47 protein-coding genes and 4 pseudogenes (1 of these 51 cut by a window edge) are annotated in these 57209 nt (G+C 72.2%); 23 read left to right on the plus strand and 28 right to left on the minus strand.

Translation table 11 applies throughout. The features are described from left to right. On the plus strand, positions 1 to 121 hold the end of the coding sequence (locus IE294_RS10280) for a helix-turn-helix domain-containing protein (RefSeq protein ID WP_189884491.1). Its footprint begins 767 nt before the window's first position; 121 of the gene's 888 nt are visible here — the last part of the coding sequence; its start codon lies beyond the left edge, outside the window; the stop codon is at positions 119 to 121. Positions 122 to 153: 32 nt separating this feature from the next. On the opposite strand, the gene IE294_RS10285 is transcribed toward IE294_RS10280, so the two are convergent. The 3 genes from IE294_RS10285 to IE294_RS10295 form a co-directional block, all read right to left on the minus strand. Then, the gene (locus tag IE294_RS10285) at positions 154 to 852 is read right to left on the minus strand and encodes a 4a-hydroxytetrahydrobiopterin dehydratase (protein WP_189884493.1); all 699 of its coding nucleotides are present in this window, start codon (positions 850 to 852) and stop codon (positions 154 to 156) included. A gap of 94 nt (positions 853 to 946) precedes the next feature. Continuing rightward, a complete protein-coding gene (locus IE294_RS10290; RefSeq protein ID WP_189884495.1) occupies positions 947 to 1963 on the minus strand; it encodes a MerR family transcriptional regulator in 1017 nt (338 codons plus the stop codon). A gap of 3 nt (positions 1964 to 1966) precedes the next feature. Beyond that, the gene (locus tag IE294_RS10295; RefSeq protein WP_189884497.1) at positions 1967 to 2638 is read right to left on the minus strand and encodes a HEAT repeat domain-containing protein; all 672 of its coding nucleotides are present in this window, start codon (positions 2636 to 2638) and stop codon (positions 1967 to 1969) included. Positions 2639 to 2932: 294 nt separating this feature from the next. Here IE294_RS10295 and IE294_RS10300 point away from each other — a divergent pair, with 294 nt between their 5' ends. Beyond that, positions 2933 to 3283 (plus strand): hypothetical protein, encoded by a 351-nt coding sequence (locus IE294_RS10300; RefSeq protein ID WP_189884498.1) that lies wholly within the window; start codon positions 2933 to 2935, stop codon positions 3281 to 3283. 60 nt (positions 3284 to 3343) lie between these two features. On the opposite strand, the gene IE294_RS10305 is transcribed toward IE294_RS10300, so the two are convergent. From IE294_RS10305 to IE294_RS10315, 3 genes are all read right to left on the minus strand, one after another. Beyond that, positions 3344 to 4081: a flavodoxin family protein gene (locus IE294_RS10305; RefSeq protein WP_189884501.1), complete on the minus strand. Its 738-nt coding sequence runs from the start codon at positions 4079 to 4081 to the stop codon at positions 3344 to 3346. Positions 4082 to 4264: 183 nt separating this feature from the next. Then, entirely contained in the window at positions 4265 to 4816 is a 552-nt protein-coding gene (locus IE294_RS10310) for a YciI family protein (RefSeq protein ID WP_189884503.1), read from the minus strand. An 80-nt stretch (positions 4817 to 4896) separates the two neighbouring features. Continuing rightward, on the minus strand, positions 4897 to 6117 hold the full coding sequence (locus IE294_RS10315; protein WP_189884505.1) for an MFS transporter: 1221 nt from the start codon (positions 6115 to 6117) through the stop codon (positions 4897 to 4899). Between the two features lie 68 nt (positions 6118 to 6185). Between IE294_RS10315 and IE294_RS10320 the strand changes: the two genes are divergently transcribed. Both IE294_RS10320 and IE294_RS10325 read left to right on the plus strand, forming a co-directional pair. Then, on the plus strand, positions 6186 to 7280 hold the full coding sequence (locus tag IE294_RS10320) for an ArsR/SmtB family transcription factor (RefSeq protein ID WP_229917102.1): 1095 nt from the start codon (positions 6186 to 6188) through the stop codon (positions 7278 to 7280). Between the two features lie 2 nt (positions 7281 to 7282). Next, a pseudogene (locus tag IE294_RS10325) lies at positions 7283 to 7846 on the plus strand (GNAT family N-acetyltransferase); the annotation flags it as partial. Between the two features lie 100 nt (positions 7847 to 7946). On the opposite strand, the gene IE294_RS10330 reads toward IE294_RS10325, so the two are convergent. Continuing rightward, the gene (locus IE294_RS10330; protein ID WP_189884507.1) at positions 7947 to 11792 is read right to left on the minus strand and encodes an nSTAND1 domain-containing NTPase; all 3846 of its coding nucleotides are present in this window, start codon (positions 11790 to 11792) and stop codon (positions 7947 to 7949) included. Between the two features lie 254 nt (positions 11793 to 12046). On the opposite strand from IE294_RS10330, the gene IE294_RS10335 reads away from it, so the two are divergent. The 5 genes from IE294_RS10335 (at position 12047) to IE294_RS10355 (ending at position 15888) form a co-directional block, all read left to right on the plus strand. Next, positions 12047 to 12610 (plus strand): hypothetical protein, encoded by a 564-nt coding sequence (locus IE294_RS10335; RefSeq protein ID WP_189884509.1) that lies wholly within the window; start codon positions 12047 to 12049, stop codon positions 12608 to 12610. A 132-nt stretch (positions 12611 to 12742) separates the two neighbouring features. After that, positions 12743 to 13123 (plus strand): peptidoglycan-binding domain-containing protein, encoded by a 381-nt coding sequence (locus tag IE294_RS10340; protein WP_189884511.1) that lies wholly within the window; start codon positions 12743 to 12745, stop codon positions 13121 to 13123. A 253-nt stretch (positions 13124 to 13376) separates the two neighbouring features. Continuing rightward, positions 13377 to 14285, plus strand: a complete 909-nt coding sequence (locus IE294_RS10345) for a peptidoglycan-binding protein (protein WP_189884513.1) — start codon at positions 13377 to 13379, stop codon at positions 14283 to 14285. 145 nt (positions 14286 to 14430) lie between these two features. Further along, entirely contained in the window at positions 14431 to 15111 is a 681-nt protein-coding gene (locus IE294_RS10350; protein ID WP_189884515.1) for an SMI1/KNR4 family protein, read from the plus strand. 351 nt (positions 15112 to 15462) lie between these two features. After that, positions 15463 to 15888 (plus strand): VOC family protein, encoded by a 426-nt coding sequence (locus IE294_RS10355; RefSeq protein WP_189884517.1) that lies wholly within the window; start codon positions 15463 to 15465, stop codon positions 15886 to 15888. A 76-nt stretch (positions 15889 to 15964) separates the two neighbouring features. On the opposite strand, the gene IE294_RS10360 is transcribed toward IE294_RS10355, so the two are convergent. Further along, a complete protein-coding gene (locus tag IE294_RS10360) occupies positions 15965 to 16585 on the minus strand; it encodes a LysE family translocator (RefSeq protein WP_189884519.1) in 621 nt (206 codons plus the stop codon). After that, entirely contained in the window at positions 16579 to 17706 is a 1128-nt protein-coding gene (locus IE294_RS10365; RefSeq protein ID WP_189884701.1) for a diaminopropionate ammonia-lyase, read from the minus strand. The genes IE294_RS10360 and IE294_RS10365 overlap by 7 nt, the downstream gene beginning before the upstream one ends. Positions 17707 to 17883: 177 nt before the next feature. Between IE294_RS10365 and IE294_RS10370 the strand changes: the two genes are divergently transcribed. Next, on the plus strand, positions 17884 to 18804 hold the full coding sequence (locus tag IE294_RS10370; protein WP_189884521.1) for a LysR family transcriptional regulator: 921 nt from the start codon (positions 17884 to 17886) through the stop codon (positions 18802 to 18804). Between the two features lie 111 nt (positions 18805 to 18915). On the opposite strand, the gene IE294_RS10375 is transcribed toward IE294_RS10370, so the two are convergent. Further along, positions 18916 to 19932: a LacI family DNA-binding transcriptional regulator gene (locus IE294_RS10375; protein ID WP_189884523.1), complete on the minus strand. Its 1017-nt coding sequence runs from the start codon at positions 19930 to 19932 to the stop codon at positions 18916 to 18918. A gap of 248 nt (positions 19933 to 20180) precedes the next feature. Here IE294_RS10375 and IE294_RS10380 point away from each other — a divergent pair, with 248 nt between their 5' ends. The 5 genes from IE294_RS10380 (at position 20181) to IE294_RS10400 (ending at position 29151) form a co-directional block, all read left to right on the plus strand. Next, the gene (locus tag IE294_RS10380; protein ID WP_229917103.1) at positions 20181 to 21515 is read left to right on the plus strand and encodes a type 2 periplasmic-binding domain-containing protein; all 1335 of its coding nucleotides are present in this window, start codon (positions 20181 to 20183) and stop codon (positions 21513 to 21515) included. Positions 21516 to 21522: 7 nt separating this feature from the next. After that, on the plus strand, positions 21523 to 22470 hold the full coding sequence (locus IE294_RS10385; RefSeq protein WP_189884525.1) for a carbohydrate ABC transporter permease: 948 nt from the start codon (positions 21523 to 21525) through the stop codon (positions 22468 to 22470). Positions 22471 to 22517: 47 nt separating this feature from the next. Continuing rightward, complete coding sequence (locus tag IE294_RS10390; protein ID WP_229917117.1) at positions 22518 to 23324, plus strand: carbohydrate ABC transporter permease; 807 nt, start codon at positions 22518 to 22520, stop codon at positions 23322 to 23324. A gap of 38 nt (positions 23325 to 23362) precedes the next feature. Continuing rightward, positions 23363 to 26098 (plus strand): glycoside hydrolase family 38 N-terminal domain-containing protein, encoded by a 2736-nt coding sequence (locus IE294_RS10395; protein ID WP_189884529.1) that lies wholly within the window; start codon positions 23363 to 23365, stop codon positions 26096 to 26098. A 74-nt stretch (positions 26099 to 26172) separates the two neighbouring features. Beyond that, positions 26173 to 29151 (plus strand): glycoside hydrolase family 2 TIM barrel-domain containing protein, encoded by a 2979-nt coding sequence (locus IE294_RS10400; protein ID WP_189884531.1) that lies wholly within the window; start codon positions 26173 to 26175, stop codon positions 29149 to 29151. Positions 29152 to 29157: 6 nt separating this feature from the next. Here IE294_RS10400 and IE294_RS10405 read toward each other — a convergent pair whose 3' ends face one another. Both IE294_RS10405 and IE294_RS47455 read right to left on the minus strand, forming a co-directional pair. After that, positions 29158 to 29733, minus strand: coding sequence for a PP2C family protein-serine/threonine phosphatase (locus IE294_RS10405; protein ID WP_306433406.1), 576 nt, complete (start codon positions 29731 to 29733; stop codon positions 29158 to 29160). A gap of 127 nt (positions 29734 to 29860) precedes the next feature. Next, positions 29861 to 31042 (minus strand): annotated as a pseudogene (locus IE294_RS47455) (PAS domain-containing protein); the annotation flags it as partial. Between the two features lie 529 nt (positions 31043 to 31571). Here IE294_RS47455 and IE294_RS10415 point away from each other — a divergent pair. The 5 genes from IE294_RS10415 to IE294_RS47465 all read left to right on the plus strand — a co-directional run bounded on the left by IE294_RS10415 (position 31572) and on the right by IE294_RS47465 (position 35933). Beyond that, positions 31572 to 32588, plus strand: coding sequence for a PP2C family protein-serine/threonine phosphatase (locus IE294_RS10415; RefSeq protein WP_189884706.1), 1017 nt, complete (start codon positions 31572 to 31574; stop codon positions 32586 to 32588). Continuing rightward, on the plus strand, positions 32585 to 34225 hold the full coding sequence (locus IE294_RS10420; protein ID WP_189884535.1) for an ATP-binding SpoIIE family protein phosphatase: 1641 nt from the start codon (positions 32585 to 32587) through the stop codon (positions 34223 to 34225). The genes IE294_RS10415 and IE294_RS10420 overlap by 4 nt, the downstream gene beginning before the upstream one ends. 65 nt (positions 34226 to 34290) lie before the next feature. Then, the gene (locus IE294_RS10425; protein WP_189884537.1) at positions 34291 to 35166 is read left to right on the plus strand and encodes an AraC family transcriptional regulator; all 876 of its coding nucleotides are present in this window, start codon (positions 34291 to 34293) and stop codon (positions 35164 to 35166) included. A 235-nt stretch (positions 35167 to 35401) separates the two neighbouring features. Further along, positions 35402 to 35674 (plus strand): hemerythrin domain-containing protein, encoded by a 273-nt coding sequence (locus tag IE294_RS47460; RefSeq protein WP_229917118.1) that lies wholly within the window; start codon positions 35402 to 35404, stop codon positions 35672 to 35674. Continuing rightward, complete coding sequence (locus tag IE294_RS47465; RefSeq protein WP_229917105.1) at positions 35610 to 35933, plus strand: hypothetical protein; 324 nt, start codon at positions 35610 to 35612, stop codon at positions 35931 to 35933. The genes IE294_RS47460 and IE294_RS47465 overlap by 65 nt, the downstream gene beginning before the upstream one ends. A 922-nt stretch (positions 35934 to 36855) precedes the next feature. Here the strand turns inward: IE294_RS47465 and IE294_RS10435 are convergent. From IE294_RS10435 to IE294_RS10450, 4 genes are read right to left on the minus strand one after another with little or no spacing between them, the layout of a single operon-like run. Next, positions 36856 to 38133, minus strand: a complete 1278-nt coding sequence (locus tag IE294_RS10435) for a cation:proton antiporter (RefSeq protein WP_189884539.1) — start codon at positions 38131 to 38133, stop codon at positions 36856 to 36858. Positions 38134 to 38176: 43 nt separating this feature from the next. Continuing rightward, the gene (locus IE294_RS10440; protein ID WP_189884541.1) at positions 38177 to 39637 is read right to left on the minus strand and encodes a cytochrome P450; all 1461 of its coding nucleotides are present in this window, start codon (positions 39635 to 39637) and stop codon (positions 38177 to 38179) included. Continuing rightward, complete coding sequence (locus IE294_RS10445; protein WP_189884543.1) at positions 39631 to 40743, minus strand: alpha-hydroxy acid oxidase; 1113 nt, start codon at positions 40741 to 40743, stop codon at positions 39631 to 39633. The genes IE294_RS10440 and IE294_RS10445 overlap by 7 nt, the downstream gene beginning before the upstream one ends. Next, entirely contained in the window at positions 40740 to 42365 is a 1626-nt protein-coding gene (locus tag IE294_RS10450; RefSeq protein WP_189884545.1) for an NAD(P)-binding domain-containing protein, read from the minus strand. Before IE294_RS10450 ends, IE294_RS10445 begins: the two co-directional genes overlap by 4 nt. Before the next feature lie 234 nt (positions 42366 to 42599). Here IE294_RS10450 and IE294_RS10455 point away from each other — a divergent pair, with 234 nt between their 5' ends. Further along, complete coding sequence (locus tag IE294_RS10455) at positions 42600 to 44123, plus strand: class I adenylate-forming enzyme family protein (RefSeq protein ID WP_359833417.1); 1524 nt, start codon at positions 42600 to 42602, stop codon at positions 44121 to 44123. A 55-nt stretch (positions 44124 to 44178) separates the two neighbouring features. Here the strand turns inward: IE294_RS10455 and IE294_RS47470 are convergent. The 6 genes and pseudogenes from IE294_RS47470 to IE294_RS10480 form a co-directional block, all read right to left on the minus strand. Further along, positions 44179 to 44313 (minus strand): annotated as a pseudogene (locus IE294_RS47470) (sugar O-acetyltransferase); the annotation flags it as partial. A 342-nt stretch (positions 44314 to 44655) separates the two neighbouring features. Continuing rightward, positions 44656 to 45669, minus strand: coding sequence for a 2-hydroxyacid dehydrogenase (locus IE294_RS10460; protein ID WP_189884549.1), 1014 nt, complete (start codon positions 45667 to 45669; stop codon positions 44656 to 44658). Between the two features lie 140 nt (positions 45670 to 45809). Then, entirely contained in the window at positions 45810 to 47036 is a 1227-nt protein-coding gene (locus IE294_RS10465; protein ID WP_189884551.1) for a cytochrome P450 family protein, read from the minus strand. A gap of 777 nt (positions 47037 to 47813) precedes the next feature. Continuing rightward, on the minus strand, positions 47814 to 48446 hold the full coding sequence (locus IE294_RS10470) for a bifunctional 4-hydroxy-2-oxoglutarate aldolase/2-dehydro-3-deoxy-phosphogluconate aldolase (RefSeq protein WP_189884553.1): 633 nt from the start codon (positions 48444 to 48446) through the stop codon (positions 47814 to 47816). A 23-nt stretch (positions 48447 to 48469) separates the two neighbouring features. After that, positions 48470 to 48781 (minus strand): hypothetical protein, encoded by a 312-nt coding sequence (locus IE294_RS49635; protein WP_373315803.1) that lies wholly within the window; start codon positions 48779 to 48781, stop codon positions 48470 to 48472. 306 nt (positions 48782 to 49087) lie between these two features. Further along, complete coding sequence (locus tag IE294_RS10480) at positions 49088 to 50014, minus strand: GNAT family N-acetyltransferase (RefSeq protein ID WP_189884555.1); 927 nt, start codon at positions 50012 to 50014, stop codon at positions 49088 to 49090. Between the two features lie 580 nt (positions 50015 to 50594). Here IE294_RS10480 and IE294_RS10485 point away from each other — a divergent pair. Continuing rightward, complete coding sequence (locus tag IE294_RS10485; RefSeq protein ID WP_189884557.1) at positions 50595 to 51341, plus strand: hypothetical protein; 747 nt, start codon at positions 50595 to 50597, stop codon at positions 51339 to 51341. 175 nt (positions 51342 to 51516) lie between these two features. On the opposite strand, the gene IE294_RS10490 is transcribed toward IE294_RS10485, so the two are convergent. Then, a complete protein-coding gene (locus IE294_RS10490; RefSeq protein ID WP_189884559.1) occupies positions 51517 to 52518 on the minus strand; it encodes a LysR family transcriptional regulator in 1002 nt (333 codons plus the stop codon). Positions 52519 to 52701: 183 nt separating this feature from the next. On the opposite strand from IE294_RS10490, the gene snpA reads away from it, so the two are divergent. Then, positions 52702 to 53391 carry a snapalysin gene (snpA, locus tag IE294_RS10495; RefSeq protein WP_189884562.1) on the plus strand — a complete coding sequence of 230 codons (690 nt, stop codon included), beginning with the start codon at positions 52702 to 52704 and terminating at the stop codon, positions 53389 to 53391. A 96-nt stretch (positions 53392 to 53487) separates the two neighbouring features. Here snpA and IE294_RS10500 read toward each other — a convergent pair whose 3' ends face one another. The 5 genes and pseudogenes from IE294_RS10500 to IE294_RS49645 all read right to left on the minus strand — a co-directional run. After that, a complete protein-coding gene (locus IE294_RS10500) occupies positions 53488 to 54486 on the minus strand; it encodes an ABC transporter substrate-binding protein (protein WP_189884564.1) in 999 nt (332 codons plus the stop codon). 8 nt (positions 54487 to 54494) lie between these two features. Further along, positions 54495 to 55262 carry an ABC transporter ATP-binding protein gene (locus tag IE294_RS10505; RefSeq protein WP_189884567.1) on the minus strand — a complete coding sequence of 256 codons (768 nt, stop codon included), beginning with the start codon at positions 55260 to 55262 and terminating at the stop codon, positions 54495 to 54497. Between the two features lie 2 nt (positions 55263 to 55264). Then, positions 55265 to 56320 (minus strand): FecCD family ABC transporter permease, encoded by a 1056-nt coding sequence (locus tag IE294_RS10510; protein ID WP_229917106.1) that lies wholly within the window; start codon positions 56318 to 56320, stop codon positions 55265 to 55267. 103 nt (positions 56321 to 56423) lie between these two features. Beyond that, positions 56424 to 56711, minus strand: coding sequence for a hypothetical protein (locus tag IE294_RS50110; protein ID WP_435858065.1), 288 nt, complete (start codon positions 56709 to 56711; stop codon positions 56424 to 56426). Positions 56712 to 56730: 19 nt separating this feature from the next. Continuing rightward, positions 56731 to 56907 (minus strand): annotated as a pseudogene (locus IE294_RS49645) (3-oxoacyl-ACP synthase); the annotation flags it as partial. Positions 56908 to 57209 lie beyond the last annotated feature (302 nt).

Genomic DNA, 57209 nt, shown 5'->3' on the forward strand with positions numbered 1-57209 from the left:
CACCGCCTACAGCGCCGCCCCCGGTACACCGGAGCACGAGGCCCTGCGACTCCTCGCCTCCTGGGCCGCCACGCAGGAGACGGACGTCCCGGTCCGGCCCGCTCCGGCGGACGGCCGGTAGCCGCCGGCTGACTGCCCGTCCGCTGGACACGGTCACCGCCGCGTGGGGTCCGGGCCGATCCAGCCGGCCGTTCCGACGCAGGCTTCGTTGCCTTCCGGGTCGGCCAGCACCCAGTGCGACGGCGCATGGGCATCGCTCACCAACCTGCCGCCGACGGCAATCGCCGCCGCTATGCGCGCTTCGGCCTGGTCATAGGGCACCCAGACGTCGACGTGCACCCGGTTGCGCTGCGGACGTGGTGCGTCCATCCGCTGGAAATAGAAGGGCGCCCCGCGGCGGTGCGGGTCGATCAGGTCCTCAGGGCTGTTCGCTCGATCGGCGTAGCCGAGCAGCGCACGCCAGAACCGCACCACATCCGGCCCTGCGAGCGCGTCGACGGTGACCTGGACGGTCTGAACGGCGGACGGGTCCGCCGGGATCCCGAGCGTGCGCGCCAAGGCCGATATGCTCCGGGCGAGTTCGACGTCCCTCGCGCTCAGCCCGTAGAAGTCGTCGGTGAGCGTGATCAGTCGCACGGTCACGCCGTCGTATCGCACGTCGATGTCGGGGTGTCCCGCCTCGGCGTCGGGCAGTTCACTGATCGCCTGCACGAGCCTCGCACCAGCGGCCAACGACCCCGCGCGGAAATACGCACAGGCTCCCTCTCCCAGGACACGCCAGTCCTCCAGGCCCGCGGTCTCATGGAACCGCTGCGGCCGGACACGCTCGATCTCGCCCTCGATGTACGTCATGCGCTCAACCTAGCGGGCAGGACTGACAACGCCCTCGCGCACCGGGTCCGGTGCGTGAGGGCGGACACGTACGCGCGGCGACCCGGCGGGCACGTTACGGGCCGTCCGCACCCGCCCCGCGTAGCTGAAGGAGGTATGCCGCGGTCAGCGCGACGGCACGGTCCAGGTCATGTGACAGCGCCACGAGGGCAGTTGTCGCCCTCGTTCCCGGGATGCCCGCCAGCGCCTGGGTCAGCCGCCCGCGTGCAGGCGCTTCGGTCGTGTCGTGGGCCAGGCGGTCGACAAGCATGGTCGCGATCTGATCCGCTGCCGTGGTGTCGTCGGCCAGCACGCCCAGCGCATCGGCCGCGTCGGTGTCGTTCCTTCCCGCCACGATCATGTCGACGAGCGCCGGGACCGCATCCACCGCACCACGGGTGCCGAGTGCCAGAGCCGCATGCCCGCGCACCACGACATCGGGGTTCGCGAGAGCGTCCCGCAGTTGCTCGGAGGCTTCGGCACCGGGCATCTCGGCGAGGCACTGGACGGCACGTTCCCGCACCGCGGCCACCGGCGAGCCGAGGCCCTCCGCCAGCAGCGCCGTGCCTCCGTCGCCGGATCGCGCCAGCGCCCATCGAAGGGCCCCGGCGACGTTCGGCTCCGTCTCGCCGAGTGCCGCCTCGACCAGGGCCTCCACCGGTACCGGAACCTCGTCGGCCGAGGAGAGGGCCGCGCGCTGGCGCGCGTCGGCGCTCTTCGACCCCAGCGCCTGGAGCAGCGCGACGACGTGGAGGACGTCCTCCCAGCCGGCGGGGTCCGCGGCACGGATACGGCTGAGGCGCGTGAGCAGCTCGGTCTCGGCCGCGATGCGGTCGCGCGTCTGACGGACGAGGTCGTCGACGAGCGCCGAGGGCGTGAAGCCGGGATCGTCGAGTGCGCGTGCGATCTCGCGCAGCGACAGTCCCAGCGACCGCAGGCTCTCGATGTGGAAGATCCTGCGCATGTCCTCGCGGGAGTACTCCCGGTATCCGGAGCCGGTACGGCCCGAAGGGCGCACCAGACCGAGCGACTCGTAATGCCGGAGCATGCGGGCGCTGACCCCCGACCGCCGTGCCACCTCACCGATCAACACGCCTTATCGTTCCTCCTGGCCGGGCCCGCCGAGGGCTATGACGCGCTTCGCCTCCTCGATCGCGAAGTCGAACCCGGTGTCCGGGTCGCGCAGCAGCCGTTGTGTGGCGAGCGCGTGCGCCCGGGTGCGCGGGTCAGGGGCCATCGTCGCAGAACGGAGAGCCGGCACGATCACTTCGCCCAGTGCGACCAGTGCCCGGCTGAGACTCAGCCGGGTCTCCCGCTCGCCGCGCCCGAGCTGTGTCGCCAGCGCCGTGGCCAACGCGGATTCCTCGCCTTCCGGCACGAGCACGACGGCGGCGCGCCAGGCGCTTCGCGCCACCTCGTCGTCGGGGTCGGACAGGAGTGTCCGTGTGATCGCCGGCCACGCCTGACGGTCCCCGATCTTGGACAGTGTGTGCAGCGCCTGGCTCCGTGCCTGTGCCCGCTCCGAGCGGACTTCGCGGAGCAGACCGGGCAGCGTCATGGACACCGGATGGCGGGTGAGCGCCCAGGTCAGCATGTCGCGGACGAAGAACTCGGGTTCGATCGCGCATCGCTCGATGAGCTTGTCGACGAAGCGCGGGTCGGGTGTCGTGCCGGCCGTCATGGCAGCCCGCAGCCGCACGGACGGCCGGCTGTCCTCCAACCGGTGGAGCACGCGTACCGCTTCCGTGTCCTGTCTCGGGATCGTCATCGAGACCACCTCCTCGGCGAGCAGTGAAGACCTTGTCACCGTGTCAAGGTCAAACAGCCCGCTGCGCGGGTACGTCTTCTCAGCGGATCGCTGGAGTGATCGGCGGCCGGGCCGGAGGGGCTGTGCTTCGGGCGGAGGAATGCCGGCCGGGGCGGGCCGGACCGGGCCGGGCCGGGCCGGCAGGAGCGCCACGGTCGGGGACGCGCCCGCGCTCTGACCTGCGCCCGACGGACGGCGGGGCGGCTGAGTGTGCGGACCTGCTCGCGACCGCCGCGGTGGAGAGCGTCGGCGATCATGTGGCCGGCCGCACCGGGCGGCGAGGGGCTGTCCAAGGACCAGCCCCGCCACCTTCGCGGCATCGCCTGCCGGCTCGGTGACGTTCTGGCCGGGCTCCGCGCCCGTACCGGTGAGCCCGTGCAGTGGGAGCCGGGGACGGCTGCCGTCGAGACCCCGGCTCGCTCGGCCGCGGCCGGATCGGCGCGCGCCGTCTGCGCGTACGGGATCGCAGCGGCGGCGGAAGACCGCGCGGACTCGCCGGACGAACTCGCCGGCCGGCTCCTGCACCACGCCCGCGGTTCCTCCTACCGGGCCGACGACATCGCCCTGCTCCGCACCGAACACGGCTCCGCGCCGGTGGCGACATGAGACGGTGCCCGTCCAGGCCGCGTGCCGGCCGGCACGCACCGCGCGGGGCGGCGGTCATGGCTACCGGTGCTCGGGGTTCTCGTAGTCGTGGCGGCAGCCGGCGTCCCAGGCGGTGCGCTGGTTGCCGTAGGCGGGGATGCCACCCAGGTCCTTCAGCGCCCGCGCCAGGTGCAGCAGGTTCCAGGTCATGAACGTGGTGTTGCGGTTGGTGAAGTCGTTCTGCGGTCCGCCCGAGCCGGGGTCGAGGTAGGAGGGCCCGGGCCCTGCCTCACCGATCCATCCCGCGTCGGCCTGGGGAGGGATGGTGTACCCCAGGTGCTGGAGACTGTAGAGGACGTTCATGGCGCAGTGCTTGACGCCGTCCTCGTTGCCGGTGATCAAGCAGCCGCCGACACGGCCGTAGTACGCGTACTGACCGGCGTCGTTCAGCAGACTGGAGCAGGCGTAGAGGCGTTCGATCACCTGCTTCGTCACCGAGCTGTTGTCGCCCAGCCAGATCGGTCCGGCCAGCACGAGGATGTCGGCCGCCATGACCTGCCGGTACAGGTCCGGCCAGGCGTCCGTCTCCCAGCCGTGCTCCCTCATGTCGGGCCACACGCCGGTGGCGATGTCGTGGTCCACCGCCCGGACGACATCGACCCGTACGCCCTGGGCGGCCAGGATGCCGGTGCTCCGGTCGATCAGACCCTGGGTGTTGCTCGTCTCCGGCGAGCGTTTGAGGGTGCAGTTGATCACCAGGGCCCTCAGGTCGTCGTACCGGGCCGGAGGTGTCTCGGTGGAGGGCGACGAAGCGGTCATACGGTCCTCCCGGAATCCTGTCGCCACCCCTGCACGGCGGCGCGTCCACATCCAGACCAAGCGTGTGGGCCACCTCCGGCAGGCGCCACCACGACACCTCCGAATGGCCGGGGCACCCCGCGCACCCGGAAGCGGCCCGACAGTGTCTCGGAGGGCGCCGGCGACCCGGAGGGGTTCGGCGGGCTAGGAAGGGCGCCCGCCGAACTGCCAGTTGTGCACCTCGACGGCGTCGTACCGGTGCGGGGTCAGGAGGGCGCGTGCCGTGTCCGGGTCCACAGCGCGGACCAGCGCCGCCGTCCCCAGCCAGGTGGCGCCGTCGTCCGACAGCAGCGGCCCGTAGGCGATCAACCCGTCCCGGTCGGAGGGAACCGCGAGGTCGGCGGCTTGCCCCGAGCCGAGTCCCAGTACCAGGTACCGATTGCCGCCGGTCCGGCCGCCGGGGAAGTCCCACATGGTGCGCCCCAGCGTGTTGCGCCACCGTCGCAGCAGCACGTCCCGGTAGACGCCGGCCTGGTAGTTCGGCTCGTCGAAGGCGAACGCGCGGGCAGCGGCGGGATCGGGCAGGTCGACGATGTGCACGCTGCCGGTGGGTGTGTCGCCGTCGGCGGCCAGGGTCGGGCCCCGGGCGATCATCTCCTTCCCGTACTGGTCCATGTACGACCAGTGCTCTTCCCGTAGTTCGTCGCGCAGGGGCAGGGAGCCGGGCCGGTCGCGGTGGTAAGAGAGGAACTCCATGCCCAAGGATCTCCTCACGGAGGTGACCAGGTCGAACGGGTTTCACAGCGGTGCCGCTCGGCGGCGCGGGTGATGTCCGGCTAGTCCGTGGCGGCGGGTTCCGGCGCGGCGCCGGGGCGCGTACCGGAATCGGCCGGCTGCCGCTTCCCGTGCCTGTCCAGCGCCGCGAGGGTCAGGGTCACGGTGACCGAGGCGGCTGCCATCAGCGTCATCGCCGTGGCCGGGGAGGTCAGCTGGGCCAGCGTGCCCGCGAGGGCGGCGCCGACGCCCTGGAGGGCGGCCATTCCGGTGGCGTGCAGGCCGAGGGCCTGGCCCGCGAGGTCGTCGGGGGTGAGGGACATCAGGCGTTCCTGGAGGACCAGGCTCGCGGCGAAGCCGACGGAAGCGACGGTGACGGCCACGGCCGACAGCGCCACTCCCGGCCGGAGCACGAAGAACAGGTAGGGAGCCGCCAGCAGCAGGCGCAGCGGGATCGCGAGACGGGGCCGCACCGCGGGCGGTACCAGGCGGCCCACCGCCATGTCGCCCAGGAACATGCCCAGGGCCCCGACCGCGTACAGCGTGCCGGCGGCTCCGGGGGCGTAGGAGACGTAGAGCGAATCGCTCCCGACCACCAGGCCGTTGGGGACCCACAGGCCCAGGTACGTCAGGCGGCGGGGGCGCGAGGACCACAGGAGGGCGTTGGTGCGCCAGGTCGCGGAGACGGACGGGCGGCCGGAGGAGCGCGGCGGGCGGGCCGTGAGGCTCAGGCGGGTGACGAGGGCCGACACCAGGTACAGCGTCGCCGCGAGGAGCAGACAGGTGCGCGGGGACAGCAGCGCCAGCAGTGCGCCGCCCGTCGCGAACCCGGCCATCTGCGTCAGGCCCCAGAGCATGTTGAAGACCGAACGGCCCAGGACGTAGCCGTCCTTGGACAGGATCTCGTTCAGCAGCCCTCCGCGCACTCCCCCGCCCAGCGAGGCGACCAGCCCCTGTGCGACGACGACGGCGAAGACCACCCAGACCGGCAGGCCGGGCAGCGCCAGCACCACCGTGGTGCCCGCGAAGGCGAGGGCGAGGCCGGACAGGATCGCACGCGAGGGCAGGCGGTCGGCACCCGAGAGCAGGAACGCGGCCCCCAGCAACTGCGCCAGTTGCGGGCCGAACATGCTCACCGCCGACAGGAGCGGGGAGCCGGTGACCCGGAAGACCAGCGTGCCGAGGGCCAGGCCGCCGATCGTCTGGGCCGCGGCGAAGGCGGCGAACGAGAGCAGGAACGGGGTGAACTCCGGGGTGTGGAACAAGGCTCGGTAGCTGCGCATGCGTCGCAGTCTCGGAGCGTTCCTCGGGCCGTGTTTAATGTTTCGGCCACAGACGAAAGATCGTACGCATGGGCCTCTGGCAGATCGGCACCGATACCCTCGCCCGCAGCCGGTTCGTGCTCTCCCCCTTCGCCGAGACCTTCGCGAGCCTGAAGCTGCTGCACGCGGGAACCGGCTCGCACCCGGGCGAGGAGGCATGGCTGCGCGCGCACCTGCCCGGCTACCGCGCGCGCCTCGCGGCCGACCCGGTGGCCGCGCACCTCGTGCGGGCGGCACTCGGCACGTCGTGGATCGCCGACTTCTTCTGCCCCACCTCATGCGTCGGCGAGAGCTTCGAGGGGACCGTGGCCCGGGTGCGGGCGGCCGGGGCCGACCAGGCGCGGGCCAACCTCCGCGTCTCCCTCCGCGGCCCGCTCCCCGCGGCCCTGGAACGTGACGACCTGCCCGAGCGGGCGACCGCGCTGCTGACCTCCGTCTGGGAGGAGACCGTACGGCCGTACTGGGGCCGTCGGCGGCGCATCCTGGAGGCCGACATGGTCGCGCGGACGGCGCGGGTGAACCAGGGTGGCTGGGCGGCCGTGCTGGACTCGCTGCGGCCGGGGATGCGGTGGCTCGGGGAGAGCCGGTTCCAGGTCAACCTGAACGCGTATCCGCCCCGGGAGGTGGCCGCCGGGGCCGAGCTGCTGTTCATGCCGGTGACGCCGAGGACCGGGTGGGTGTCGTGGGAGGGGCGGGAGCGGTACGCCGTCGTCTACCCGTGTCTCGGCGTACTCGCCGAGGACCACGACCGGCGGCCCGTCCCGGCCGGGCTCGGGGCGCTCATCGGGACCGCGCGGGCCGGACTGCTGACGCTGCTCGGCACTCCCATGAGCACGACCCAACTGGTCGCCGTGACCGGGCAGGCGCTGGGGTCGGTGGGCGGGCATCTGCGGGTGCTGCTGGACGCGGGTCTGGTGGAGCGACGGCGCGCCGGACGGTCGGTGCTGTACGTCCGTACGGCGGCCGGGGAGGTACTCATGGAGGCGTCGGGGGCCAGTACCCGTCACCCGGAGCCGGAACCGGGAGATCCACCAGCCGGCCCGGCCCTGCGGGCCCGCACCGCGGGCGGAGAGTGGCCCGGGAACGGCCACGTTCATGAGACCGGACGGCCGGCCACGGTGTAACCCGCCGCGAGACGGCGTGGGCTCAGTCGGGGGCCGTGGCCCCGGTACTGCGCCGGGCGGGCTTCACCACAGAGGCGGTGCACGCATACATGGTCTGTACGCCCGCCACGTTGACCGCGCGGCCGAACGGCCACCGGGCAGCCGCCGGACCCGGCGTGGAGATCCCGCGCACGGATGAGGACCATGCGGCGATCGACGCTGCCCTGTCCGAGGCGTTCGCCGGTGACGTCACGCCCTCTCCCGAAGGTGCCGCCCGGCTGCGGCGCACTCAGGAGAACGGCGGTGCCGTCCGGTTCGTCCGGGCCCCCGACGGCGGGTGCGCCGGAGCGGCCTCCTGCTCCGCGCCGGCCGTGGGCACGTCGGAGCTGGCGGGTGTGGGAACCCGTCCCGCCTTTCGTGGCCGCGGAGTCGCCGCCTCGGTCACGTCCGCGCTGACCGAGGCCATGTTCACTCAAGGAGCAGGATCGGTCTGGCTGGAGTACTCGGGCGAAGGCTCCCGCCGCGTGTACGAACGCGTCGGCTACCGGCCCCGAGGCACTCGCCTGTACATGAGTCTCGAAGGATGAGGCGCGGGGTGGTGACCTCCTCTCAGGCCGGAGTGGCCGCATATGGGAGGACTCTCTGCAAGCGTGTCCGCGGGTGGAGGGACGGCACCCAGGCGACCGCTCACGTACAGGGCGGCCGGTAGGAAAGACTGCCCAGGCGGTGTCGCCACTGCGCGCGGCTGAGGGCGTTGCCGGTCGTGTCGCAGATGTGGTGCACGACCCGGTCGATGTCCAGGTCCCACAGCCTGATCGTGCCGTCCTCGCCTGACGTCGCCAGCGTGTGGCCGGCAGGGCCCAGTACGGCCCTGTCGACCGCACCGGTGTGGCCCACGAGCGCGTCGCCCGTGGTGGAGGGACGCGCCGGGTCGGTGACGTCCCACAGTCTGATCATGCCGTCCGTGGTGCCGGTGGCGAGGGTGCGTCCATCGGGGCCGAACGCGAGGGCGGAGACGAGGCCGGCGCTGTCGGTGGGCGCACTGAGCGGCCTGGGACGCGCAGCGCGGGCGACGGTCCACAGGCGGAGGGTTCCGTCGGCGGTGGCCACGGCGAGCGTGTGTCCGCGCGGGGCGAACGCGACCAGGTTGCCGGTGAGGGCTCCGGCGACGGGCGCCGGGTGGGACGGGTCATGGGTGTCCCACAGCTTGACCTTCCCGGTGGAGTCCGCCACAGCCAGGCTGCGTCCGTCGGGGCTCAGTGCCAGGGAGGGCTCGTCGGGGGCGTACTCCTCATGGGGGTCAGCGGTGCCGAGGAGGCGAGGACGGCCCGGATCTCCGACATCCCACAGCCTGATCCTGCTCTCGGACTCGGACTGTGTCTCACCGAAGACCAGGTTGGTGCCTCCGCCCGACTCCGCGCTGCCGCTGCCGGTGCCGGTGCCGTCGAGAGGGAACGCCTTGAGCGGCTGCTGCTCGACCTCCGCCATCACACGGCCGTCCGCGCTGAAGGACACGGCGCCGATCACGCGGTCGCGCCTGACCGATGTGCGGCCCAGCCGGCGGGGGTGGGCCGAGTCGCCGACGTCCCACAGTCGCGTGCCGCCGTGCGGTTCCGCGACGGCGAGAAGCCGGCCGCGGGGCGCGAAGACGGCGTAGGTACCCGGAAGGGCACCCAGGCGCCGGGGGTGCCGTCCCTCGGACGTGTCCCACAACCTCACTTCCTCAGGACCGCAGGTGGTGACCATGCTCCGCCCGTCCGGGCTGGTCCCGCCCACCGAGCCCTCGAAGCACTCCGTGAGCACGGGCGGCAGGGTCCACACGCGGATGACCCGGTCGTCGGTGATGAGGCTGTACCTGTCGCGGCCGAAGATCACAGCGATGCCGTTGTAGGAGGTCTGGCCCAGTGGCTCTCCCAGCCGCGTCGGTTCCCTGTCGTCCGGCGTGTCCCACAGTTGGACTCCGTTGTCCCCTGCCACCGCCGCCGTCCCGCCGTCGGGACTGAAGGCCACAGCGGCGGCCTCGGATCCGTCGGCGGTTTCGAGCGGTGTGGAGCGGCGTTCCGGGTGGCGGGGGTCGGCGATGTCCCAGAGCCGTACCAGCCCGTCGTCCTCCACGGCCAGCATGCGCCCGTCCGGCCGGAACACCACGTCCTGGGGTGCGGAACCGAGGTGCAGGGTGCCCAGTGCCCGGGGTCGCGTGGGATCGGCCGTGGTCCACAGCCGCGCGGTGCCACTCCCGATGCTCGCTGTGGCCAGCAGGTGGCCGTGCGGGCTGAAGGCGGGGAGGTCGCCGGGCAGGGAGCGGTCGAGCGGTGCGGGATGCCCGGGGTCGTGGAGGTCCCAGAGGTAGACCCGTTGCCCGCCGGCGGCGAGGAGGCGTCCGTCGGGGCTCAGCGCCACCGTGTTCCCGACTGTGTCACCGGGCAGTTCGAACGTCGCGAGGCCGACGGGGTGGCGCGGGTCGGAGGTGTCCCACAGCCGGAGCCTGCCGTCGGTGTCGTCCTCGGCCGCCAGCAGGCTTCCGTCCGCGCTGAGCGCCACGACCGATCCGCGCAGGGAACGGCCCACGGGCGTCGGATGGCTGGCGTCACGCATGGTCCAGAGCCGGACGGCACCGTCTGCCTCCGCGAGGGCCAGCAGGTGCCGGGACGCGTCGGCGGCCACCCGGCCGCTGCCGCCGCTGGAATCCCCGTCGGCGCTGCCGCTGCGGTCGGGGGTCTCGGAGAACAGCGGCGAGTTGGCGGCACCCAGCAGACTCGTGTACGTGCGCGGTGAACGGCGCATCCGGTACGACGCGATGTCGAGCTGGGCCGCCAGCGAGACGTTCTGCACTTGCGGTGGCAGGTGGGTACCGCGCAGCTGTTCCGCCTCGGCGGCGATCTGGCGGGACACGGCGACGGCACGCTGGGTGCGGGCCGTCGCGCGCTGCTGGAAGGCGACGACCGCCGCCGCGGCGGCCACGAGTACCAGAGCGGTCAGGCCCGCGACCAGGGACCGCAGGCGGCGCGTGGTGCGCGCGGCAGCACGCTGCTCGCCGAGGCGGGCTTCCACGCTCGCCGTCAGGAAGGCGTTCTCCAGGCCGGTCAGATCGCCGCGGTCGGTGAACGCCTCCTCGGTCGCGGCCAGTCGGGTGCCCCGGTAGAGCGCACCGGCGTCCCGGTTCAGCGCGTCCCAGGCCTGCGCCGCCTCGGTGAGCCGGCGATGGGCACGCAACCGTTCGCGGTCGGCGTCGATCCAGCCGCGCAGCCGGGGCCAGGCCGTGATGAGTGCCTCGTGCGCCAGGTCGACGGTGTCGTGGTCGAGCGTGACCAGACGTGCGCGGGCCAACCGCTCCAGGACGGTCGCACTGTCGCCGGGGCTGTCCGCGCCGATCTCCGCTCGGCTGACAGGGCGGCGTGTGTCCTGGGTACCGTCGCCCGGAGCGATGAGCCGCAGCAGTACGCGGCGTGCCGCCTCGGCCTGGCCGGGGCTGAGCCGGGAGTAGACGCTCTCGGCGGTGCGGGCGACCGCGCCGTGCAGGCCGCCGGCCCCGTCGTAGGCGGCCTCGGTCAGGGCGCGGCCCTTGCGGCGGTGCCACGTCTCCAGCAGGGCGTGTGACATCAGCGGCAGGGCGCCGGGTTCGCCCTCGACCTCGTCGAGGATCCGGGCGGTCAGGGAGCGCTCCACGATCAGCCCACCGGTCTGGGCGGGCCTGACCACCGCCTCGCGCAGCTCATCGCGGGTCATGGGCCCGACCAGCACGCTGCCGTCCTGGAGCGCGGAGGTCAGTCCGGCATGCTCGGCGCAGCGGCCGAGGAAGTCGGCGCGTACGGCGATGACCACGCGGAGCCGGCCGGCGGGGCCCGTGGCGGTGAGGAGCCGGTCGATGAACCGGTCGCGTTCAGCCGGGTCGGAGCAAAGGGTGTAGAGCTCTTCGAACTGATCGACGATCAGCCACGTGTCCCCGGCGTCATCGTCCGGCACCAGGCGCCGGTCGTGCGTGCGCATCGGGTGGGCACCGGGAGTGAGGACGCGCAGCGCGGCCGGTCGTGGCCGGTCCACGGCCGGTGTGCGCAGGCGGGGGATCAGGCCGGCGCGCAGAAGGGAGGACTTACCGCTGCCCGACGGCCCGAACACCGCGGTGAACCGGCGGGAGGCGGCGAGTTCGAGCAGGCGGTCGGTGAGCTGGTCACGGCCGAAGAACAGGTCGGCGTCGCCGGGTTCGAAGCGGGCCAGGCCGCGGTAGGGCGCTCCGGCGTCCTCGTCCTCGGCGCGCGGCTCGGCCGCCACTTCCGCGGCCACCTCACGCCACCGCGTCTCCCACTGCTCCGGATCACCGCCGCACGCCCGGACATAGGCCAGCACCACGGGCAGCGTCGGCAGCCGGTCCCCCGCAGCCGCCTGCGACAGGGTGCTCGCCCCCTGCCCCGTGCGCTGCGCCATCACACGGTAGGTGGGGTTTCCGGCCTCCGACCGCACCTTGCGCAACTCGGCGGCGAACCGTGCCACCGGCCCCGCGGTCGGGTCGACCGGGTTTTCCCGACGCCCCGCCATCGGCAGCTCCCCTCCCCCGCCCCGCCTCCCCCGTGGACGCGGTGCCGTGGCCCGAGAAGCTACGCGCACCTCCGGCGCGAGGGCAAACCGCAGCCACCGTCCGCGGTCGACGCCCCGCTGCCTGCCCAAGAGCGCGCAGCGGCCATTGATCAGACCGGCACAACCGACTGCCCGATCAATCCCACGGGCGGAAAAGTCGAGGTCACACGGCACGGACGGGCTGTCCGGCCGGCAGAGCGGAAGGGAAGCGGAACATGAACGTGTACAAGCGGATCGCGCTCGCCACAGCGACCGCGGCGCTGGGTGCGGGACTTGCCGGGACCACGCCGGCGCAGGCGGTGGAGCGGCCCGGCACCGCGGTGCAGGCCGCGTCCGGGTTCCAGAACTGGTCGTGCGGCTACAACAACGGCAAGGGGCTGGAGCCCCGTTCCCTGGCGCACGCCACCACGGACCACAAGCTCACGGTGGGGCCGACGCTGGTCGAGCTGCGGAACGCCAAGTCGCACGGCACCTGGTTCGCCTGGGCACGGGTGAACGCCGGCATCGACGCCGCGACCGGACCCGGGACCCAGGTCTGGTTCGACTGGTCCGACGACCACGGCCGCACCTACCACGCCTGTGGCAGCCCGTACCACAAGGTGATGCTGGACGCCGGGGTGGTGCAGCGGGAGGACGGTCCCACCTTCCAGGCGCACACCAAGGCGGTCAACTGGGTCCGGGGACGCTGGGTGAAGGTCTGCGGCGCCTACTGGCGCATGCACTCCAACGGCGTTCCGTACGTGGCGAAGAGCGCCTGTTCCAAGTGGTACGCGAGCTAGCACACGGGTAGGTGGGGCGGCGCCGCGGCCGCGGGGATCCTCGCGGCCGCGTGTGCCCCCCCCCATCCGACGCCGGACGAGCTGACCGGCACCGCCACGCCTCGGTGAATCATCAGAAACGAGACAGAACTCATGCGTATGTACCGCATCGGCAAGGCGGTGGCGGTCACCGCCGCGACCGCGCTCCTGACGATCGGCACCATCGGCCAGGCCGCCGCCTCCCGGTCCGCGCCCGACATCGGCGACGGACACCGCGACAACAAGCACGCGGTGTGGTGCGTGCAGCACCTCCTCAACGACGTCGCCAAGCGCTACGGGCACGGCCGCCCCCTGACGGAGGACGGCCTGTGGGGGCCGAAGACCAAGCGCTGGGTCAAGTGGTACCAGCGCTTCGACGGCCTGCGCCGGGACGGCATCGTCGGCAAGGAGACCGGCGGCTGGCTCCTGATCGACGGCGACCCCTACTACGGCGGCCACACCTACTGCTACAGGTACGTGCCCTCGCGGTTCTGACCCGCCGCGGTGGGGGGCGGACGGCACAGCGCGCGGCGGTCTTCCCGGCTTACTGGCGACAACGCGGACCGCGTCCGCGTCCGCGTCCAGGGTCAAGGGGCCGCTTCGCGGCGTCATCACCCCGCCGGCCGAACTGCCTTGGCGGCGCCGCAGCACAGCCAGCCGGACGGCCGTCGCGGCGACACGGCGACACGGCGACACGGCGACACCCACGAGACATCACCGAAGTGACGACATCGACGAGGAGTTCCCCATGACATTCGCTGTACGGCCTCGACACCGCGCAGGCACCGTGGCGCTGGGCGTCCTGACCGCCACGCTCGCGGCGACCGGCATGCTGGTCGGCACGCCGAGCCCGGCGGTGGCGACCACCACCTCCGAGGTGAGACTGGCGCAGACCGACCTCAACGGCCTGGCCTACGACGCCGGGACGGTCGACGGCGTCCCCGGAGCCCGGACCAAGGCGGCCACCGCGTCCTTCCAGAGCGACCGCTGCCTGACCGTGGACGGGGCGATCGGCCCGCAGACCCTCGGCGGCCTGCGGAGTGTGGTCAAGCAAGTCCAGGCCAAGGCCAGGGTCACCGCGGACGGAACGTACGGCTCCGACACCACCGGCGCGGTGAAGCGGTACCAACGGGCCCACCACCTCGACGCCGACGGCATCGCCGGACCGGCCACCATGAAGTCCATGGGCATCACCCGTGTGGTGCCCGGATGCCACACCACGGGCACGCTGCGCACCAAGATCGTGAGGATCGCGAAGAGCCAGATCGGGGTGACGGAGGGCCGGGGCAAGTGCGTCCCGGGCAAGCCGTACAGCATCTGCGCCGACTGGTGCGCGGCCTTCGCCACGTGGGTGTGGCGCGACGCCGGCGTACGCGTTCCGTTCATGAAGTCCGTGCCCGGCGTCTACGACTGGGCGGTCGCCCACGGCAAGTGGGTGGGCACCAGCCGGCTGTCCACCGCCCGGCCGGGTGACTTGATCATCTTCGGCCACGCCGGTTACCGCTACCACATCGGCGTCGTCGACCATGTCAGTGGCCGCTCCGTCCGGGTGATCTCCGGCAACACCGCCGACCCCCGCGGCTCCGGTCGGATCGGTGTCTACGACAAGACCTACCCGCTGTCCGGCTCGGTCTTCTACGGCCTGGTCCGCCCGTAGTTCCGGCACCCGTCAAGGGCGGGCGGCCCTCACGGCCGCCCGCCCCTGCGCAGGGGCCGTCATCGCCGTGCGGCGGCGCCCTGAAACAACAGCGTGTGCTCAGGTCGGCAGCCTGGGTGTCAGTGGCGGCACGTACGGTCTGCGTATGACTGATGAGTGGTGGGCGGACGTACGACGGCGGGTTGAGGCGGCGGGGGCGGCGCCCGGGGGGAGCGAGGTGTTCGGGGCACTGGGGCACAAGTGGGTCGTTGAGGACCCGCTCACCCAGGGCGAGTTGGCCGAACTCGAAGCCCAGGTGGGTGTGCGGCTGCCGGAGGAGTACCGCGCCTTCCTGCTCCACGTCGGCGCGGGCGGCGCCGGCCCCGCCTACGGGCTGTTCCCGGTTCGTCGCGTACAGGGTCGTTGGCGCTGGGAGGGCGACGGCGCGGACCTCGCCGACCTGTCGACGCTCGCGGAGCCGTTCCCTGACCAGGGTCCGGACCCGGAGCTGCTCGACGACGTTCTTGCCCAGCGTCCCGAGGAAGAGGACTTCGACGACATCGAGGACTTCGACGACGTCATCGAGGCGTGGGACGAGCGGTGGGAGGCCGTCATGTTCGCCCCGGAGCGCACCGCCGGGGCGATCGTGATCTCCCACCTCGGCTGCGCCCAAAGGGAGTGGCTGGTCATCAGCGGCAGCCATCGCGGCACGATCTGGTCCGACTGCCGGGTGGACGACGTCGACCTCGCCCCGCTCCTCCACGACGACGGCACTCCGGTGAGGTTCGCCCGCTGGTACACCGACTGGCTGGAGAAGGCGGAGCGCACGGCTCTGTCGATACCGTAGGCCGTTCCCGCCCGCGCCGCGGGAGGAGTCGGGGCGGTACTGCCTCGCCCCGCCGGCCGTACCGCCGGACGGCGACCGGTGGTACGGACCGTCGCCCGGGGCTCCCGCTTGCGGCCGGCCAGAGGGTGCTCGGGCTGTCCGCGGGCTATGGAATCGCTTTGCCGCGAGGGTTGGTGAGGCATTAGAGTCGATCATGTGACTGCCGGGTCGGCCATGGGCCATACACGAGTGAGGCACCCGGCCTCGGCGTGAGCACGAGGCGGGCGAGAGCCCCGCCGCTTCTCCGCGTCTTCCCTCCAGCGCCGCACGCGGCGCCCACAGCGGATCCAAGACCCGGAGACACGTCCACACATGCCACATGATCAGCAGTGTCGGCACGAACTCGCCTCGCCGGCCACCGTCCAGCTCAACCACACCGCCGTCTACGCCACGGATCGTCAACTGTCGGCCGAGTTCGTCGCCGCGATCCTCGGTCTGGAGGTCGGCGCCCCGTTCGGGCCGTTTCTTCCCGTCGACCTGGGCAACGGCGTCACACTCGACTACTACGAGAAGCGGGACGAGCCGATCCAGTCGCAGCACTACGCGTTCCTCGTGCCCGACGATCAGTTCAGCACCATGATCGACCGCCTGGAGACGGTCGGTGTCACCTACTACGCCGACCCCGGCCACACCGAGCCCCACCAGATCAACCGTCTTTTCGGAGGCCGCGGCGCCTACTTCGAGGACCCGGACGGCCACAACATGGAGATCATGACGCGGCCATACGTCCGGCCGTAGGAGGCCCCCGAGCGCCTGGGGCAGCGCCGGCTTGTTCAGAGCCGGCGCTGCGCAGGCCGCACACGGTGGGTGCCGGTCAGCCGGAAGTGGTGGCGACCGCGAGGCCGAGGCCGATCAGGGCGGTGCCCGTGGTCAGCCCGAGCGCACGGCGGATCCGTGGCTTGTGCAGGACCCGCTCCGCCTTGGACAGCAGGAGCACGTAGCTGCTGAGCCAGGCGACGGTGAGCGTGCTGTGGAGGAGCACGAGGAGCGCCATGGCCCAAGGAGCGGGTAGCTGAGGAGGGGCCAGCGTGGGTAGCAGCCCGGTGTAGAAGACGGCGATCTTCGGGTTCAGGACGTTGCTGACCAGGCCGGTCCGCCAGGCGCTCCCCACGGCGGCAGGACCGGCATCCGTTCGGCCGGCCGGTGCCGGGCGGCGGTGCTGCCACAGCGCCTGCGCACCCAGGAACACCAGGTAGCCGGCGCCCAGGAGCTTGACGGTCAGGTAGGCCGCGGGCGAGGCGGCGAGCACGGCCGCGAGCCCCGCCACGGTCAACGCGCCCCAGAGCAGCAGCCCGGTCACGATCCCGCCCACGGTACGCAGCCCGTCCCCGGGACCGGCCACGAGCGCACGCCGGGTCACCACCGCCATGTCCGGGCCGGGCACGAGGGTCAGCAGCCCCAGGACGCCGCTCGCTGCCAGGAAGTGGGTCAGCACGCCGCCGCCCTCTTGGAGTGCGGGTTGGCGGCGGTGCCCTCGGTGCTCAGCAGCACGACGACCGAGGACGGCCCCAGCCCCAGCGCCGTACGGCGTTCCTCGGCGCCCACGCCGGTGAGCGCCGCCCGCAGACCGGCGAGCGACGCGGCCCCGCAGGGGCCCGAGGAGACACCGGCGGCGGCCAGAACACCGGCCGCGCGGGCGCTGTCGGCGTCCGCGACGGCGACCGCGGCGTCCAGCCCGTCACGCAGATGGGGCCACGCGATGCTGGACGGGGTGCCGCAGTTCAGCCCGGCCATGGTGGTCTGGCCCGTGGGGACGCTGACGGGTGCGCCGAGGGCGAGGCTCTTGAGGACGCACGGCGCGGTCTCCGGCTCCACCGACAGCAGCGCCGGGGCGTGCCCGCAGGGGCGGCTGCGGTAGTGGGTGACCACGGCCTGTGCCAAGGACCCCACGCCCACCGGTATGGAGACGAGATCGGGGCCTCCGGCGACCCCTTCGGCCGTCAACTGCTCGTCGATCTCGGCGCACAGGGTGGAGTAACCCTCGACGATCCACCGCGGGATCTGCTCGTAACCCGGCCAGGCGGTGTCCTGGACCAGGACCGTGTCGGGCGCGGCGGCCGCCTCGGCCGCCAGGCGCACGGCCTCGTCGTACGGCCCCGGGACCTCGGTGACCTTCGCCTGTTCGGCGACGATGGCCGACACGGCCTGGGGGTGCACGCCCTGCGGAACGAAGACGTGGGCCTCCTGACCGAGGCGGCGCGCCATGCGGGCCACCGCGCGGCCGTGGTTGCCGTCGGTGGCGGTCACGAGCGTGACCGGGGCCGGTTCGCCGCCGTTCGCCTCCCGCTCGGCAAGGGCGCGGTGCACCGCCCAGGAAGCGCCCAGTGCCTTGAACGCGGGCAGCCCGAGACGGCACGACTCGTCCTTGACGAAGACCCGGCCGACGCCCCACGCGTCCGCGAGCGAAGGGAGTTCGGTCAGCGGGGTGGGCGCGTAGTCGGGCAGCGCGAAGTGGAAGGCCCGCACGTCGGCCGGCGCGGGTTCACACCGCCAGGCACGGGCATCGGGGCGCGCGAACCACGGCAGCGTACGGGAGGAGGAAGTGTTGTCAGGCACAGGATTGTCAGGCACAGGACCAGGGTGCGGCGCGTCCCTACGATCGGTCCAGCTAATGTTTTCGACCTATACTCATCGGCGGACCCGAACGAATGAGTGCACTGGAAGAGTATCGACACATCGACCCGGTCGGCCGGTCGGCTGTCGGTCCACGAGGCGGAGGGAGGCGGGCGTGCCATGTTCGATCTGCACCGGCTGCGCCTGCTCAGGGAACTCAAGCACCGCGGCACCCTGGCGGCCGTCGCCACCGCGCTGTCCTACGCCCCCTCCTCCGTCTCCCAGCAGCTCTCCCAGTTGGAGGCCGAGGTCGGCGTCCCGCTGCTGGAACCGGTCGGGCGGCGGGTGCGGCTGACCGAGCAGGCCGAGATCCTCGTCGCCCACACCGAGGCGATCCTCGAACGCCTGGAGCGCGCGGAGGCGGACATCGCCGCCTCGCTGTCCGACCTGACCGGCACCCTGCGCATCGCCGCGTTCCAGACAGCCGCCCTGGCCCTCGTTCCGACCGCGCTCGGCCTGCTGCGTGACCAGCACCCGCGCCTGCGCGTCCACGTCACGCACATGGAACCGGAAAGGGCCCTGCCCGCGCTGCAAGCCCGCGACTTCGACCTCGTCCTCGCCGAGGAATACCCCGGCAACCCCAACCCGCGGCCCGCCGAACTCGAACAGGAGGACCTGCTCGACGACCCCCTGCACCTGGCCCTGCCGAAACCGGCCGGCACCGGGGAAGCCGACGGTCCGACCGCGGCGCTGCGTTCCCTCGCCGACCACCCCTGGGTGATGGAACCCGAGGGCACCGCCGCCCGGCACTGGGCCATGACCCTGTGCCGCAACGCCGGCTTCGAACCGGACGTACGGTTCGAGACCACCGACCTGCTGCTCCACCTCCGCCTGGTCGAGCAGCAACACGCCGCGGCCCTCCTGCCCGGCCTCGTCTGGACCGGGCAGCCCCCGACCGTCACGCTGCGTCCGCTCCCCCGCGGTCAGCGCACGCGCCGCATCTTCACCGTCGTACGCCGTGGCCGCGACCGGCACCCTGCCGTGCGGGCGTGCCGGGAAGCCCTCCGCCGAGCGGTCGGCCTGCGCTCCGACCGCGCCTGAGGAAACCGGCGCGGCGGCCGGCAGCCCCATCGGTGTCCACGTGGGCCGGCGCCCTGTGCGGGACGAGGCACGGATCGAGCGTCACCGAACCGCGGCGTGCGCGTGGCAGACCTACGTGGATGCGCGCAGCCGGAGTTCCGCGCGGGTCACGAGGTCGTCGGGGGCGAGTGGACTGTCGCCGGTCAGGAGACGGGCCGCTTGTTCGACGGCGAGTGCTCCGAGCCGGCGGATGTCCAGAGCCACGCTGGACAGTGCGGGCTCGACCAGCGTGCCGAGCGTCACTCCGTCGAAGCCGATCACGGCCAGGTCGCGCGGAACCAGGCGTCCCGTCCGACGCGCGGCACGGAGCGCGCCGATGGCGATGACGTCGTTGAAGGCGAAGACAGCGGTCACGTCGGGATGGTGGGTGAGCAGGTGCTCCAGCGCCCGCTCACCGCCCTCCACGCTCTGCTCAGCGCGGCACACCGGTCCGTCACCGAGTCCGCAGGCGGTCAGCGCGTCGGCGAACCACGCGTGCCGCACGCTCGGCTCGGCCCGGGCAGCGTGGTCGAGCATGCCGATGCGCCGGTGCCCTGCCTGGACGAGGTGTGAGACGGCCGCCCTGACCCCGTCCCTTCCGTCGATGCGGATGGAGCTGAAGCGTTCGGCGTCCTCGCCCCGGTCGATGAGTACGACCGGCAGTCCCCGGGTCCACTGCTCGATCTCGCTCTCGGTCCGGCTGAAGTAGCCGACGACCGCGTCCACTTGGGAGGCGATCACCTGGAGGGTGCCCAGCTCCTCCTGTGCGCTGTCCGCGGTGTCGTAGACCAGGACGTGCCATCCGCGGGCGCGAGCGGCCTCCAGCGCCGCCGCGGCGACCTCGGTGAAGAACGGGTTGAGCAGGTCGGGGATCACGAGACCGACGCTGATCGTGTCCTGGCGCACCAGCCCCCTGGCGAACCGGCTCGGTCGGTATCCCAGCGTCCGCGCGGCTTCGAGCACACGCTGCTTGGTGGAGCCGTCGATCTCCCCCTTGTCGTTCAGCGCGCGTGACACGGTCTGCCGGGACACCCCGGCAGCGCGGGCGACATCATGGATCGTCACCCTGCGGGACTCGGTCCCGGACGGCACTGTCACCCACCTCCCCATCGTGATCCGAGAGTCTTGACACTCAACCGCACCCGAGCGCAAACTTCCGAACGTTTTACAGCGCCCGTGAACGTTCCCGTGAACGCTCACGGACGGAAGTTACAGGAGCTTGCCCCTTCCCGCCACGGTGTCCGGGGACCGAATCCGACACCGTCGCGGCCGTCCATGTCCACCGCGGCATCCCGCCTGAGTGAGTCAACGTCGACCCGGCCGGCACCAGTCGCCGGTCGTTCTCGGGAACGGAAAACATGAGCAGCACAGTCATGCGCACCCGCCTCGCCACCGTCGCCGCGGCAGCCGGTGTCGCCGTACTCGCCGCATGCTCCTCGCCCGCGCCGTCGGGCGAGGCATCGGCGGCGTCCTGCACGCCTTCCAAGGGCAAAGTCACCCTCCAGTACTGGAACACCGTTCCGGGCATGGACAAGGTGGTGGACCTGTGGAACCAGCGGCATCCGGACATCCAGGTCGAGACGAAGAACATCTCCAACGACCAGTACGGCACCATAGGAAACGCCCTGAAGGCGGGGAAGGCGCCTGATCTGGCGCAGGTCGGCTACGACGAACTGCCCAACCTGCGCACCCAGAACGCCTTCGTGGACGCCTCGGCCTGCAAGGCGGCCACCGCGGCCAAGTCGAAGTTCGTCCCCTGGACCTGGTCCCAGACCAGCTTCGGCGGCACCGGTGTGTTCGCCATGCCGCAGGACACCGGCCCGATGGCCCTGTTCGTGCGCCGCGACCTCTTCGAGAAGTACCACGTCGCGATCCCCACGACCTGGGACGAGTACGCGTCCGCGGCACAGAAGCTGCACAAGGCGGATCCCGGCCTCGCCATCACGTTCTTCGACCCGAACAACGCCGAGTGGTTCAACGGGCTCCTCTGGCAGAACGACGCGAAGATGTACGGCTACTCCGACGACAAGTGGCAGGTCACCGTCGACTCGGAGCGGAGCAGGCAGGTCGCGGCGTACTGGCAGGAGCTGATCTCCGGCAAGCTCGTGCGCACCGACCTCGCCAACGGTTCCACGCAGATGTACGCCGCGTACCAGAAGGACCGGATCGCCAGCTACGTCGGTGCCGCCTGGGGCTACAGCATGTTCCGCGACAACCTGCCCAAGCAGGCCGGCAAGTGGTCGGTCGTCCCGATGCCGACCTGGGGGACGCACGGCGCGTCCGGCGACTGGGGCGGGTCGACCGTCGCGTTCATGAAGGGCAGCAAGCACCTGTACGAATCGGTGGAGTTCAACACCTGGCTGAACACCGATCCGGAGGCGCTCGCCATGGAGAACAAGCTGGGCGGCCTGTACCCCGCCGCCAATGCCGGTCTCCGACTCCCCTCGCTGGAGAAGGGCGTTGCGTACTACGGCAACGAGAAGATCTTCGACGTCTTCGCCGACTCGTCCAAGAAGATCGACACCAGCTTCGCCTGGGGCCCCACGCAGAAGACGGTGAACCTGGCGTTGCAGGACGCGATGGCCAAGGCGGCGGCCGGCGACGGCACGCTCACCGACGCGCTCTCGGCTGCCCAGCACGCCGCGCTGACATCGATGAAGGACCAGGCGATCCCGGTCACGGCGGGCAAGTGACCGCGGCATGACCGACACCGCAGCCCGCGCGACACCCGTCGTGGCGCCGACCCGCGTCCGCCGCCGTCTTCGCGGCGGCGGACCCCGGGCGGGCACCGTCGCCGCGTTCCTGACACCCTTCTTCCTGCCGTTCCTGCTGTTCTACCTGGTGCCCGTCGGCTACGCGCTCTGGCAGAGCCTGCGGGTGGTGCGCCGCACCGGCGGGCAGTACGGGACCTCGTACACGGCCTTCGGTGGTTTCGAGCAGTACGCGCAGGTACTGCGGAACACCGAGTTCTGGTCCAGCATCGGCCGCATCGGGCTGTTCGGCGTCGTGCAGGTGCCGGTCATGCTGTTCGTCGCTCTGGTCATCGCGCTGCTGCTGGACACTCCGCTGCTGAAGCTCAAGGCGTTCTTCCGCATCACCGCGTTCATGCCGTACGCCGTGCCCGGAGTCATCGCCGCGATCATGTGGTCGTACCTGTACTCGCCCCAACTCAGCCCCGTCGTCGACCTGCTGAACGGCATCGGCCTCAAGCCGGACTTCCTCGGGCCGGGTGCCGTGCTGTGGTCGACCGCCAACGTCTCCACCTGGCTGTGGACCGGCTACAACATGCTGATCATGTACTCGGCGTTGCAGTCGATCCCGCAGGAGCTCTACGAGGCCGCGAAGATCGACGGCGCGAGCAACTGGACGATCGCGTGGCGGGTCAAGGTCCCGATCATCGCTCCGTCGATCGTCCTGACCTCGGTGTTCTCGATCATCGGCACGCTCCAGCTGTACGCCGAACCGGCCGTGCTGCGCCAGATCTCCTCGAACATCTCCAGCACCTTCACACCGAACATGCTCGCGTACACGGTGGCCTCCGGGAACAACTACCAGCAGGCCGCGGCCATTTCCGTGGTCATCGCGGTCATCACCTTCGTGTTGAGCTTCGGGTTCATGCGACTGACCTCGAAGAGGGCCGGACTGTGAGCAACCCCTCCGTGATCCGTGAGAGCCGCGTCAGCCGTACGGCCGTCATGGCCCTGATGCTCCTCCTGGCCGTCTACTTCCTGCTGCCCGTCTACTTCCTCGTCGTCGCCGCGACGAAGCCGCAGGGCGACCTGGCCGCCACCAACGGGCTGGTGTTCTCGCACTTCAACCTGTTCGAGAACCTCCGCGTCCTGTTCACCCGCAGCGACGGCGTCTTCGGCCGCTGGGCTCTCAACACCGTCGTCTACGCGGTGCTGGGCGCGGCCGTGGGCACCCTGATCTCCGCGCTGTGCGGCTACGCCCTCGCCAAGTTCCGGTTCCGCGGCCGGGAGGTGCTGTTCTCCGTCGTCCTCGGCGGCGTCCTCGTACCCACCACCGCGCTCGCCCTGCCGCTGTTCCTGCTGTTCTCGGCGACGGGGCTCGTCAACACCTACTTCGCGGTCTTCCTGCCCAGCATCGTCAGCCCGTTCGGCGTCTACCTCGCGCGTGTCTTCGCGAACGCGTCCGTCCCGCAGGAGCTGATCGAGTCCGCGCGGCTGGACGGCGCGGGTGAGTTCCGCACGTTCTTCTCGGTGGCGTTCCGGCTGATGACGCCGGCCCTGGTGACCATCTTCCTGTTCCAGTTCGTGGCGATCTGGAACAACTTCTTCCTGCCGATGGTGATGCTCCAGAAGGAGTCCCTGTTCCCGATCACGCTCGGCCTGTACGAGTGGAACGGCCAGACCGCCCGCGCGCCCCTGCTCCAGCAGTCCGTGATCACCGGCTCGCTGGTGTCGATCGTGCCCGTGATCATCGTGTTCGTACTCCTCCAGCGGTTCTGGCGCACCGGGCTCGCCGCCGGGTCCCTCAAATGACGTCCGCCCCACCCCACGCACAGAAGGTGTCTGTCGCCATGTCCAAAGCGGCTGTGTTCGTGCCCCACTTCCACTGGGACCGCGAGTGGTACGAGCCCTTCCAGGTGTTCCGGCACCGGCTCGTCACCGCCCTCGACACCGTGCTGGAGACGGCCGAGGCGGACCCGGACTTCCGGTTCACCGTCGACGGTCAGATGGCCGCGATCGAGGACTACCTGGAGATGCGCCCGGAGAACCGCGATCGTCTCGCGGCCCTGGTCGGCGAGGGCCGGCTCGCCATCGGGCCGTGGCTGATCCTGCTCGACGAGTTCCTCTGCTCCGGCGAGACCATCGTCCGCAACCTCCAGCTCGGGTGGGCGGTCGCGGAGGGCCTGGGCGGGGCGATGCCCATCGGCTATCTGCCGGACATGTTCGGCCACATCGCGCAGATGCCGCAGATCCTGGCCCGTGCCGGGATCGAGCACGCGGCCCTGTGGCGTGGTGTGCCCGGTGCCGTCGAGGGTCACGCGTTCCGCTGGCGCGCTCCCGACGGCTCCGAAGTACGCACGGAGTTCCTCTTCGACGGCTACGACAACGGCCTGGACCTCCTGCTGGTACCCGACCGGATCGGCCGCGCGCTCGGCGAGTACGCGGAGATGACGGCCCAGCGGTGGGGCGGCGACCCGGTGCTGGCGATGGCCGGCACCGATCACTCCGCGCCCGACCCGCGGCTCGCGGCCTGGCTGCGGCGCGCGGCCGGCCCGGACCGCGCCATCACCATCGCCACACTCGACGAGTACGTCCGCCGGCACGTGCGCGACGAGCCGGTCACCGTCGTCACCGGTGAGCTGCGCAGTCATGTGCGCGGCAACATCCTGCCGGGCGTGCTGTCCGTCCGGCTCGGGCTCAAGCAGCGGATGGCGGTGGCCGAGCGCACCGTCGACCATGCCGAGCGGGTGAACGCATTGTGGTCCGGGCGGGACGACTCGCCGTTCCTCTCGCTCGCCTGGCACAAGATCATCGAGTCGACGGCCCACGACTCGGTGGTCGGCTCCGGCACCGACGAGACCTGTACCCAGGTCGAAGCACGGCTCGCCGAAGCCGCGCAGATCGCGCGCGCCGTCCGGGACACGGCTCTCGCCGAGCCCGCCGCCGGGGTGCCGAGCGACGGTCATCTGGTCGCCAATCCGCTGCCGTTCCCCCGCGAGGCGCTGGTCGAGGTGGAGGTCGCGGCCCCGCCCGGGGGGACCACACTGGTCGCCACCACCGCGGACGGCCGCGAACAGCCCGTGCAACTGATCTCCGAGGCCCCGACCGTGCTCAGCGACGAGCGCGTGGACGCCTCGCAGCTCGAACGCGTGCTGCGCCGGATCCATCGCCGGGAACTCTTCGGCCGGCTGATCGACCGCTACGAACTCACCCCGGGCTCACTCGTCTTCCACCTCGCCGAGGTCCCGACCAGCGGACCGTTCGACCTGCTCATCCTGCGCCGGGACGTCGCCGCCGCCGCTGCCGCGCATCCGGGTGAGTGGCGGGTGCTGACGCTGGAGGAGGCCCGCGCCACCGCGCTGGTGCCCGTGCGCGTCCCCGCCGGCGGGCTGGCGAGCTTCCGGGTCGCGCCGAGCGACCGGCCTGCCGCCCCCGCGGCGACACCCGCTCCGGCGACGGCCACGGCGACGGGCCGCACACTGGCGAACGGGCTGGTCGAGGTCGAAGTCGCCGAAGACGGCACCCTGAAGGTGACCGGAGCCGACGGCACCGTGCTGAGCGGGGTCGGCCGGCTCGTCGACGGCGGTGACCGCGGCGACAGCTACAACTACGCTCCTCCGGCCCGTGACGTGCTCGTGTCGGAGCCTACGGAGATCGGTGTCGAACTCCTCGAAAGCGGCCCGCTGCGTGCGAGAGTGCGCGTCACCCGCGTCTACGAGTGGCCCGCGGAGCTCTCCTCCGACCGCGATCTGCGCAGCGGCCGGACCGTGCCGACGCCGGTCGAGACACTGGTGGAAGTGCGCGCCGGGGAGCCGTTCGTCCGTGTCTCCACCGCGTTCCTCAACCAGTCCGCCGACCACCGGCTGCGCTTCCACGTACCGCTGCCCGAGCCCGTGGACACGTCGGCCTCGGCCGGGCAGTTCGCCGTCACCGAGCGCGGACTGAGTGCCGAGGGCGGCTGGGGCGAGTACCCGATCCCGACCTTCCCGGCGAGTTCCTTCGTGTCGGCCGGCGCCGCCCACGTCCTGCTCGCGCACTCCAGTGAGTACGAACTCGTCGACGGCGGCTCCGAACTCGCCCTCACCCTGCTGCGCGCGATCGGCTCGATCAGTGTCAACATCCATCCCCTGCGTGACGAGCCCGCGGCGAGCGAGATCCCCGCACCGGGTGCGCAGGACCTGGGCATGCGCATCGAGAACCGTTTCGCGGTGCTGCCCTCGGCGGACGGCTGGGAGGGTGCGGAGGCGGTCGCGCGCGCCGAGGAGTTCCGCAACGAGGTACTCGTCACCCGTGGGACCGCCCCCGCCGGGGGCCACCTGCCCCCGGACGCGACCGGCATCCGGGTCGACGGCACGAACGTCCTCGTCTCGGCCGTTCGCCGGGTCACCGACGCCGATCACGGCGCCGGTACCGAGATCCGGCTGACGTCGATGAGCGACACCGGGTCGCACGTCCGCGTCACCGGCCCGTTCACACAAGCCACCACGGTCGACCTGCTGGGCAGGCCCCTGTCCGGGACCCCGGTGCGGGACGGGCTCCACCTCGACCTCGCCCCGTGGGAGATCCGCACCCTGAGGGTGCGCTGACCGGTCGCCCCGGCCGCTCGACCGCGCCCGCTCGCGCCCTCGCACACCCGCATCCGAGAGAGAGTGGTGACCTCGTGTCCCCCAGGCTTCCCTCCCATGTCACGGACCTCGCACCCGGCCGTGGGGCATTGCGTCCCGCGCGGTCGTGGCTGCACTCCGACGCTCCCTCCCAGTCACTGAACGGTCCATGGCGGTTCCGGCTGTCGCCCACGGCGTCGGAGTCCGAGGACTTCGCGGCCGAGGGTTTCGACGACCGCGGCTGGGACAGCATTCCGGTCCCCTCCCACTGGGTGCTCCAGGGCGACGGAGCCTACGGCCGGCCGCACTACACCAACATCCGGTACCCCTTCCCGCTCGACCCGCCCCACGTGCCGGACGAGAACCCCACCGGCGACTACCGACGGCACTTCGACCTGCCCGCCGACTGGTCGGACGCCGAGCGCGTCGTGCTGCGGTTCGACGGGGTCGAGTCGCTCTTCAGGGTGTGGGTGAACGGCGTGGAGATCGGCAGCGCCAGTGGCAGCCGGCTCGCCCACGAGTTCGACGTCACCTCAGCGGTGCGCCCGGGCGACAACGTCGTCGCGGTACGGGTGCACCAGTGGTCGGCGGCCAGCTACCTGGAGGACCAGGACCAGTGGTGGCTGCCGGGCATCTTCCGGGACGTCACCGTGATCGCCCGGCCCGCCGGAGGCATCGAGGACGTCTGGTTGCGCACCGGATTCGACGACGGACGCGGACGCATCGACCCCGAGGTCACGGCCGAGGCCGCGTCGTTCCCGGTCACCCTGCGCATCCCCGAACTCGGCGTCGAGCAGGTCTGGGCGACGCCCGCCGACGTGGCCCCCCTCGGCGTCGCCGGCGTGGCGCCCTGGTCCGCCGAACAGCCCCGCCTCTACGACGCCACCGTCTCGACGGCCGCCGAGAGCATCGCCCTGCGTGTGGGGTTCCGCACGGTCGACATCAGAGGCGACCGGTTCCTGGTCAACGGCCGCCGCGTCGTGTTCCACGGGATGAACCGCCATGAGGCCCATCCCGAGCGCGGGCGCGTCTTCGACGAGGAGCACGCGCGGGCGGACCTGGCCCGCATGAAGCGGTTCAACGTGAACGCCATCCGCACCAGCCACTACCCGCCGCACCCGCGGCTGCTCGACCTGGCCGACGAACTCGGGTTCTGGGTCGTCCTCGAATGCGATCTGGAGACGCACGGCTTCGAGGACGCCGGCTGGGCCGGCAATCCCTCCGACGACCCGGCGTGGCGCGAGGCACTCCTCGACCGCGTCGAGCGGACCGTCGAACGGGACAAGAACCATCCCAGCATCGTGATGTGGTCGCTCGGCAACGAAGCGGGGACGGGAAGCAACCTCGCCGCCATGTCGGCGTGGGTCCACGCCCGCGACACCGAACGCCCCGTGCACTACGAAGGCGACCACACCGGCGAGTACACCGACGTCTACTCCCGCATGTACGCGTCGGTGCCGGAGATCGAGCAGATCGGCGCCGACGGGGCCCGCTCACCGCTGGCGCACTGCACTCCGGCACAGAGTGCCCGCCAGCGCGCCAAGCCGTTCCTGCTGTGCGAGTACGCGCACGCGATGGGCAACGGGCCGGGAGGACTCGACGAGTACGAGGCACTGGTGCACGCCTACCCGCGCGTGCACGGCGGTTTCGTCTGGGAGTGGCGTGACCACGGCATCCTGACCAGCGCCCCGGACGGGACACCGTACTTCGCCTACGGCGGCGACTTCGGAGAGGTGGTGCACGACGGCAACTTCGTGATGGACGGCATGCTGCTGAGCGACGACGTGCCGACGCCCGGCCTCCACGAGTTCAAGGCGGTCGTGCAGCCGATCCGCTTCGACTTCGGCGACGGCGGCGTCACGATCACGAACCTGCGGCACTCCGCCGACACCCGCGACCTCCGTTTCCGCTGGCGGGTCGAGCACGACGGGGTGCCCGTGGACAGCGGCGACCTGGAGGTACCCGTCGTCGCACCGGGCGGCTCGGAGCGGGTGCCGCTGCCACCGGTCCGGGTGTCGCCGGACGCCGAGACATGGTTCACGGTCGACGCGGTGCTGGCGGCCGGAACGGCCTGGGCTCCCGAGGGGCACGTGATCGCGACGGCCCAACGGGACACCTCGGCACCCCGTACCGTTCCGTCGGCCCGGCCCCGGACCGACTGGCGGCCGGGAGACGGAACCCTGACGCTGGGGATCGCCGAGTTCGTCGACGGATCCCTCGTACGACTCGCCGGCCGCGCCGTGACGGGCCCACGGCTGGAACTGTTCCGGGCACCGACCGACAACGACGAGAGCGCGTCCGACCGCGTCGAGGACAGCGACGCCGCCATCCCCGGAGTGTCCAACGCCGCTCTGTGGCGCCGCGACGGCCTGGACCGGCTGACGACGCGACGCGTGAGCGTGGAGCGGGCCGCGCGGTCCCTGCGCACGATCGACAAGGTCGCCGCGGCGGGCTCCGCCTCGTCGGTGACGGTGGAGTCCGTCTGGTCCCTCGTCGACGACGGGCTGGAACTGCTCGTGGAGATCGAGCCGTCGAGAGGCTGGCGGACGGTGTGGCCACGGATCGGTATCCGCTTCGGCTTCCCCGACGGCACGGCTCCGGTCGACGGCGCCGACTGGTTCGGTCTCGGTCCCTTCGAGTCCTACCCCGACAGTCTGCGTGCGGCGCGCACGGGTCGCTTCACCGCGGGTGTCCACGACCTCTCGGCCGGCTACGCGCGGCCCCAGGAGACCGGTCACCGCTCGGGACTCCGGCGGTTGACACTGCTGAGCGGCGGTACCGAGGTGCTGCGCGTCGAGGCGGTGCCGGACAGGTCCGGACGTCGTCCGGGCTTCACCCTCAGCCGCCACACCCCCCAGGAGACCGCCCGGGCCAGGCACCCGTTCGAGCTCCCCGAGTCGACGACGAGCCACCTGATCATCGACGCGGCGCAGCACGGACTCGGTTCGCGGTCCTGCGGACCGGACGTGCGGCCTGGGTTCGCGCTTCGTCCTGAGGCCCGCACGATCAGACTGCGCCTCTCGGCGAGCCGCTGAACGGCGTCACCCCTGTGGCTCGGGCAGGCCGAGCAGGAGCAGCGTCACGTCGTCGGCGTGCGTGGCCGTGTCCGGGACGAGGCTGCCGACCAGGTGGGCCGCGGTCGCGTCCAGGGTGTCCGGATCCGTGGGAGCGTCCTCCCTCGACACGCCGTCGAGGGTGTGGGCGAGGACGTCGATCTGCACCTCGATGTCGGTGCCGGGCCTCTCGACCAGTCCGTCGGTGTAGAGCGCGACGGTGCTGCCCGGGGGCAGCGGCTGGGTCGTCTCCTCGAACGGCACCGCGGCGCCGGACAGCTCGTTGACGCCCAGCGGCACCCCGACCGGCGCCGTGAGCCGGTGGGCGGGTCCGTCAGGGGGCCGGGCGATGACCGGCATGTGTCCGGCCGAGCACAGGGTGGCTTCGCGGGCTTCCTGGTCGATCACCAGGTAGACGCAGGTGACGAGCTGGTCCGCCAGGTCGCTGACGAACGCGTCCAGGCTGGTCATGAGCCGGCTGGGCGGTACGCCCGTACGGGCCAGGGCGTGGGAGGCGGCGAGCAGCCGGCCCATGACGGCCGCCGCCTCCAGGCCCCGGCCCATGACGTCTCCGGTAACGGTGGGCGCTGGGCAGGTGCGGCAGCCGGGGCGGCTCGCCCATGAGGCTGTGTTGCAGGGTGTAGGAGATGCGTCGCTGCTGCTCGTACCGTCCGGCTCGTTCCGCTTCGATCTGCCGGCGCTCGGTGATGTCCCGTACGGCCATGAACATCACGGCTTCCTCTTCGTCCTGGAGGGTGCTGACGCTGACCTCGACGGGGAACTCACCCCCGTCGACGTGCGCCCCGTACAGGTCCCGGTCCAGGACGATCGGCTGCGGATCGCGCCGTCGCAGGTAGGCGCCCAGCAGTGCACTGTGCCGCCGGCGCCGCGCGGCGGGCACCAGGTCGGCGACCCTGGTGCCGACGAGGTCGTCCGGCCTGTGGCCGACGAGTCGTTCCACCTGTGCGTTGGCCATGACGATGGTGCCGTCCCCGTCCGTGATCAGGGTGGCGTCGGGTGCGGATTCCAGCAGCGCGCGGAACCGCTGGTGGGACCGCTGGACCTCGCGCTCGGCCGCGACGCGTTCGGTGACGTCGATGACCACACCGCAGTCGGCGTAGGGCCTGTCGGGCGCATCGGTGAGCGGGAACATCGTGGTGAGGACGTCCCGGGGGCCTATCGGCAGCGGCAGACGCTCCTGTCGCTGTACGGGGGTGCACGCCGGCGTGCCGAAGTCGTCGGAGCTCACATGGCGTGCCAGGTCGACCGGCAGGACGTCCTGGGCGCGCCGGCCCAGGACGTGTTCGTACGACAGGCAGGTGTTCTCCTCGAATCTGGAGTTGACCGCCAGGAAGCGGCCGTCCAGGTCCCTGATGAACACCGTCGCGGGCGTGTGGACCATGAATGCCTGGAGCGGTTCGTTCTGCCGCACCCGCCATTCGGCCCGGGCGTGTGCCAGTTCGACTCGGCGGCCCACGGGCAGGGTGACGAAGACGACCGCGGTGAAGACGGTCACGTGCCCCCACACCAGCAGCGCCGTACCCAGCCGTCCCCCGTACAGCCCGGCGTCCGGACCGGCCAGGACGGCCCAGCCCAGCAGCAGCGGAACGATCAGGTTGGTGGCGATCAGCCGGCGCCCCAGCGGGCTCATGATGCCCGCGTTCATCAGCAGCCCGGCGAGACCTTCGTCCGGCCGGACCAGGAATGCGGCGATGCCCACCAGCACCAGGGCCAGCGCGGTGGGCAGGGCCAAGTAGGCGCCGACCCGTTCCATCTCGGGTGCGTCGTAGGCCAGCCCGTACAGGCGCAGCGGGCCCAGGCCGAGGACGGACAGGCCCGAGATCTGGCTCGCCCAGGCGGGCAGTCGGCGCATGCTCAGGCCCAGGGACGCCGCGCCCGCGAGCGTCAGCGCCGCGGCCACGCTCGGTGCCAAATACGTACAGTCTTGTCATGGGAAGGCCGGGGGGGTACGCGCGCGGCGGCGGTGCCGTTGCGCGAGACAGCGCCGCCAGAACCTCGCGCTTGACTGACGCCTTCGGATGTCGCACATTTGAGTCCGCATAGCGGAAACCATTTCTCACATTATGGCAAGAAGGCGCCATGAATACGGTAAGGACCGCCAGGGAATTCCCGACGCTCATGAGGTTCGAACCCTCATAGGACCTCCCATGAAATCTCCTTCCCGCGGTGTCTCGGCACCGGCCACGGAGGGCCACGAGGGCCGTCTGTCGCGGAGACTTCGACACCGGTGGGGGCATCGCTTCCGGCCCGGTCCCCCAGGCACCGGCAGACCCGTTGCCGACGGTGCCCGAGCCCAGGTGGCCCTCCCCCTCCTGCTGATCGCGGCGATCACCCTCGCGGCGTCCTTCGCCCCCCTGGCCGTTCACCTCTCACCGCTCCTCGTGGCCGCCCCCACCTTCACCGCGGCCGTCGCGCAGACCCGGTACACGGTCGTCATGGCGCTGGCCGCCAGTGCGGCTGTCGTCCTCGCCGACTGGCACGACGGGCTGGTGCGTTCCCCCCTGCTGCCCGTACACGTCGGCGCCCTGCTGGCCGTCTCCGCCTCGGTGATCGCCGCTCGCGCCCTGCACGACCGCGACCTGAGGGAACTCACGCAGGTGCGGGCCGTGTCCGAGGCGACCCAGCGGGTCCTGCTGCGGCCCCTCCCCCGCAGACTGGGCTCTTTGCGTGTCGCGTCGGCGTACCGGGCGACCACCGCGCACGCCCAGGTGGGCGGTGACCTGTACGCCGCCGCCCGCACCGGCCGCGCGACCCGCATCCTCATAGGCGACGTCCGCGGCAAGGGCCTCCCGGCCCTGGAGGACGCCTCCGCCCTGCTCGGCGCATTCCGCGAGGCGGCCCATCAGCACACGACGCTCCCGGAGTTGGCGGCTGCGCTGGAGCGCAGCGTCCGCAGACACCTGGACGAGATCGCCGAGTTTGCGTCCGACAGCGCCGAGCGCTTCATCACGGCTCTGCTGGTCGAACTTCCCGACGGGGAGGAGACCGTCCGGATCGTCAGTTGCGGACATCCCCCGCCTCTGGTGAACCGGCGCGGCCCCGTGACCGCCCTGTGTGTGACCCGACCCGCTCCGCCGCTCGGCCTGGCCGGAAGCACGGCGGAGGAATTCCCCCTCGCCACCTTCGCGTTCTCTCCAGGAGACACTTTGCTGCTCTACACCGACGGGCTCATCGAGGCCCGCGACGCGACCGGGAGCTTCTACCCCGTCCTCGAACGCGCGGCCGCCTGGGCGTGGCAGTGTCCGCACGGGCTCCTTCAGGACATCGGCAAGGACCTGAGGAGTTACGCGGGCCGGCACCTTGACGACGACCTCGCCATGGTGGCCGTACACTCCCCCGCCCGCTCCTGCCACGTCCCGGCGACCCTCACCGGACCCGCACCAGAGGCGACCGCATGACCAGCGACACGACCAGCGACGACGACCTCCCGCCCTTGGTGTCCCGCCGGCACATGGCCGACCCTGAAGGGACCGTGACAAGGATGGCCACCGTACGACGCCTGCTGTGGCAGCCGGGCTCGCTGCTCGCCGCCTACCTGTGCGCGGCCTGCGCGGTCCAACTGGGCGCGTCGGCGGGGGGCCTGGTCCGCTGGTCCGCCTACTCGGTGCTGGCGCCCCTGGTGGCCGCCGCGTTGCTTCCCGTTCGGGGCACCCTCACGATCGGGGTGGCGACGCTGGTGGCCAGTGTGGCTGTCTACGGCTTCGCGATCCACGGCGTCTCGTCAGGCGGCCGAACGGTCGTGATCGCCGCCGCTGCGCTGTCCCTCGTTCTCAGCCTCGTCGTCTGCCAGGCGCGCCTGCGTCCCCCACGCTCGGCTCCGGCCCCCGCGGAGCGGCCTGCGGAGTCCGCCGACAGCGTGCCCCCTGGCACACCTGGGCCCCCGGTGACCGATCTGCCGCTGGACCTCCTGCCGCAGCCCGCGGCGGTGGACCTCGCCGCTCGCCGCACCGCCGCCGACGGCACGGCGAGCGCGCAGGCCTACTGGCTCGACGCGATACCGCTGCCGGGTGCCCGCGTCGCGCTCGTCGCCGGGTGTGTCGAGGACGGGGCCGCCACGCCCGCCATCGCCGCCGAACTGCGCGCCGCGGTCCGCACGCTGGCCGACCTCGACCTGCAACCGGAGGAACTCCTCACCCGCCTGGAGCACGTGCTCACCCGACTGCGTCCCGCCGACGACGCGGGCCGGCACCGCGCGGGCGCGTCCGAGGTCACCGTGAGGTGCCTGTACGCGGTGTACGACCCCGTCTCCGGCTGCTGCACCCTCGCCGGCGCCGGGTGTCCGGCGCCGACCGTCATCAGGCCCGACGGCGTCGTCACCACGGTCGAGTTGCCGACCAGCCCGCCGCTCGGACACGCACGGCCGCCCGTGGAGGCCACGGAGGTCCGTCTCCCCGAAGGCAGTGTGCTCGTGCTGCGCGGACACAGCCCCGGGACCTCCGGGCCGGCGGACGAGGCCGGCGCGACCGCGCTGCCCGTGGCGGACCTCGGAGCCCAGCCCAGCCTCGGCGCCATCTGCCAGGCCGCCCTCGACACGCTGCTGTCCGGTGGGCGTCACGCCCACGCCGGCGTGCTCGCCGCCCGCACCCGCAGGCTCGGCAGCGGCAACGTCGCCACCTGGGAGCTCACGGCCGGCCTCGCTTCCGCCTCCGAGGCCCGCAAGCACGTCGCGGCGAAGCTGGCCGCGTGGGGCCTTGAGGAGGCCGTCGCCACCACGGAACTCATCGTCAGCGAACTCGTCACCAACGCCGTGCGCTATGCCGGACCTCCCGTGCGGTTGCGCCTGATCCTCCAGGGCACAGGGCTGATCTGCGAAGTCTCCGACAACAGCAGCACCTCCCCGCATCTGCGGTGGGCCCGCACCTTCGACGAGAGCGGACGCGGACTCTTCATCGTCGCCCAGCTCACCCGGAGCTGGGGCACCCGCCACCATGTCGACGGCAAGACCGTGTGGGCGGAACAACACCTCGGAACGCTCGGAACGGCGGACGACGCCCCTGCCGACGGTCACACCACGCCGGCGCACGCCCCCTCCTGAGGAGGCCGTCCGGCTGACACCGTCGGCACAGTGCCGCTCGCGGCACCCGCACGCGGAGCTCCAGAATGGAACCTCTTCAGGAACAGGAACTGCTCACCCTGATCCTCGAACATGTGGGGGACGGTGGCCGCACGGCCACCGTCGCGGAGGGCGTGACCGTCGCGGTCGTGGGCGAGACGACGCCCCCGGTCGTGGCCGCGAGGTCCGCTCCCACCCTGGCGATCGTGGCCCAGGGCACCCTGCGCACGGTCAGCAGCGGGGAACCGTACGAATACGGCGCCGGAAAGTACCTGGTCGCGCCGCTCACCCTGACATCGACCAGCCAGGTCGTCCGGGCGGATCCCGACGAGCCCCTCGCTGTCTTCATCATGGACCTCAGCCCGCAGGCCATCGCCTCGCTCCTGCTGGAGACGACCGGCACGGCCACGGCCCCGGCCCGCCGGAGACTTCTCGTCGGCGACGCGACACCGAAGCTGCTCGATCCCGTGGTGCGACTGCTACGGGTCGCCCGCTGCCCGGACGACCTGCGTGTCCTCGGCCCGTCCTATCAGCGGGAGATCCTGTGGCGGTTGCTCACCGGGGACCAGGGTGCGCTCACCCGGCGCATCGGCCAGGCCGACAACGGGCTCACACATGTCGCCCGGGCCATCGGCTGGATCCGCGAGCACTACGACGAGCGGCTCAGCGTCGCCGACCTCGCCCGGTTGTGCGGCATGAGCACGTCCTCCTTCCACCGGCACTTCCGGGCAGCGACGTCCGTGACACCGCTCCAGTTCCAGAAAACGCTGCGCCTGCAAACCGCCCGGACACTTCTGTGGGCGCGTTCGGGGAGCGTCACGGATATCGCCCACCGCGTCGGCTACGAAAGCCCTTCGCAGCTCAATCGGGAATACCGGAAACTGTTCGGCACCTCTCCGGGGCGCGACTCGCCACGAAGTTGACAGTATCGTGCACGCGGACAGGAGGATCGACCTCACTGATCCATAAGGACTTCTGCTGGAATGGGGCGCCGAAGAGGAAAGGTGGTCCTGAGCACCGGATAACCCGACAGCAGCACGTCAATCCGCTGCCGCACCGGTCTCCTGCGGATCTCCTTTCCCGGATTTCCCATCGATCCGAGGAATGGCAGTGGCTCCGACCGTCAACGAACCCATGGCCGATGTACGAGACATGTGTATGGCCCATGCCGCACTGCGCCGTGAGTTCCGGCTGCTGCCGCAGCTGGTCCGGGACGTCGTCCCGGGCGATGCCACGCGTGCCGCCGTCGTGGGCGCGCACGCGGATCTCGTGTGCCGCGTTCTGCACACGCATCATGAGGGTGAGGACGCGCTGCTGTGGCCGAAGCTCCTCGACCGGGGCGGTGAAGAACTTGTCCGTCGTGCCCATGATGGAGACGCAGCACCAGTCCATCGACCGGTCCCTCTTCGAGGTGTCCGAACTCCTGCGTGAGTGGCGTTCGACCGGGCGGGGCGGCGAGGAACTCGCCGACGCCTTCGAGCTTCTGCTGTCCGTGCTGCTGGCGCACACGGCAATGACGTTCGGCATGGCCATGTACGAAGGCGATCCCGAGGTCGTCAAGGCGGTTCTCGCCCATGCGCCGCTGCCCGTCCGCCTGCTCGTACCCGTCATCGGGCGCCGCCGCTACGCCGCCCACGCGAGGCGTGTCCCTGGCACGTCCAGGCCGGCCCGTCTCGGCAGCCTCGTCTGAACGTTCGCTCCTCCTGCTCGCGGCTCGCGGAGGCGACCACCTCCGGCTGCGCGCGCAGTTGCCGCTCGGCCCGTGCGGGCGGGCGGCGAGCAGGAGCCTGCCGGAGGGGAAGGCGTGGGCCTCGTAGCGCGTGCCCACCCGTGATCCGAGGACCGGCAGGGGTGGGTCGCCCACGACCTTGTCGACACTGATCAGGACCGGCGACGAGCGCTGCACCTCCCCCAGTTCGAAGGCGCGCCGGCCGGGTTCGTACCGTCCCCGGCGGCGGACCTGGAGCGGTCTCCGGAGCGTGCGGTGCGAGGCCACCAGGCCCGATACCCCACTCTCGTCCGCTTCACCGGACGCCTCCCGTGAGGTCGGCCGCGGCGATGTTCTCCGCGACGACCGGGCTCCGACGGAAGCCGCAGGGTCGCGCGACCGGACCATCCCCCGGCGGAGGAGCCGGCGCCGGAGCGGAGGACGGCGTGGCGGCCGGGACCGCGACCGCCACCGGCCGCGAGCCGGTGGGCGACGGCTGGAAGGTCTCGGCGCAGGGTTCGGGGGTGTGGCGTACCCGCACCCGTACGGCGCCGGGTCCGCGAGCAGCCGTTCCGCGAACGCTTCCTGCCGCGCGCCACGGGCGTGGGCCAGACCCAGGGCCGTGGCGCGCGGCGAATGCGCCGCCGGCCCGCGGCGGCGGGGAACGCCAGGTCGGTCCGGCCGGTCCGGGAGATGGCTCACGAACCTCAGCGGCGGGGTGGGGGTGAGCCCGCCCGGGCCGGGCGGGCTCACCGTGCGTGCGGGCCTCAGCCGGTGATCTCGATGCGCCGGGCAGGTCGACCCCGGGGCGCCGACCGGAACGGCCGCTCGCCGCAGCCGGCCCATCCGCCGGCACCGGTCGTGGAACCCACGTCCGCGTGCGGGAGTGGGCCTTCGGACGACGTCATGGTTCCCTCGCGGTCGGTGTCATCCCCGCCAGGGGAGCCTCCTGCGGCCGCCGACTCTGGTCGCGGCGGTCCAGCAGGGCCAGCAGGGGGGCCGTCATCACCGTGGTGACCAGGGCGACGATCACGAGGACGCCGAAGAGGGCCGGGGAGGCGATGCCCGCGGACAGGCCCACGTTGATGGCGATGAGCTGCATCAGACCGCGCGCGTTCATCAGCGTGCCGACACGGACGGCGACGGCCTGCGGCTCGCCCAGCAGGCGCGCCGCCGCCCAGCAGGCGCCGAACTTGCTGATGATCGCCACCGCCACACAGACCGCGGTGAACAGCAACAACTTGCCGTCGGACAGCAGCGTGAAGTCCGTGTTGAGGCCGGAGTAGGCGAAGAACAGGGGCAGGAACACGATCCGGCTCACCGGTGCGACGGCCTCCACCGCGCGGGTCACCACCGGGTCGCGGGGGAAGGTGACACCGAGACTGAAGGCGCCGAACACGGCGTACAGGCCGATGCGGTCGGTGTACCACGCGGCCAGGAACAGCAGGAGGACGGTGACCAGCAGCATGTGGTCCTCGGTCAGCCGCCGGGCCCGATCGAGGGCCCTGGGCCGGACACGCAGGAAGATCCCGAGGAACACGGCGAGACCGGCCGTGCCGATCACCGCGCGCAGGAAGGTGTCCGCACCGCTGCCGGCCATGCTGAGCACCCCGGCCAGCAGGACCCACGCCACGGCGTCGTCCAGCGCGCCCGCGGCCAGGGAGACCGATCCGAAGCGGGTGTTCGTCAGGCCGCGTTCGGTGATGATCCGGGCCATCATCGGGAAGGCGGTGATCGCCACGGTGACGCCGACGAACAGCGCGCCCACCGCGGGCGAGATGCCGTCCGGGTAGAGGTCCACCGCGTCGTGCGCCGCCCAGGCCAGTCCGGTGCCCAGCAGGAGCGGCACGACGATGCCGGCCGCCGAGACGGGCACCGCCGTACGGCCCACCGACCGCAGCCGGTCGGTACGGAACTCGTATCCGGACAGGAACATGAACACGACGAGGCCGACCTGTCCCGCCACGTACAGCACGGGACGGATCTCGTCCGGGAACACGGCCTTCTCCAGGCCGGGCGAGAGGAGGCCGAGTACGGAGGGGCCGAGGGCCACGCCGGCGACCATCTCGCCGACGACGGGTGGCTGGCCGAGCGGGCGCAACAGCCGGCTGACGAGGCGGCAGGCGGTGAGGATGACAGCCGCGGCGAGGAAGAACGCCGGGCCCATCTCGGTGGTCGACAACGGTGACTCCTTGGTGAGGAGACGTAGGGGGGTGTTGCCGCTGTCAGGCGCTCCGGCCGGTGCAGGGGCAGGTGGCCGCGGCCTGACCGGGTCCCGCCGCGGTGCCGGGCGAGCCGTGGTCGCCGTCCAGCGGGCGGCCCTCGGTGTCGTACCGGGCGAAGTAGGTCGCGGCGGGCCTGGTGCGGCGGGCGTCGAGCACCATCCAGGTGCCGAAGAGCAGTTGCAGCAGACTGCGTCCGACGTCCTCGGCGCGGTCGCGGACGGTCAGCGCCGTGCGCAGGACGCGTCGCGGGCGGTCCGGGACCGGCCGGTCCCGGGGCAGGAGCAGACAGGGAGCACGGTGCGGGATGGAGCGGGTGTGGCTGACGGGCGAGTCGAGCACGTACCGGGCCAGCACCTCGCGGGTCGCGGCGCGCATGACGACGGGTGCGAGGCGCCAGGCGGGGCAGGGCCGGTTGGCGGCGACGCCGAAGGGGATGTGGTGGGCGTTCCTCGCGGAGAGCGTCGCCCAGCGTCCGGGGTCGAAGCGTTCGGGGTCGGCGTAGCCGGTGGCGTGGTAGTCCGGGTAGCTGAAGGTCAGGACGGAGCCCGCCGGGATCGTGGGCAGACCGTCGAGGGCGATGTCCGCGGTGGTGATCCGGTGGGCCACCCCGAACAGCGGGTAGAGCCGGAACGTCTCGTTCATGACATGGGTCAGGTAGCGGTCGTCGTCGGGTGTGGCCGCCACTCGTTCCTGTACGTCCGGGTGCTGGGCCAGGACCAGCAGGAGGTGGGCCATCGCCTCGGACATCTGGACGACGGCGGTGTTGAAGAAGGTGCCCTGGAGGTAGTACGCCTGCTGGCGGCGGGTCAGGCCGGCGGGGAGCGCGTGCGGTACGTCACCGGCCGCGAGGCGGCGCAGCAGGTAGCGGGTGAGCCGGTTCCGGCGGCGCATGTGGCGCGGACGGGTGCACTTGAGGGCGTTGACGACGTCCTCGGCGTGGGCGACGATCAGCCGCCGGGCCTCGGCCGGACAGGGTTCCCCGAAGACCAGGCCGTAGAAGAACTCGGCCCACACCGGCATCATCAGGTCGCGCAGCCGCACCGTGCGCACGCGGCCGGTGGCTGCCGCGTCCAGGGCCCGCCGGGTGTGCCGCGCGGCGGCGTCGTACAGCTCCGCCGACGGGCCGGAGAGGATGGCGAGCGTCCGGCGGGCGACCTCGTCGTAGCGGGGTCCGGCCTCCAGGTGCTCCTGGTGGACGTCGGCGCCGGGCGCGAGCCAGTACCAGAACAGGTCGGACAGTGCCGCGCCCTTGCTGCGGCCCCCGGCGGCCGGGTGACCGTAGACCTCCTGGAAGCGGTCGGGGCCGAAGGTGGCGTCGGGGAGGAGCATGCCCTCGTCGCCGTTGACGCGGGCGAAGACCTTCGTGCGCAGGGCGACGACCTTGCCGGGCAGCCAGGCCGGGGTGGACAGCAGCAGCGCGCCGCCCGCGGCGAGCGCCGCCGCCGTTCTCCTGCTCACCATGCGCGTTCTCCTCTGCGGGGCTGGTACGGGAGCCCGCGCGGGACCACCTGGTCGGCCGTGAGGTCCTGCGGCCGGTGCCCGCCGCACAGGGCGAGCACCTGGTCGAAGTCCTCGCGCAGGGCCGTCAGCGCCTCCCGTACGCCGGCCTCGCCGCCCGTGGCCAGGGCCCACAGCACCGGCCGGCCCACGCCGACGGCCCGGGCTCCGAGGGCGAGGGCCAGGGCGATGTCGGTGCCCCGGCGCACTCCCCCGTCCATGAGGACCGGCACCCGTCCGGCGACGGCCTCGGCCACGGCCGGGAGTGCCTCGACCGATGCCGGGGCGGCGTCGAGTTGCCGTCCCCCGTGGTTGGACACGACCAGTGCGTCCACGCCCTGCTCGACGGCGGCACGCGCGTCCTCGGGGTGCAGGACGCCCTTCAGGACGAGGGGCAGGTCGGTCAGCTCGCGCAGCCCGGCCAGGTCGTCCCAGCCGGCCGACCGCATGGCGATGTCACGGGTCGCGCCGGGGGCCGCACCGGGCAGGTCCCGCATGTTCTCGGCCGCTAGACCGGGCGGCAGGTCGTGGAACCCGTTGCGCAGGTCCCGGGTGCGCCTGCCGAAGACGGGTGAGTCGACGGTGACGACGAGGGCGGAACACCCCGCCCGTTCGGCCCGGAGCACCAGTTCGGCGGTGACCTCGTGCTCCGGTTGGAGATACAGCTGGAACCAGACCACGGCGTCCGGGTCGGTCTCGCGGGCCGCGGTGACGACGTCCGCGACGGCGGTGGTGGCGGCCATGCCGGTGACCAGCGGGGTGCCGGTCGCGGCGGCGGCGCGGGCGGTGGCCAGTTCGCCGTCGGGGTGGGCGAGACGGTGGAAGGCGGTGGGCGCGACGAAGAGCGGCGCCGGCCACTGCCGGCCCAGCACGCTCACCCGGGTGTCGCGGTCGGCGCCGCCGCGCAGCACCCGGGGAAGCAGGGCCAGCCGGCCGAAGGCGTCCTCGTTCTCCCTGAGCGCCGTCTCCTCGCCCGCGCCGCCGGCGAAGTAGTCGTAGTGCTCGGGCCTGAGTTCCTCGCGTGCCGACTCGGCTGGATCGTGCGGCGGGCCGGCGTGCGCCCCGGTCATGCCCGGGGCGCGGCGAGTTCCTCGCCGGCCGGGAGGTCGTCCCCTGCGGACAGCCGGGAGGCCAGGAAGGAGCGCAGCGGGCCGACGTGGACGTCGGGGTTGTCCCACTCGTTCTCCAGGTTCTCCGTGATGTGGTGCTCGGCGACCGGCTTGCCGGTGCCGTCGGGCAGGAACTGCCGTACCGCCGGGTGCAGATAGCGCGCGTCGAGGCCGCTGGTGTCCTGCTGGGGCGTCCTGCTGACGGTGATGTCGAAGGGGTCGACCTGGTCGTGGTCGGCGCCGTACTCCAGCGTGACGGTGAAGTAGGCGGCCACGTTCCCGAACTCGCCCCGGGCGGCGGCCTCGTGGAGGTGCGCCACCGGGATCTCCTCGCAGTAGCGGACCTCGCCGTCGGTGCCGACCAGCACCGCGTCGCCGAGGAACCCGAACATCTGCCACAGGGCCGAGGTGTGGTTGACCCGCTCGATGACCGCGTCGGTCACGGGGCCCGCGGCGGCGGGCAGGGTGGTGTGCGGCCATTCCTGGTCGTGGTAGCGGCGTTCGAGGATGCGGTGCAGCGCCTTCACGCCGTACCGGAAACCGTGGATGAATCCGCTGGTCGACTTCTTGAAGTCCAGGGACTGGGTGATGGTGCCGGCGAAATACAGATCGGGCACGTTCACGGATTCCCAGGCGTCGGTGAGCCGCGGGAAACGGTCCTTGACGACGAGCTCGGGACGGCAGTCGTCGTCGAAGATCGAAGCGTCGAACCGGAATCCAGTGGCAAGGATGACCCGGTCGTACGAGATGTCCTTCACCACTTCGGCGACGCGCGAGAATTTGACGCTCACCACATAGGTGCCGTCGGGCTTCCGGACTATCCGCAGGATGTCGCCGTCCAGTACGGCGTTCTGGGACTTGAGCTGGTACGTGTCCAGGAAGTTGTTGTTGACGGCCCGGAGGTGTCCGACGAAATGGGTCCGCCAGGCGAGTTTGAGGGAGCCGGGTCCGGCGACGTGGATGACGGCGGCGGTCTCGATGAGATTGTCCGCGGTCTCGAACGCCGAATTGCCCCGCCCGATGATCAGCACCCGCTTGTCGGTGAATTCAGCGGGGTCGACGGACACCTGGTCGTAGTGCTCCGCCTCCTCGGCGCCCTCGATGGGCGGCACGTACGGCCGCGAGACGCCGGTGGCGACGATGACGCGCCGGGCCCGGACAACGTTGCCATCCTGGTCGGTCGCCGTGAAAAGGTCACCGTCGGGCCGGGAGATCCCGGTGACACGGGTGTTGAAGCGGATGCGCAACTCGTGCGCCCGCGCGAAGTCCGCCAGGTAGCGGACCATGTCGTCGGCCGGGGGGAAGTACCGCGGGGAGTACGCGGTGAACAGGGGGCCCTCGTCCGAGAGCAGGGAGTTCCAGTCGACGCGCAGACGCATCTCGGGATCGCTCCAACCGGTGTGCACCTTGTTGGAGGAAATAAGGGTCCGGTGTCTGGGGAAACGGGTGAAGAAAGCGCCGGGAGCGGCGCCCTCTTCCACGATGAGGTAATCTCTGCCGCTTTTCTGGAGGAAGTACCCGGCCTGGAGGCCCGCGGGGCCGCCTCCGATGACGAGATAGTCAACCTGCCCTAAATCAGACATGGCCTTCTCCTGCCTTCCGTGGGGGCGGGAAAGACGGTACTTGACTGTTAAAGAACGGAGCCACCCCAATCCCGCGTGATGTAGGTCACATACCCGTGGGGGTGGTGGATTTCCCCCGTCGGTTAACGTGAAGGCGTGATTGGCGGACCAGGTGCGCCGCACGCACCCCGCATGGTCGTTTTCCAGTCATTCACACTGCCTTTACGTCGATTTCCGGCCCAGAGTGGAGACGAAGTGGACGAAAAGCCCGGGAAAGCCTTTCCGCAAGCGCTCGTCGACGCGTTCCGCGACGCTCCCCACTTGCCCGCTTTCGAGTACGGGGGACGCGCGGTCACCCGGGGGCAGGTGCTCGGCCTGATCGCCGGGTTCGTAAAAGGACTGCGCGGTGCGGGACTGACCGCCGGGTCCCGCGTGGCCCTCGACACCGGTGTCACGCCGGAGGCGTTCGCCGTCCGCGTGGCCGCCCATGTCGTCGGCTGCCAGGTGGTGGCGCTGCGCCCCGGGCTGACCCGCGAGCACCTGCGCGACATCCTCGCCCGCGACATCGGCGCCGTCGTGACGGACGACGCCGCGAGCCGGCCGGAACTGGCCGCCGAAGCGGGCGACATCCCCCTGCTGGAGACCGGCGGCATGGCACGGCCCCCGGCACCCGGTACGCCCGGCCCCGACGACCTCACCGCCCGGGGCGACCGCGACGGCATCGGCGTCATCCACCTCACCAGCGGCAGCACCGGCCGGCCCAAGGGAACGATGGTGTCCTACGGTGCCCTGTCGGAGGACTGGGCCCTGCAACCCGCCCGCTGGACCGACCGCACCCGGCGCCTCGCGGCGCGGTATGCACGCTTCCTGCTGTTCGGCACGCTCAGCAGTGCCGTCATGTTCGAACACGTCTGCCTGTCGCTGCTCGGCGGAGGCACCGCCGTCATCCCGGACCAGCCCCTGCGGTTCCCCGAGGTCTTCGCCGACCACCGCATCACCGCCTGCATGACGACGGTGCCGCGCCTGTACGGCATCCTCGACGCCGTGCGCGACCGGGCCGTGGACACGAGCAGCCTGCGCGCCCTCGTCGTGGCCGGCTCCCCGCTCGCCCCGCACCGGCTGACCGAGGCGGCCGGGCTGCTGGGGCCGGTGGTCCACCACGCCTACGGCCAGACGGAGACGGGCATGCTGACCGTCCTCGAACCGGAGGAGCTGGCGGCCGATCCCGGCCTCGCCGACAGCGTCGGACGCCCGCTCGACACCGTGGAGATGACCGTGCGGGATCCCGACGGACGGGATCTCCCCACGGGCCGGACGGGTGAGGTGTGGGTCCGGCTGGCGGACGCGTTCCACGGCTACTGGGAGGACCCCCAGGAGACCGCGGAGGTCCTGCGGGACGGCTGGGTCCGTACCCGGGATCTCGGCCGGCTCGACGCGCGGGGGTATCTGCGGCTGTCCGGGCGCACGCGCGACATCGTCATCGTCAACGCCGTCATCCACTACGCGGGCCCCATCGAGCGGGTTCTGGCCTCCCATCCCGACATCGACCAGGCGTACGTCGTCGGTGTCCCGGACGACCGGACCGGCGAGGCGATCCATGCCTTCGTCGTCCCGCAACCCGGGGCCGTGCCGGACGCCGACACGCTGCGCGAGCTGGTGGCCCGGGAACTCGGCGAGGCCGGCGTCCCGGTCGGTGTCATCGGCATCAGCGAGGTTCCCGTGGCCGCGAGCGGCAAGCCGGACAAGGCGGCGTTGCGTGCCTCGCTGGAGGGCCGCTGAGGGGACGAAGCCCGCTCGACCCGTCGGTGGACGGCCGCCACGACGTCGCTGCGGCTCAATGCCCGGCCGTGCGCGTGGTGAGGTCCTCCTCCGTGATGGGGCGGAGCACCCGGCACGGGGTTCCGACCGCGACGGTCATCGGGGGGATGTCGCGGCTGACGACGCTGCCGGCGCCGATGACCGAGCCGTAACGGTGCCACCTACCCCGCCGCGCTGCTCGGCGCCGGGGCCGTGTTCCGCGCGGTCCTCGCGCTGTCCACGTCCGTGGTCGGCGTGCTCGCCCAGATAGTGGGATGAGCGGTGTCCTCATGCGCCAACCTGCCGTGATCCCTTACGTTTCGGCAGGTCAGCGCCTCGCCGACAGATCCACTGGGCCGGTGTGAGGCGGACCACACCCCCAGGTCTTCCGTCGCGAACCACCGGAAGCGTAGGTTCCGTTTACCCCGCGACGGCGCCTTCACAGGCGCTGGTCCGCCACTCCCGGGGCGGCGGACCAGCGGGGGCCAAATCCGCGCACGGCCGAGCTCGTGTGTCACGCCGTCACGGGCCGTACCAGCGTGTTGTCGCTGGTACGGCCGGCGAAGTAGTCCTCGATGTTGGTCACCGTGGTCTCGGCGATCTGGCCGACGGCGTCCCTGGTGAAGTACGCCTGGTGCGAGGTGACCAGCACGTTGCTGAACGTCATCAGCCGCGCGAGGCGTTCGTCGGTCATGACCTCCAGCGACTTGTCGAGGAAGAACACGCCGGCCTCCTCCTCGTACACATCGAGCCCGACGCCGCGCAGCCGCCCCGCGCGCAGGACTTGCAGGAGGGCGTCGGTGTCCACGAGGCCGCCCCGGCTGGAGTTGATCAGGAGGGCGTCGTCCTTCATCACCGCCAGGGCCTCGGCGTCGACGAGGTGGTGGGTGTCGGGCAGCAGCGGAACGTGCAGGCTGACCAGGTCCGCCTCGGCGAACAGCCGCCTGAGCGACACGTACTCCATGCCGAGCGCCAGGCAGTCGGGGTTCCCGGCGACGTCCCAGCCGAGCAGCCGCATGCCGAAGCCGTGGGCGATCCTCGCGAACGCGGCACCGATCTTGCCGGTGCCCACCACCCCGGCCGTGCGGCCACGCAGGTCCCGGCCCATCAGCCCGTCGAGCCGGAAGTCGAACTCCCGGGTGCGCTGCACGGCCCGGACGATGCGGCGGTCGACGGCGAGCGCGAGGGTCCAGGCGAACTCGGCCACCGAGTACGGCGAGTAGGACGAGACCCGGGCCACCGACAGGCCGCGTTCCTGGGCGGCACCGAGGTCGATGTTGTTGTAGCCGGTGGACCGCTGGGCGATCATCCGGGTACCGTCCTCGGCCAGGGCACGCAGCACCTCGGCGTCCAGGGTGTCGTTGACACCGCTGATCACCACCTCGTGGCCGAGTGCGGTCGGCACGGTGTCCCGGTCCAGGAAGAGCCCGAGACAGCGCAGCTCGTGACGGTCGGCGAAGGCCTTGTCGAACGACTCCCGCAGCAGGGGCTCCTCGTCCGCGAGGACGCCGTACGCAACGATCTCCACCTGGTCTCCTGCCGTCGCCTCGGGTGATCTCGCCCCCACCGTAGGTCGCGGCGGCCCCGGGGGGACGGGGCCGATGGGGCCATCCGGCCGGGCCATCCGCCTCAGGGCCGCTGCGGTGGCCGAGGGGCAGCCGGCGGTGTTCAGCCGAGGCCGCCGGGGGTGAACGTGACGGGCAGCCGCGCCGGGCCACGGAGGCCGCCGGGGCGCCAGGTGAGCTGCGTCGGCGGCACGGCCAGCGCGAGGTCCGGCAGGCGGCGCAGGACCGTCCCGATGGCGACCTGGCCCTCCAGCCGGGCCAGCGGCGCGCCCAGGCAGTAGTGGATGCCGTGCCCGAAGGCCAGGTGGCCGTTGTCCTGCCGGGTGATGTCCAGCCGCTCGGGTTCCGTGAACCGTGCCGGGTCACGGTCGGCGATGGCGGACGCGATGAGCACGGTCGCGCCGCGCGGGACGGTCACGCCGGCGATCTCGACGTCCTCGCGCGCGAAACGGGCGATGCCCGGGCTGACCGGGCCGTCGTAGCGCAGGAACTCCTCGATCGCGTCGGGCAGCAGGTCCGGACGATCCCGCAGGAGGGTGAGCTGGCCGGGGTGGGTGAGCAGCGCGGCGATGCCGCCGGCGATCAGGTTGACCGTGGTGATGTAGCCCGCCACCAGCAGCAGGAACGTCATGGCGATCAGCTCGTCGTGGTTCAGCCGCTGCTCGTGGTCGTGGGCGTTGATCAGCGCGCTGAGAAGGTCGTCCCCCGGCCGGGCACGCTTGGCTTCGAGGTGTTTCGTCACGTAGGCGCGCATCTGGTGCCACGCCTCGTCGATCACGACCGGGTCGGGCATCTCCTCCCCGCGCACGAGCATCGCGTCGGTCCACCGCTGGAAGTCGTACCGGTCGTCCACCGGAACGCCCAGCAGTTCGCTGATGACGGTGACCGGCAGGGGCAGCGCGAAGTCCGCCACGAGTTCCGCCCGGCCGGTCGGGACGACCGCGTCGAGGAGCCGGTCGGTGATCTCCTGGATCCGGGGCCGCAGCCCGGCGACCCGGCGCGCCGTGAACGCCTTCGACACCAGGCGGCGCAGCCGGGTGTGGTCGGGCGGGTCGGAGCGCAGCATGGTGCTCACCATCGACTCCCGCTCGAACTCGGGCAGCTGTTCGATGAGGCGGGGGTCGGAGGCGTCACGGACATCGCTGCTCAGTCGCGGGTCGGACAGGGCGGCGAGTCCGTCCTCGTAGCGGGTGACCAGCCAGGCGTCGAGGCCGCCGGCGATGATCGCGCGACGGACGGGGCCTTCCTCGCGGAGTCGCCGGTAGAGGGGGAAGGGGTCCGCCACGAAGGCCGGGTCGGCGTAAGGGAGAAGGACGGGCTGCTGGCTCATGGTGCCTCCCGGAACAGTCAGCGACCATATGTGCGTGTTCGTCGCCGTCCAGGGGTGTATACCCAGATTTCTCGGTCCGGCGGCATGCTCTGCTCCACACGGCGGGCCCCGCCGCCTGCCCGTACCCCTCGTCGGCGGGACAGCTGATGATCTCCGGGAGGCGACGGGGGCAGGTCCGAGTACGAGACCACGGCGGGGGCCGTGTCCGGCGGGGCGGTGGGCGGGAAGCGGGCGTCGAGGCCGGCGCGCGGGGTGGTCGGTTCGTTGACGTGGGCCGTGGCGGTCCCGGCGCTGCTGCTGTGCGGGGCCGGGGCGGCGCAGTGGGTGACGCCGCTCGGGGTGGTGGTCGTGCCGGCCGTCGTCGCGGTCGCGACGTGTCCCGTCGGCGGGGTGTGGCATCGGACATGCGCGGCCACGCTGGTGGCGGTGGCGGGTTCCGCGCTGACGCCGTTCGCCGGGCCCGCGGTGTACGGGGGGTACATGCGCACCGCGGGCGAGCCGGTGGACGCGGTCGTCGTGGACGTCGTCGGCCAACACCGCGGGCACGGTGCCGACATGGTGTGCACGGTCCGCGAACCGGACGGCGAGCGGCGCACGTTCGAGGTGTCCCAGAGGCGGAACTGCTGTGCGCGAGGGTCCGCAGCGGGGCCGTGGGATCGTCGGGGGCCGCGAGGAGGCGACCGGCGAGGAGGTCCACGAGGACGATCCCGGTGCCGGTCCAGCGGATGCCCTCACCGAGTTGGAGGCGGTCGGGGCGGCTGGGGCGGGGCTGCGCTGTCACGACGCCACCTCTCGCACGACGGCGCGGAAGGCGCGGGCGCGGGTCCTGAGCGCGTCGAGGCTGCCACCGTCGGTGGCGTCGCCGACGAGCGGGGAACCGACGCCGACGGCCGCCGCGCCCGCGGCGAGGCAGGCGCGGGCGACGGCCTCGTCGACTCCGCCCACGGGGACGAACGCGGCGTCGGGGAACGGGCCGCGCAGGGCCTTCAGGTACGCCGCTCCCCCGGCCTGGGCGACCGGGAAGATCTTCAGCGCCGCCGCGCCCGTGCTCCGGGCGGCGATCACGTCGGTCGGGGTGTACACACCGGCGAGCACGGGCAGGCCCAGGTCGTGTGCCGCGGGTATGGCCTCGCCCAGGCCGGGTGTGACCACGAAGGCCGCCCCCGCGCGGTGGGCGGCACGCGCGTCCTCGGCGGTCAGGACGGTGCCGGCGCCCAACGGGCGGTCGGGGCCGAGGAGTTCCCGGGTCCGCGCGATGACGGTGAGGGCGTCCGTGCCGGTGAGCGACACCTCGATGAGGTCGATGTCCTCCTCGGCCAGGGTCAGTACGGTGCGCAGCGCGGCGTCGGCGTCGCGTCCACGGACGATGGCCAGCAGACGGTGGGCCGCGAGGGCAGCGGGCAGATCCACGAACCGGTCTCCTTGCTGGGGGTTCAGGGGCAGCGGCAGGCGGTGGTGAGCGTCAGTCGCCAGTGCGCCTCTCCCGTGGCGGGCACCTCGGCGGCGTCCCCGGGGCCGGCGTCGGCGAGGTCGAGGACACGGCCGAGCATCGGCTCGACGCCCGTGCTGCGGTAGGGCTTCGCCTCGGGGAAGCCGTCGAGGTTGCGCCACAGGGCGATCGACACGGGTTGCTCGATTGCGTACGGGCCGCCCGCCGTTCGGGCGGCCACGGGGTCTCCGGTCACCTGCACGCTCAAGGACAGCCGGTCGCGGCCGTCGTGCACGCAGCACAGGTGTGTGTCCACGACGGCTCCCACCGCTGTGCCGTCGTCGGGGCCGAACCGGTCGAGGGCCAGTCCGCGCGGGGCGGGCCAGGAACCCGCGAGCCAGGGGGCGCCGTCGGGCCACGGCTCCGTCAGCAGGGGGCGGCTTCGGGGAACAGGCGGGTGGTCGCGCCGCCGGTCATGTGGGCGAAGACTGTGGCCCGTGGCCGAAACCGTGTCAATAGCAATTACTAATTTAGTAGCACGAGGAGAGGACGCACGGACGGATACAGGCCCTGACCCGCGATCCGCGGACGGGACCGAGGGTCAGGGCCGTACTGAAGCGGGTCAGGCCGCGCCGCGGGAAGAGCCGTGGGGAAGGTCGAGGGAGCGCGACTCCTCCACGACGCGGTACCCGGCGCTCGTGTACAGGTTCATGGCCACCTCGTTGCCGCCCCACACGGTGAACATCAGCATCGAGTCACCGGCCGCGAGCGCGACCTGTTCGCCGGCCGCCATCGCGGCGCGCCCGTACCCCTTGCCGCGGTGCCGCTCCTGGACGTACAGCGAGTAGCCGTACGTCACCCCCGGCAGATGCCCGTGCCGCAGCCAGCCGGTGCCGATCGGCTCGCCGGCCGCTTCGAGCACCAGGACGGTGTTGTCGGGCGTCTCCAGCCCCTGGGGCAGCAGCTTCTCGAAGTCCCGGTCGGCCTTGCGCGCGGCCTCTTCCGGGGTCAAAGCCCCCGACCGGACGATGCCGGCGACGTAGGCGGCCGTCTCGGAGGCGCGCCAGGCCGGGTACTCGGCCGGGGTCATCGGCCGCGCGGTGACGCCGTCGAGCGGCTCGGGCGGTGAGCCGATGCTCCGCGCCCTGAGCTGGCCCCGGACGCCGTAACCGTCGAACAGGTCACCAGCGGGCTCGGTGAGCCGTATGCCCAGCCGCCGCGCGCCGCGCTCCGCGCACCACGCCTCGGCCCAGTCCCGGGCGGCCTGTTCGTACCCCCGGCCGGTGTGGGGGGTGTCGACACGGAGGTCGTGGATACTGCCCGCGAGGACGCCGTTGTCGTCGGTCACCTCCACGGCGACGTGTCCCACCCGGGTCCCGGCGTCCGTGATCTCGGCGACGGTCCAGTCACCGATGCGGGCGCGGATGTCCTCCACCAGGCGCTCGGCCGCGGCCACGCCGAACCCGGCCGCCGTGTAGGAAGCGTGGAGCCGCCGCTCGAAGTCCTTCTGCCATGCGCTGCGGTCTTCAAGGATGCTGAATGCTGTCACTTGATCACCTTAGGGTTGTCCGTCAACCGCACAGGACGGCAGAAGCCGCACAGGCGTCGACGTCGACGCAATCGGCATTACGATCATGCTCCGCATTCGCCGATCAGCTGAATCGTTCCGCTGGGGGATCGTCCGCTTGCAGCGTTGTCGAGCGGAAGAGGAGTCGCGGGATGGCCGACTGAAGGCAGATCAACGGCGCACTGGTCCGGATCTCGGCGGGGTCCAGGACCAACGCGTGGGGCGTCAACTCGGCCGGGAACATCTACCGCCACACCGGCGGCCTGCCCGGCTGACCCGGCCTCCGCTGCATCGACCCGTGCGCCACCCGAACGCCCCGGGAGGGACGAAGCCGCCTGCGTGGCGCCGGCCGTCCGTGGTCTCAAGGGGTGGGGTGTGGGAGGCGCGGTGGCAACTGCCGAACGGCTGCTGGAGCGGTGGGCTCGCGCCCTCGGCACCTACGTCCGGCGCGGCCACGACCGGGGGCCCCGCCGTGCGGGCGGGGGGCACGCTCCGGCCGTCAACTCGGCGCGAGGGGGCTCGCGACGGCTACGGGGACCAGGAGGAAGGGAGACTGGGGGGCATGACGGACAGGCTCGGCGTTCCCGTGGGCGGCTCCGGCGGGGCGCTGCCGGTGCGCGCCCTGGGACGGGAGTCCGCGCGTGCGCTGCGGCTCGTGGCTGCCGGACAGTGGCGACCCGCCCCCGCGGACGCCGAGGCGGCGGTGGCCGTCCTGGACCGTCTCACCGCTTCGCTGCCGGTCCGGCGGGGCGCGGCGGCGCGCACCCGGGCCACGGACCGGGACCGGCGGCTCCAGCGCATCCTGCGCACCGTCCTGCACCACCTGGACGCGGGCGCCGTCAGCCGGTCGGCCGCCGCTGTGCTGGCGGCCGTCGCAAGGGCGCTGCTGCCCTGGCACGGCGTCCCCAACCCGCCGGCCGCGGCGGCAGCCCCGGCGTACGGGGCCCGGCCGGGGGCGTCGGACGGCGTGGCACGCACGCCGACCGAGGCGGGTGAGGCCCTGCTCCCCGGTCTGATCGCGGTGTTCAGCGCCCTGGCCGCGCCGAGCCCGCCGGGGGCCGGTCCGCTCACGCCGCCGGCCGAGCCCTGGCAGGTCCGGTACGAGGGGCGGTTCCGGCGCCACGGCCACCCCGCGCCCGGCGTGTGGACGGCCTCGACCGTCCACTGCCCGGGATGCGGGGGTACGACCGGGCCGTGGACGGTGACCTGCGACTGGTCCCGGATCGCGCTGGGCTGCCCGTGCGGGGCCGTGACCCGTGCCCACGGCCTGGCCCTCTCGGAGGTCTGGCTGTTGCTGCCGGATGTGTGACCGGCGTCGTCCACGACGTGGGATCGACGACCGCCGGTCCCGGCCCGCACTCGACCGGTCCGCGCCGGCGCCGTCTCCGGGAAGGTGGGGCAACCCATGAGCGGGCGGTGGCAGCGCACCGCGGTCGAACCGCGCTCGCCGACGGGCGGAACGGGCGGCGGCTGAGGAGGGTGATTCACGTCAGCGCGTCGGCGGGTCCCTCGGCGGTGGCCCACCGGGCAGGCATGGCACGGCCGTCCCGGGCGCCGCGTGGCTCCGCACGCTTCAGCCACTCCCGGTAGGCCGGCGCCTCCCGGGCCACGGCCCAGTAGGCCTCCTCCAACTCCGTGTAGACCTCGTCCAGTTCGGCCTCGGTACGGGCCGCCAGCAGCAGGCGCACCCCTATCGGGTCGCCCTTCAGCGGGCGGATCGCGAGGTCGGGACGGGGGTGCGCGGTCGGCTGGCTGACCGTGACGACCTCGCCGGTGGCGGCCAGTGAGTACGCGGTGAGGTAGTCGCCGTGCAGCATCTCGGGGTTCAGGCCCGCGGCCCGCAGGACCCGGCTCAGGCCGTCCCACTCGCCGTCGACCGTGGAGTCGACCATCCAGCGGTCACCGGCCAGGTCGGCGAGGCTCAGCTCCGGCTGCGAGGCGGCCGGATGGTCCGCGGCGAGGGTGACGAACTGCGGTTCGCGCTCGACGAGCACCCGCAGGCACAGGCCGGGCGGGATGCGCAGCGGGCTGCCCTCGACCTCGTGCACGAACGCCATGTCGAGCCGGCCGGCGGCGACCATGGCCAGCAGGGCGTTGCCGGAGACGTTCATCTGGAGTGCCGGTGCGGGGCCGGGGCGTGCCCTCAGCAGGCGCAACCAGCCCGGGATGGCCCGGCTCGCGGTGGCGCCGATGCGCAGCCGGAACCCACCGGCGGCGCGGGCGGCCGCCGCCCTGGTCTCGGTGACGATCGCCGCGAACTCCGCGACCAGGGGCCTGGCCCGGCTCAGCACGGCGAGCCCCAGCGGGGTGGGACGGCAGCCGGCCTGGGTGCGTACGAAGAGCTGAGCACCGAGGGCGCGCTCGATGCGCCGTAGCTGAGTGCTCAACGAGGGTTGTGCCAGGCCGAGTTGCCGTGCGGCTTTGTGCAGACTGCCGGTGTCGGCGATGGCGCACAGGACGCGCAGGTGCCTCACCTCCAGCTCCATGGGGGGAGCGTAGGACGGCGCACGGCACCGCACCAGACGTTCAAGTGCCAACGAACAGGGACGAGTCGGCCCGCGATAGCCCCGGGCTATCCCCGGTTGCCATCATCCCCCGCCCCGTTGGACTGCCCGAGACTCACAGGCAACCGATCGTTCCACCCCACAGGACGAGAAGGAGCCCCCCCCATGGCGTCGTTCCGCAGCAGCACCAGGTCGAAGCAGACCAGAAGACTCCTGACCCTGGCCCTCGGTCTCGGTCTGGCCTCCGCCGCACTGGGTACCGCGAGCCCGGCGAGCGCCCAGAACACCGCCGCGGCACCGACCCGCACCGCCACCGCCGGCTACGTGGGCACGGCCGACAGCGCCGGCAGCAAGGCGTTCTTCGACGCGGTGCTCAAGTCGGTCGCCGAGCGCCAGGCCGACCAGCCCTCGCTGAAGGTGGTGACCGTCTACTACAACACCTCCCAGGCCCCGAGCTTCCGCTCCCAGATATCGAGCGCCGCCTCCATCTGGAACAGCTCCGTGTCGAACGTCAAGCTCCAGGCGACCTCGGGCGCCGGTGACTTCACCTACTACGAGGGCAACGACCCGCGCGGGTCCTACGCTTCCACCAACGGCCACGGCAGCGGCTACATCTTCCTGGACTACGCGCAGAACCAGCAGTACGACTCCGTCCGCGTCACCGCCCACGAGACCGGCCACGTGCTGGGCCTGCCGGACCACTACAGCGGTCCGTGCAGCGAACTGATGTCGGGCGGCGGCCCCGGCCCGTCCTGCACCAACCGGTACCCGAACGCCACCGAGCGCTCCCGGGTCAACCAGCTGTGGGCCAACGGCCTGGCCAAGGCCCTGGCGAAGGTGAACCGGACCGGCTGACCCCACGCAGCCCGGCCGATTCACCCGGTACGGACCGCGGCTCGGTGATGCCGCGGTCCGTACCGCCGTCGTACGGCCGGTACACCGTTTTGGCGGTCACCCCTCCCCCGCCACCGTCCGCAGGTAGGCGCCGAGCCGGGCGATCGCGGACGGGTTGCGGGGACTCTCCACCAGGTCGGCGTAGTCGAGGGCGACGATCCGCCGGTGCCTGATGGCGGAGACGTCGCGCAGTGGGGCGTAGGAGAGCAGGAACTTCTTCTTCCGCTCGGCGCTCACGTCGCCGTAGTCGCAGATCACGATGACGTCCGGGTCGCGCTCGACGACGCTCTCCCAACCGGCCGTGGTCCAGGAGTCCGCCACGTCGTGCATGACGTTGACGCCGCCGGCCTCGGTGATGATCTGCTCCGGGGCGGCGTAGCGGCCGGAGGTGAAGGGTGTGTCCTGGCCGCTGTCGTAGAGGAAGACCGAGGGGCGGCCGACGCCCTTGGGAGCCTTCGCCCGCACGCCGGCGATCTGCTTCTCGAAGCCGTCGACCAGCGCTTCGGCCCGCTTCTCGACACCGAACAGTCTGCCGAGGTTGGTGAGGTCGGTGTACAGGGCGTCCAGGGGCGGCATGATGCCCCGCGAGGTCTTCGTACGCCCGTTGCGGCAGGACTCGGTGAGGACGTACGAGGGGATGCCGAGCTTCTCCAGGGCGTCGGGGGTGAAGCCGCCGTCCTCGCGGAAGCCGTAGTTCCAGCCGGCGACGACGAGGTCGGCGCGGGCGTCGAGGACGTTCTCCCTGGTGAGCTGGTCCTTTGACAGCCAGGGCACCTTGTCGTAACCGTCCTTCCACGGCACGCGGCTCAGGTCGCCCTTGTCGTCGGGCATGGCGAAACCGGCCATGCGGTCCTCCAGGCCGAGCGCGAACATCAGCTCGGTGATGCCGACGTCGTTGGTGACGACCCGTTCGGGAACCTTGTCGTAGGTCACCTCTCGGCCGCAGTTGGTGAGCGTGACGGCAGGGGATCGCGCGTCCTCGGCGGACTCGACCGTGGCGCCGCAGCCGGTGGCGGTCGCGGCGAGACAGAGGGCGGCGGCGAGCAGCGTGCGCATGGCGGTCCTCAGGTGGTGGGCGGAAGCAGGTCGAACAGGAGCTGGACGGCGCCGGTCACCGGATGCCGCACCGGGTGCGCGCGGATGCCGAACACCTCGGCGAGCAGGGCGGGTCGCAGTACGTCGTGCGGTGGGCCGGCGGCGACGATCCGGCCCTTGTCGATGACGTACAGGACGTCGCAGTGGGCGGCGGCGAGGTTCAGGTCGTGCAGTGCGGCCAGGACGGTCAGGCCGCTGTCCCGGACCAGGGCGAGGACGTCCAACTGGTGAGCGATGTCGAGGTGGTTGGTGGGTTCGTCGAGGACGAGCACCCGGGGTTGCTGCGCCAGCGCGCGGGCGATGAGGACCCGCTGCTTCTCGCCTCCGGACAGACCGGCGAACCCCCGGTCGGCGAGGTGGGCGACGCCCGTGCGGTCCATCGCCCGCGCACAGGTCTCCCGGTCGGAAGCGGCCGTACGGTCGCGGTGCGGCAGCCGCCCCATGGCGACCACCTCGGCCACGGTGAAGTCGAACTCGGCCGACGACTCCTGGGGCAGCGCCGCGAGCGCGCGGGCGGTGGCCCGCGGGTCCATGGCGTGCAGGTCGTCGCCGTCCAGCCGCACGGCCCCGGCGGTCGGCCGCAGCGCCCGGTACACGCTGCGCAACAGGGTCGACTTGCCGCTGCCGTTGGGGCCGACGAGTCCGGCGAACGTCCCGCTGTCCACGGTGAGGTCGATGTGCTCGACCAGGCGGGTTCCGGCCGCCTCGATCGTGATGTCCTCGATGTCGAGTCGCACGGTCAACGCCCCCCGAACGCGTAACCGCCCCGCCGCATCAGCAGCAGGAACGCGGGGACACCGACCACCGCGGTGATGACGCCGACCGGCAGTTCGGCCGGGGCGAGCAGCAGCCGGGACAGCACGTCCGCCCACACCAGCAGCACCGCTCCCGCGAGCGGGGCGACCGTCAGCACCCGGCGGTGGTCGGCACCGACCAGCATGCGCACGACGTGCGGCACCATCAGCCCGACGAATCCGATGGCCCCGCTGACCGCGACGACGGTTCCCGTGACGGCCGCGGTCACCAGGAACAGCTCCCGCCGCAGACGGGGTGGTGGGACACCGAGGGCGGCCGAGGTCTCGTCCCCCATGGCGAGCGCGTTCATCGCCTCCGCGCGCCACCGCAGCCACGCCCATCCGGCGGCCACGGTCACCGCGGCGAGCGGCACCTGCGCCCAGGTGGCGCCGCCGAGGCTGCCCAGCAGCCACATCATCGCCGACCTGGCCGCCTCGCCCCGGGCCGCGCCGAACACCATGACCGTGGTGACGGCCTCGAAGCCGTACGCCAGCGCGGTGCCCGTCAGGATCAGCCGCAGCGGGGTCAGTCCGTGCGGCGAGCGGGCCACGGCGTAGACGAGGGCCATGGCCGCGAGCGCCGAGGCGAACGCCGACACCGACAGCGCCCACACCCCGAGTCCCGCCAGCGCGCCGAGCAGGATGACGGCGTTGGCGCCCACCGCCGCGCCGGAGGAGATGCCGAGGACGAACGGGTCGGCCAGCGCGTTGCGGACCATGGCCTGCACGGCCACGCCGACCGCCGCGAGCCCCGCCCCGACGACGGCGGCGAGCAGTACCCGGGGCAGCCGGATCTCCCAGACGATGGTGTAGGGGGCAGCGTCGTCGGCGTGCAGGGTGCCGCCGGTGAGCCCGGCCCACAGCAGGCGGAGCACGTCGGCCCAGCCGATTCCGGCGGCCCCGAGCGCGACCCCGCACAGGAGCGAGAGCACCAGCAGCGCTGCCAGCGCCAGGCCGAGCGGGAGCGCGGGTATCCGGCGGGGGGCCGTTCTTCGACGCACGGTGGGGCCGTCCTTCGCACGGGCCGCCGCGGAACGTCGAACAGGGACAGCCCGTACGGCCGTGCCGGCCGCGCGGCCCCCTCTCGCAGTCCGCGGCGAGCAGTCAAACGGGTCGCTGGCCCCTCCACGGGCGATCGGGCTCGCGCGAGGACCACAGGTCCCCGCACACACCGTTGCGGGTCAGCGCCGGACTCTCACCGGACTTCCCCCACGGGAGGCAGGGCGAGCCTAACAAACCGCCGGGTTCGGGCGTGTCGAGGCCGGCGGTCGGGTGCACGGCCTGGTGGTGCGGCGTCAGGACGCACACGGCGGCCTCGACGGCACGTGCGGCCCCCAGGCAGTGCCCCCGGATGCTTTTTGGTGGCCATGGCGGGCGGCGTCGGCGGAAGATCCGGTGCGACGCGGCGAAATTCCGTGCGGGCGTTCAACGGCATAGAGGTGGCGTGCGCGGTGACGTGGTGGGTGTCTGCGGGGGTCGGGCCGGCCTCCGCCAGTGCCTGCCGCACCGCGCGTTCGGCGCCCTCGCCCTCGGGGTGCGGGCTGATGGGGTGCCGGGCGTCGCCGGTGGCACCGGACCCGGACAGCACCGCCTGCGAGGCCGGCGGCGTTCTCCCCGGCGGCCATGTCCTGTCCGGGCGCCGCGCCGGCCGGGATCGCAGCCGCCGCGGCCCTCAGGCACCTGCTCGCCCACCGGCCCCGGCCGACCGGTCACCGGGGTCGTACAGCCCCGCTCGCGTGGCCCGCGGCGTGCGGAGTCCGCCCGTCCGGCCCGACCCGGGTGAGAACCGGACGTAACCGCCGACCGGTGACGTCCGTGACCGTTCCGTGCCACACGGGGCACAACGAACCGCCCCCCGCACGGGTCGTACTCCACATGAACGGCCGGGAG

Origin of the sequence: Streptomyces canarius, assembly GCF_014650735.1 — a bacterium.
Classification (GTDB): domain Bacteria; phylum Actinomycetota; class Actinomycetes; order Streptomycetales; family Streptomycetaceae; genus Streptomyces; species Streptomyces olivaceoviridis.

Bases quoted from the DNA above. Each gene is read 5' to 3' on its own strand.
- IE294_RS10285 (WP_189884493.1), bottom strand. From the start codon at position 852: ATGACGTACATCGAGGGCGAGATCGAGCGTGTCCGGCCGCAGCGGTTC.
- IE294_RS10295 (WP_189884497.1), bottom strand. From the start codon at position 2,638: ATGACGATCCCGAGACAGGACACGGAAGCGGTACGCGTGCTCCACCGG.
- IE294_RS10300 (WP_189884498.1), top strand. From the start codon at position 2,933: ATGTGGCCGGCCGCACCGGGCGGCGAGGGGCTGTCCAAGGACCAGCCC.
- IE294_RS10305 (WP_189884501.1), bottom strand. From the start codon at position 4,081: ATGACCGCTTCGTCGCCCTCCACCGAGACACCTCCGGCCCGGTACGAC.
- IE294_RS10310 (WP_189884503.1), bottom strand. From the start codon at position 4,816: ATGGAGTTCCTCTCTTACCACCGCGACCGGCCCGGCTCCCTGCCCCTG.
- IE294_RS10315 (WP_189884505.1), bottom strand. From the start codon at position 6,117: ATGCGCAGCTACCGAGCCTTGTTCCACACCCCGGAGTTCACCCCGTTC.
- IE294_RS10320 (WP_229917102.1), top strand. From the start codon at position 6,186: ATGGGCCTCTGGCAGATCGGCACCGATACCCTCGCCCGCAGCCGGTTC.
- IE294_RS10330 (WP_189884507.1), bottom strand. From the start codon at position 11,792: ATGGCGGGGCGTCGGGAAAACCCGGTCGACCCGACCGCGGGGCCGGTG.
- IE294_RS10335 (WP_189884509.1), top strand. From the start codon at position 12,047: ATGAACGTGTACAAGCGGATCGCGCTCGCCACAGCGACCGCGGCGCTG.
- IE294_RS10340 (WP_189884511.1), top strand. From the start codon at position 12,743: ATGCGTATGTACCGCATCGGCAAGGCGGTGGCGGTCACCGCCGCGACC.
- IE294_RS10345 (WP_189884513.1), top strand. From the start codon at position 13,377: ATGACATTCGCTGTACGGCCTCGACACCGCGCAGGCACCGTGGCGCTG.
- IE294_RS10350 (WP_189884515.1), top strand. From the start codon at position 14,431: ATGACTGATGAGTGGTGGGCGGACGTACGACGGCGGGTTGAGGCGGCG.
- IE294_RS10355 (WP_189884517.1), top strand. From the start codon at position 15,463: ATGCCACATGATCAGCAGTGTCGGCACGAACTCGCCTCGCCGGCCACC.
- IE294_RS10370 (WP_189884521.1), top strand. From the start codon at position 17,884: ATGTTCGATCTGCACCGGCTGCGCCTGCTCAGGGAACTCAAGCACCGC.
- IE294_RS10375 (WP_189884523.1), bottom strand. From the start codon at position 19,932: ATGGGGAGGTGGGTGACAGTGCCGTCCGGGACCGAGTCCCGCAGGGTG.
- IE294_RS10380 (WP_229917103.1), top strand. From the start codon at position 20,181: ATGAGCAGCACAGTCATGCGCACCCGCCTCGCCACCGTCGCCGCGGCA.
- IE294_RS10385 (WP_189884525.1), top strand. From the start codon at position 21,523: ATGACCGACACCGCAGCCCGCGCGACACCCGTCGTGGCGCCGACCCGC.
- IE294_RS10390 (WP_229917117.1), top strand. From the start codon at position 22,518: ATGGCCCTGATGCTCCTCCTGGCCGTCTACTTCCTGCTGCCCGTCTAC.
- IE294_RS10395 (WP_189884529.1), top strand. From the start codon at position 23,363: ATGTCCAAAGCGGCTGTGTTCGTGCCCCACTTCCACTGGGACCGCGAG.
- IE294_RS10405 (WP_306433406.1), bottom strand. From the start codon at position 29,733: ATGGGCCGGGGCCTGGAGGCGGCGGCCGTCATGGGCCGGCTGCTCGCC.
- IE294_RS10420 (WP_189884535.1), top strand. From the start codon at position 32,585: ATGACCAGCGACACGACCAGCGACGACGACCTCCCGCCCTTGGTGTCC.
- IE294_RS10425 (WP_189884537.1), top strand. From the start codon at position 34,291: ATGGAACCTCTTCAGGAACAGGAACTGCTCACCCTGATCCTCGAACAT.
- IE294_RS47460 (WP_229917118.1), top strand. From the start codon at position 35,402: ATGGCCCATGCCGCACTGCGCCGTGAGTTCCGGCTGCTGCCGCAGCTG.
- IE294_RS47465 (WP_229917105.1), top strand. From the start codon at position 35,610: ATGATGGAGACGCAGCACCAGTCCATCGACCGGTCCCTCTTCGAGGTG.
- IE294_RS10440 (WP_189884541.1), bottom strand. From the start codon at position 39,637: ATGGTGAGCAGGAGAACGGCGGCGGCGCTCGCCGCGGGCGGCGCGCTG.
- IE294_RS10445 (WP_189884543.1), bottom strand. From the start codon at position 40,743: ATGACCGGGGCGCACGCCGGCCCGCCGCACGATCCAGCCGAGTCGGCA.
- IE294_RS10450 (WP_189884545.1), bottom strand. From the start codon at position 42,365: ATGTCTGATTTAGGGCAGGTTGACTATCTCGTCATCGGAGGCGGCCCC.
- IE294_RS10465 (WP_189884551.1), bottom strand. From the start codon at position 47,036: ATGAGCCAGCAGCCCGTCCTTCTCCCTTACGCCGACCCGGCCTTCGTG.
- IE294_RS10485 (WP_189884557.1), top strand. From the start codon at position 50,595: ATGACGGACAGGCTCGGCGTTCCCGTGGGCGGCTCCGGCGGGGCGCTG.
- IE294_RS10490 (WP_189884559.1), bottom strand. From the start codon at position 52,518: ATGGAGCTGGAGGTGAGGCACCTGCGCGTCCTGTGCGCCATCGCCGAC.
- snpA (WP_189884562.1), top strand. From the start codon at position 52,702: ATGGCGTCGTTCCGCAGCAGCACCAGGTCGAAGCAGACCAGAAGACTC.
- IE294_RS10500 (WP_189884564.1), bottom strand. From the start codon at position 54,486: ATGCGCACGCTGCTCGCCGCCGCCCTCTGTCTCGCCGCGACCGCCACC.